Origin of the sequence: Lysinibacillus sp. FJAT-14222 (genome assembly GCF_001278875.1) — a bacterium.
Taxonomy (GTDB): Bacteria; Bacillota; Bacilli; order Bacillales_A; family Planococcaceae; genus Lysinibacillus; species Lysinibacillus agricola.
This window is the reverse complement of sequence record NZ_LIYL01000046.1, coordinates 92,445-148,870: the sequence shown is the minus strand read 5'-3', so window position 1 is coordinate 148,870 and position 56,426 is coordinate 92,445. Positions and strand designations below refer to the sequence as shown.

The 56,426-nt window shown below is 37.0% G+C and carries 55 protein-coding genes, 1 tRNA gene and 2 pseudogenes (1 of these 58 only partly in view); 22 read left to right on the top strand and 36 right to left on the bottom strand.

Annotated features, from left to right (window positions below):
* Positions 1–247: 247 nt before the first annotated feature.
* A complete protein-coding gene (locus tag AN161_RS19540) occupies positions 248–457 on the bottom strand; it encodes a hypothetical protein (RefSeq protein ID WP_053596022.1) in 210 nt (69 codons plus the stop codon).
* Positions 458–775: 318 nt separating this feature from the next.
* Here AN161_RS19540 and AN161_RS19535 point away from each other — a divergent pair, with 318 nt between their 5' ends.
* Positions 776–2,086, top strand: a complete 1,311-nt coding sequence (locus AN161_RS19535; protein ID WP_053596021.1) for a globin-coupled sensor protein — start codon at positions 776–778, stop codon at positions 2,084–2,086.
* Between the two features lie 48 nt (positions 2,087–2,134).
* Here the strand turns inward: AN161_RS19535 and AN161_RS19530 are convergent, their stop codons facing one another.
* The 3 genes from AN161_RS19530 to AN161_RS19520 all read right to left on the bottom strand — a co-directional run bounded on the left by AN161_RS19530 (position 2,135) and on the right by AN161_RS19520 (position 5,122).
* On the bottom strand, positions 2,135–2,614 hold the full coding sequence (locus AN161_RS19530) for an acyl-CoA thioesterase (protein ID WP_053596020.1): 480 nt from the start codon (positions 2,612–2,614) through the stop codon (positions 2,135–2,137).
* A 67-nt stretch (positions 2,615–2,681) separates the two neighbouring features.
* A complete protein-coding gene (locus AN161_RS19525) occupies positions 2,682–4,109 on the bottom strand; it encodes an aldehyde dehydrogenase family protein (RefSeq protein WP_053596019.1) in 1,428 nt (475 codons plus the stop codon).
* Between the two features lie 44 nt (positions 4,110–4,153).
* Positions 4,154–5,122, bottom strand: a complete 969-nt coding sequence (locus tag AN161_RS19520; RefSeq protein ID WP_053596018.1) for a DUF4003 family protein — start codon at positions 5,120–5,122, stop codon at positions 4,154–4,156.
* Between the two features lie 111 nt (positions 5,123–5,233).
* On the opposite strand from AN161_RS19520, the gene AN161_RS29005 reads away from it, so the two are divergent.
* Complete coding sequence (locus AN161_RS29005; protein WP_143114934.1) at positions 5,234–5,473, top strand: hypothetical protein; 240 nt, start codon at positions 5,234–5,236, stop codon at positions 5,471–5,473.
* Between the two features lie 308 nt (positions 5,474–5,781).
* On the opposite strand, the gene AN161_RS19510 is transcribed toward AN161_RS29005, so the two are convergent.
* Complete coding sequence (locus AN161_RS19510) at positions 5,782–6,141, bottom strand: DUF779 domain-containing protein (RefSeq protein ID WP_053596016.1); 360 nt, start codon at positions 6,139–6,141, stop codon at positions 5,782–5,784.
* Between the two features lie 21 nt (positions 6,142–6,162).
* Entirely contained in the window at positions 6,163–7,683 is a 1,521-nt protein-coding gene (adh, locus tag AN161_RS19505; protein WP_053596015.1) for an aldehyde dehydrogenase, read from the bottom strand.
* 243 nt (positions 7,684–7,926) lie between these two features.
* On the opposite strand from adh, the gene rluF reads away from it, so the two are divergent.
* Together rluF and AN161_RS19495 are read left to right on the top strand one after the other, a co-directional pair.
* Positions 7,927–8,628 (top strand): 23S rRNA pseudouridine(2604) synthase RluF, encoded by a 702-nt coding sequence (gene rluF / locus AN161_RS19500; protein ID WP_053596014.1) that lies wholly within the window; start codon positions 7,927–7,929, stop codon positions 8,626–8,628.
* A 22-nt stretch (positions 8,629–8,650) separates the two neighbouring features.
* Positions 8,651–9,370 (top strand): hypothetical protein, encoded by a 720-nt coding sequence (locus AN161_RS19495; RefSeq protein WP_053596013.1) that lies wholly within the window; start codon positions 8,651–8,653, stop codon positions 9,368–9,370.
* 45 nt (positions 9,371–9,415) lie between these two features.
* Here AN161_RS19495 and AN161_RS19490 read toward each other — a convergent pair whose 3' ends face one another.
* The 14 genes from AN161_RS19490 to AN161_RS19430 all read right to left on the bottom strand — a co-directional run bounded on the left by AN161_RS19490 (position 9,416) and on the right by AN161_RS19430 (position 23,213).
* Positions 9,416–9,916, bottom strand: coding sequence for a cupin domain-containing protein (locus AN161_RS19490; RefSeq protein ID WP_053596012.1), 501 nt, complete (start codon positions 9,914–9,916; stop codon positions 9,416–9,418).
* 679 nt (positions 9,917–10,595) lie between these two features.
* Positions 10,596–11,303, bottom strand: a complete 708-nt coding sequence (locus AN161_RS19485; protein WP_053596011.1) for an ABC transporter ATP-binding protein — start codon at positions 11,301–11,303, stop codon at positions 10,596–10,598.
* Positions 11,303–12,082, bottom strand: coding sequence for an ABC transporter ATP-binding protein (locus AN161_RS19480; RefSeq protein WP_053596010.1), 780 nt, complete (start codon positions 12,080–12,082; stop codon positions 11,303–11,305). The genes AN161_RS19485 and AN161_RS19480 overlap by 1 nt, the downstream gene beginning before the upstream one ends.
* Positions 12,082–13,017: a branched-chain amino acid ABC transporter permease gene (locus AN161_RS19475; protein ID WP_053596009.1), complete on the bottom strand. Its 936-nt coding sequence runs from the start codon at positions 13,015–13,017 to the stop codon at positions 12,082–12,084. The genes AN161_RS19480 and AN161_RS19475 overlap by 1 nt, the downstream gene beginning before the upstream one ends.
* Before the next feature lie 13 nt (positions 13,018–13,030).
* Positions 13,031–13,906: a branched-chain amino acid ABC transporter permease gene (locus AN161_RS19470; RefSeq protein ID WP_053596008.1), complete on the bottom strand. Its 876-nt coding sequence runs from the start codon at positions 13,904–13,906 to the stop codon at positions 13,031–13,033.
* Between the two features lie 309 nt (positions 13,907–14,215).
* Positions 14,216–15,436 (bottom strand): ABC transporter substrate-binding protein, encoded by a 1,221-nt coding sequence (locus AN161_RS19465; protein ID WP_053596007.1) that lies wholly within the window; start codon positions 15,434–15,436, stop codon positions 14,216–14,218.
* Between the two features lie 297 nt (positions 15,437–15,733).
* On the bottom strand, positions 15,734–15,895 hold the full coding sequence (locus AN161_RS29875) for a hypothetical protein (RefSeq protein WP_158003071.1): 162 nt from the start codon (positions 15,893–15,895) through the stop codon (positions 15,734–15,736).
* A 278-nt stretch (positions 15,896–16,173) separates the two neighbouring features.
* A complete protein-coding gene (locus AN161_RS19460) occupies positions 16,174–16,776 on the bottom strand; it encodes an SAM-dependent methyltransferase (protein ID WP_053596006.1) in 603 nt (200 codons plus the stop codon).
* A gap of 88 nt (positions 16,777–16,864) precedes the next feature.
* Positions 16,865–18,658, bottom strand: a complete 1,794-nt coding sequence (locus AN161_RS19455) for a CotH kinase family protein (protein ID WP_053596005.1) — start codon at positions 18,656–18,658, stop codon at positions 16,865–16,867.
* Between the two features lie 48 nt (positions 18,659–18,706).
* Positions 18,707–19,390 (bottom strand): DUF4956 domain-containing protein, encoded by a 684-nt coding sequence (locus AN161_RS19450; protein ID WP_053596004.1) that lies wholly within the window; start codon positions 19,388–19,390, stop codon positions 18,707–18,709.
* Between the two features lie 21 nt (positions 19,391–19,411).
* Complete coding sequence (locus tag AN161_RS19445; protein ID WP_053596003.1) at positions 19,412–20,113, bottom strand: polyphosphate polymerase domain-containing protein; 702 nt, start codon at positions 20,111–20,113, stop codon at positions 19,412–19,414.
* Positions 20,114–20,125: 12 nt separating this feature from the next.
* Positions 20,126–20,989: a peptidylprolyl isomerase gene (locus tag AN161_RS19440; RefSeq protein ID WP_075807298.1), complete on the bottom strand. Its 864-nt coding sequence runs from the start codon at positions 20,987–20,989 to the stop codon at positions 20,126–20,128.
* 126 nt (positions 20,990–21,115) lie between these two features.
* Positions 21,116–22,543 carry a HAMP domain-containing sensor histidine kinase gene (locus tag AN161_RS19435; RefSeq protein ID WP_053596001.1) on the bottom strand — a complete coding sequence of 476 codons (1,428 nt, stop codon included), beginning with the start codon at positions 22,541–22,543 and terminating at the stop codon, positions 21,116–21,118.
* Entirely contained in the window at positions 22,527–23,213 is a 687-nt protein-coding gene (locus AN161_RS19430) for a response regulator transcription factor (RefSeq protein ID WP_053596000.1), read from the bottom strand. The genes AN161_RS19435 and AN161_RS19430 overlap by 17 nt, the downstream gene beginning before the upstream one ends.
* A 266-nt stretch (positions 23,214–23,479) precedes the next feature.
* Between AN161_RS19430 and AN161_RS19425 the strand changes: the two genes are divergently transcribed.
* Positions 23,480–23,815, top strand: a complete 336-nt coding sequence (locus AN161_RS19425) for a heme oxygenase (RefSeq protein WP_053595999.1) — start codon at positions 23,480–23,482, stop codon at positions 23,813–23,815.
* Positions 23,816–24,036: 221 nt separating this feature from the next.
* Here the strand turns inward: AN161_RS19425 and AN161_RS19420 are convergent, their stop codons facing one another.
* Positions 24,037–25,053: a YeiH family protein gene (locus AN161_RS19420; RefSeq protein ID WP_053595998.1), complete on the bottom strand. Its 1,017-nt coding sequence runs from the start codon at positions 25,051–25,053 to the stop codon at positions 24,037–24,039.
* A gap of 113 nt (positions 25,054–25,166) precedes the next feature.
* Here AN161_RS19420 and AN161_RS19415 point away from each other — a divergent pair, with 113 nt between their 5' ends.
* Positions 25,167–26,048, top strand: coding sequence for a LysR family transcriptional regulator (locus AN161_RS19415; protein ID WP_053595997.1), 882 nt, complete (start codon positions 25,167–25,169; stop codon positions 26,046–26,048).
* An 84-nt stretch (positions 26,049–26,132) separates the two neighbouring features.
* Complete coding sequence (locus AN161_RS19410; protein WP_053595996.1) at positions 26,133–26,453, top strand: hypothetical protein; 321 nt, start codon at positions 26,133–26,135, stop codon at positions 26,451–26,453.
* A 20-nt stretch (positions 26,454–26,473) separates the two neighbouring features.
* On the opposite strand, the gene AN161_RS19405 is transcribed toward AN161_RS19410, so the two are convergent.
* Positions 26,474–27,394, bottom strand: coding sequence for a LysR family transcriptional regulator (locus AN161_RS19405; RefSeq protein ID WP_053595995.1), 921 nt, complete (start codon positions 27,392–27,394; stop codon positions 26,474–26,476).
* 225 nt (positions 27,395–27,619) lie between these two features.
* On the opposite strand from AN161_RS19405, the gene AN161_RS19400 reads away from it, so the two are divergent.
* Positions 27,620–28,810 (top strand): coenzyme F420-0:L-glutamate ligase, encoded by a 1,191-nt coding sequence (locus AN161_RS19400; RefSeq protein ID WP_053595994.1) that lies wholly within the window; start codon positions 27,620–27,622, stop codon positions 28,808–28,810.
* A gap of 153 nt (positions 28,811–28,963) precedes the next feature.
* On the opposite strand, the gene AN161_RS29870 is transcribed toward AN161_RS19400, so the two are convergent.
* The 3 genes from AN161_RS29870 to AN161_RS19390 all read right to left on the bottom strand — a co-directional run bounded on the left by AN161_RS29870 (position 28,964) and on the right by AN161_RS19390 (position 30,738).
* Positions 28,964–29,035: transfer RNA gene (locus tag AN161_RS29870), tRNA-Pro, on the bottom strand.
* A gap of 87 nt (positions 29,036–29,122) precedes the next feature.
* Complete coding sequence (locus AN161_RS19395) at positions 29,123–29,758, bottom strand: RNA ligase family protein (protein WP_053595993.1); 636 nt, start codon at positions 29,756–29,758, stop codon at positions 29,123–29,125.
* 23 nt (positions 29,759–29,781) lie between these two features.
* Positions 29,782–30,738 carry an AAA family ATPase gene (locus AN161_RS19390; protein ID WP_053595992.1) on the bottom strand — a complete coding sequence of 319 codons (957 nt, stop codon included), beginning with the start codon at positions 30,736–30,738 and terminating at the stop codon, positions 29,782–29,784.
* A gap of 282 nt (positions 30,739–31,020) precedes the next feature.
* Between AN161_RS19390 and AN161_RS19380 the strand changes: the two genes are divergently transcribed.
* Complete coding sequence (locus tag AN161_RS19380; protein WP_143114931.1) at positions 31,021–31,326, top strand: hypothetical protein; 306 nt, start codon at positions 31,021–31,023, stop codon at positions 31,324–31,326.
* Positions 31,327–31,545: 219 nt separating this feature from the next.
* Positions 31,546–33,852, top strand: a complete 2,307-nt coding sequence (helD, locus tag AN161_RS19375) for an RNA polymerase recycling motor HelD (RefSeq protein WP_053595989.1) — start codon at positions 31,546–31,548, stop codon at positions 33,850–33,852.
* 175 nt (positions 33,853–34,027) lie between these two features.
* Here the strand turns inward: helD and AN161_RS19370 are convergent, their stop codons facing one another.
* The 5 genes from AN161_RS19370 to AN161_RS19350 form a co-directional block, all read right to left on the bottom strand.
* Complete coding sequence (locus AN161_RS19370; RefSeq protein ID WP_053595988.1) at positions 34,028–34,783, bottom strand: amino acid ABC transporter ATP-binding protein; 756 nt, start codon at positions 34,781–34,783, stop codon at positions 34,028–34,030.
* 13 nt (positions 34,784–34,796) lie between these two features.
* Positions 34,797–35,498, bottom strand: a complete 702-nt coding sequence (locus AN161_RS19365) for an amino acid ABC transporter permease (RefSeq protein ID WP_053595987.1) — start codon at positions 35,496–35,498, stop codon at positions 34,797–34,799.
* A gap of 12 nt (positions 35,499–35,510) precedes the next feature.
* Complete coding sequence (locus AN161_RS19360; protein ID WP_053595986.1) at positions 35,511–36,218, bottom strand: amino acid ABC transporter permease; 708 nt, start codon at positions 36,216–36,218, stop codon at positions 35,511–35,513.
* Between the two features lie 238 nt (positions 36,219–36,456).
* Positions 36,457–37,326: a transporter substrate-binding domain-containing protein gene (locus AN161_RS19355; protein ID WP_053595985.1), complete on the bottom strand. Its 870-nt coding sequence runs from the start codon at positions 37,324–37,326 to the stop codon at positions 36,457–36,459.
* A 13-nt stretch (positions 37,327–37,339) separates the two neighbouring features.
* Complete coding sequence (locus AN161_RS19350) at positions 37,340–38,503, bottom strand: acyl-CoA dehydrogenase family protein (protein WP_053595984.1); 1,164 nt, start codon at positions 38,501–38,503, stop codon at positions 37,340–37,342.
* Between the two features lie 273 nt (positions 38,504–38,776).
* Between AN161_RS19350 and AN161_RS19345 the strand changes: the two genes are divergently transcribed.
* A complete protein-coding gene (locus AN161_RS19345) occupies positions 38,777–39,523 on the top strand; it encodes a hypothetical protein (protein ID WP_053595983.1) in 747 nt (248 codons plus the stop codon).
* 130 nt (positions 39,524–39,653) lie between these two features.
* Here AN161_RS19345 and AN161_RS19340 read toward each other — a convergent pair whose 3' ends face one another.
* The gene (locus AN161_RS19340) at positions 39,654–40,028 is read right to left on the bottom strand and encodes a VOC family protein (protein ID WP_053595982.1); all 375 of its coding nucleotides are present in this window, start codon (positions 40,026–40,028) and stop codon (positions 39,654–39,656) included.
* A 208-nt stretch (positions 40,029–40,236) separates the two neighbouring features.
* Here AN161_RS19340 and AN161_RS19335 point away from each other — a divergent pair, with 208 nt between their 5' ends.
* Positions 40,237–42,186, top strand: a complete 1,950-nt coding sequence (locus tag AN161_RS19335; RefSeq protein ID WP_053595981.1) for a methyl-accepting chemotaxis protein — start codon at positions 40,237–40,239, stop codon at positions 42,184–42,186.
* 58 nt (positions 42,187–42,244) lie between these two features.
* Here AN161_RS19335 and AN161_RS19330 read toward each other — a convergent pair whose 3' ends face one another.
* Positions 42,245–42,664 carry a VOC family protein gene (locus tag AN161_RS19330; RefSeq protein ID WP_053595980.1) on the bottom strand — a complete coding sequence of 140 codons (420 nt, stop codon included), beginning with the start codon at positions 42,662–42,664 and terminating at the stop codon, positions 42,245–42,247.
* A gap of 413 nt (positions 42,665–43,077) precedes the next feature.
* On the opposite strand from AN161_RS19330, the gene guaC reads away from it, so the two are divergent.
* Positions 43,078–44,061, top strand: a complete 984-nt coding sequence (guaC, locus tag AN161_RS19325) for a GMP reductase (RefSeq protein WP_053595979.1) — start codon at positions 43,078–43,080, stop codon at positions 44,059–44,061.
* A gap of 377 nt (positions 44,062–44,438) precedes the next feature.
* Here guaC and AN161_RS19320 read toward each other — a convergent pair whose 3' ends face one another.
* Positions 44,439–44,663 (bottom strand): hypothetical protein, encoded by a 225-nt coding sequence (locus AN161_RS19320; protein WP_053595978.1) that lies wholly within the window; start codon positions 44,661–44,663, stop codon positions 44,439–44,441.
* A 251-nt stretch (positions 44,664–44,914) separates the two neighbouring features.
* Here AN161_RS19320 and psiE point away from each other — a divergent pair, with 251 nt between their 5' ends.
* Positions 44,915–45,370, top strand: coding sequence for a phosphate-starvation-inducible protein PsiE (gene psiE, locus AN161_RS19315; RefSeq protein WP_053595977.1), 456 nt, complete (start codon positions 44,915–44,917; stop codon positions 45,368–45,370).
* 35 nt (positions 45,371–45,405) lie between these two features.
* On the opposite strand, the gene AN161_RS19310 is transcribed toward psiE, so the two are convergent.
* Complete coding sequence (locus AN161_RS19310; RefSeq protein ID WP_053595976.1) at positions 45,406–46,662, bottom strand: GNAT family N-acetyltransferase; 1,257 nt, start codon at positions 46,660–46,662, stop codon at positions 45,406–45,408.
* Between the two features lie 149 nt (positions 46,663–46,811).
* Here AN161_RS19310 and AN161_RS19305 point away from each other — a divergent pair, with 149 nt between their 5' ends.
* The 3 genes from AN161_RS19305 (at position 46,812) to AN161_RS19295 (ending at position 49,470) form a co-directional block, all read left to right on the top strand.
* Positions 46,812–47,159 (top strand): helix-turn-helix transcriptional regulator, encoded by a 348-nt coding sequence (locus AN161_RS19305; protein ID WP_053595975.1) that lies wholly within the window; start codon positions 46,812–46,814, stop codon positions 47,157–47,159.
* Positions 47,146–48,153, top strand: coding sequence for a hypothetical protein (locus AN161_RS19300; protein WP_053595974.1), 1,008 nt, complete (start codon positions 47,146–47,148; stop codon positions 48,151–48,153). The genes AN161_RS19305 and AN161_RS19300 overlap by 14 nt, the downstream gene beginning before the upstream one ends.
* Before the next feature lie 180 nt (positions 48,154–48,333).
* Positions 48,334–49,470, top strand: coding sequence for a fused response regulator/phosphatase (locus AN161_RS19295; RefSeq protein ID WP_053595973.1), 1,137 nt, complete (start codon positions 48,334–48,336; stop codon positions 49,468–49,470).
* A 70-nt stretch (positions 49,471–49,540) separates the two neighbouring features.
* On the opposite strand, the gene AN161_RS19290 is transcribed toward AN161_RS19295, so the two are convergent.
* Positions 49,541–50,380, bottom strand: a complete 840-nt coding sequence (locus tag AN161_RS19290) for a protein-glutamate O-methyltransferase CheR (protein WP_053595972.1) — start codon at positions 50,378–50,380, stop codon at positions 49,541–49,543.
* Between the two features lie 4 nt (positions 50,381–50,384).
* Positions 50,385–53,120, bottom strand: coding sequence for an ATP-binding protein (locus AN161_RS19285; protein ID WP_053595971.1), 2,736 nt, complete (start codon positions 53,118–53,120; stop codon positions 50,385–50,387).
* A 310-nt stretch (positions 53,121–53,430) separates the two neighbouring features.
* On the opposite strand from AN161_RS19285, the gene AN161_RS30355 reads away from it, so the two are divergent.
* From AN161_RS30355 to AN161_RS19265, 5 genes and pseudogenes are all read left to right on the top strand, one after another.
* Positions 53,431–53,592, top strand: a complete 162-nt coding sequence (locus tag AN161_RS30355) for a hypothetical protein (protein ID WP_201406589.1) — start codon at positions 53,431–53,433, stop codon at positions 53,590–53,592.
* A 101-nt stretch (positions 53,593–53,693) separates the two neighbouring features.
* Positions 53,694–54,638: pseudogene (locus AN161_RS19280) on the top strand (M14 family metallopeptidase); the annotation flags it as partial.
* A gap of 701 nt (positions 54,639–55,339) precedes the next feature.
* Positions 55,340–55,585, top strand: a pseudogene (locus AN161_RS19275) (peptidase M14); the annotation flags it as partial.
* 239 nt (positions 55,586–55,824) lie between these two features.
* Entirely contained in the window at positions 55,825–56,154 is a 330-nt protein-coding gene (locus tag AN161_RS19270; protein ID WP_053482886.1) for a PadR family transcriptional regulator, read from the top strand.
* Positions 56,151–56,426 carry the 5' portion of a permease prefix domain 1-containing protein gene (locus tag AN161_RS19265; protein WP_053595969.1) on the top strand. 132 nt of this gene lie beyond the right edge of the window, so 276 of the gene's 408 nt are visible here — the first part of the coding sequence; the start codon lies at positions 56,151–56,153; its stop codon lies off the right edge, out of view. Before AN161_RS19270 ends, AN161_RS19265 begins: the two co-directional genes overlap by 4 nt.

The following is a 56,426-nucleotide window of genomic DNA, read 5'->3' as shown; positions in this document are numbered from 1 at the left end:
TGTTTTATCTGTGCGAAAGCGAAGCGACAGCAACAATGTTTTATCTGTGCGAAAGCGAAGCGACAGCAACAATGTTTTATCTGTGCGAAAGCGAAGCGACAGCAACAACAAAATGCCCAGTCGGAACGGAAATCAACTCCTCGTTTTGCCGAGGAGACTTATTTTGACACTTAATTTCATAGACAAAATAGGTTTTCAACAACATGTAATGGCACCTTAGAGATTTTTCTGAGGTGCCATTTCGCTGTTAGTAAGGACCACGATCATCAATTTTATTTTCGCCTTGCTGTGGGAATAAAAAGTATGCGAGTACCCCAGATACTATTGTTGCACAAATAGTAATTAACAATTTATTTAAATCTGGTACTTCAGCATAGTAATTTCTTAACATATAAACTGAGCCAATTGCTACAATTACCATGACTGGAATAACAAATTTAAAACGTTTTTTCTCCATGTAATTCCCCTCCTTATACCTATTTTTTCACGTACAATTTTTATAAAGCTAAACAGTTCGTATTTTACAGGTTTCCTATTTGGAATTCAATTTGCTCATTCTCTATAAAAAAGTCCATTTCATGACGTTTAATCGACAATAGTCTATTATCACTATAAAAAATTTAGAAATAAACTAAAATTTTAACCAAATATCCTACAAAAAATAGTAGAATAGATTAAATACTATATATTTCGTAAATTAGCAAACCTCACGATATACAAAGAGTCTTTATTTGATATATTTATTATGCATTTATAAAGAATGGAGCAAACAACTATGAGTTGGTTTACAAAAAAGAACGATTCTAGCTACTCAATTACATTAGCACCTGAAAATTATAAGAACAATGTACAATTGGATGTTTCAAACCATCCAAAGCTTCAAAAACAGTTGCAGCTTTTGGATTTAACAATTGAGGATTTAGCCATCATTAAACAATTGCAACCTTTAACTAAGGATTTAATCCCTAAAATGGTGGATCAATTTTATTCAGCTATTAGTTTGAGCCAAGATTTATTAGATATTATAAACAGAACATCACAAATCGATCGTTTAAAAGTTACTTTACATAAGCATTTGAGTGATATTTTCGAAAGTCATATAAATGACTCTTATATCAACGAACGAAAAGCAATTGCCGAGACCCATGTTCGAATTGGTCTACAATCGAAGTGGTATATCGCCTCATTCCAGTCATTAACTACGACATTTACAAAATTTGCAAATGAGTTAGATCTATCGAAGCATGATGCAATTCGTTCTATCAATGCCTTCTGTAAAATCATTAACTTTGAACAACAGCTTGTAATCGAGGCCTATGAAAAAGAAGAGGCTCGCATTCGTGCAGCAGCAGATGAAACAAAACATTCACTTGTTACTACCATTCAAAGTACTGCTGAGGAATTAAATTCTATTAGTGAAGAAACAGCAGCTTCTTTATTAGTCATTTCCTCTCAAACAGATGATATCGCAGTAGCTACTAAGCAAGGTCTAAACTTCGTTGCTGATACACAGGAAAAATCTAGACGTGGTCAGCAGCAGATACAAAATCAAAATGATTTAATACAGGTTATTTTTCAAAGTGTAAACAGTCTCGAAGTTACGATGAACCAGTTACGCACATCTTCTCAAAAAATATCAGAAATTGTAGGACTGGTCACAGGGATTGCCGATCAAACTAATTTATTAGCACTGAATGCTTCCATCGAGGCCGCTCGTGCAGGTGAGCATGGTAAAGGCTTTGCTGTTGTTGCAGAGGAAGTTCGTAAGCTTGCAGAAGAAACAAAAAATGCTGTACAAAATGTTTCCCTTCTTATTAAAGAAACGGAAAGTAATATTACAACAATGTCGAATTCGGTTATTAATGTTGACCAAAAGATTCAGCATAGTGTAGACACACAAAACAGTTTATCTAAATCCTTTAATGATATCGCCGATGCTGTTTCTGGCATTCAACAGCAGTATATAAATACATCAAGAGATATTTCAGCAATCTCTAATCTGATTACTGAGCTGTCACAAGGGGCTACACTTGTTTCTTCTTCATCCGACTCACTTATTAATGTTGTAAATGAGTTAAATATGTAAAAACATGAAAAGGGAAATTGACTATAGTACGTCAATTTCCCTTTTCATTTAATGTGGTAATGCACGTTTTTGTTTACGATGCTCTCGTCTTGCTGGTCCTGTTTCAAACAGACGTTTTTCTGCATCTGTTTCAGGATAAATTGCAGGAACTGGCTTAGGTTTCCCGTCATCATCTACTGAAACCATCGTTACAAAGGATTCCGTCGTTAATTTTTCCTCACCAGTTTCAATGTTCCGTGAAATAACTCGAACATAAACTTCCATTGAAGAACGTCCAGTTGACGAAACAATACTTTCAATTTCTAGAATATCCCCTACATGTGCTGCCGATAAAAAATCAACTGAATCAATAGAGGCTGTGACTACATGCCCTTTTGCATGCTTCATTGCCGTGATGGCAGCAATTTCATCAATATAAGCTAACACTCTTCCACCGAAAATGGAGTTGTGATTATTTGTATCTGGCGGTAATACGAGACGCGTTTGAACAGTACGCGACTGGCTCATTGGTATTGCGTTGTTTGTCATAATTCTTGCGACTTCCCTTCATGAATGTTCTTTCGTCATCGTATCGTAGAAAAAGGGTTGTTGCAAATTAGAATGATTTTTTCATCGTAATAAATTTCATATCTGTCATTTCCTCGATTGCCCACTTGATGCCTTCGTGTCCGTAACCACTCATTTTCACACCACCATATGGCATATTATCAATCCTGAATGTCGGAATATCATTAATAATAACAGCACCTGCCTGTAATTCATCCGCTGCACGTAATGCATCTGGTAACACATTCGTATAAATTCCAGCATTTAATCCAAGTTCCGACTCATTCACTAGTCGAATAGCGTCGTCTAATGTTTCATATGAAACAATTGAGACGATTGGCGCGAATGTTTCCTGACAAACAATTTTCATATTCGCTGTCACATTCGTCATAACAGTTGGTGTTAAAGTGCGTTCCGTGAATGTTCCTCCTGTTGCAACTACAGCACCTTGCGCCTTAGCTTCCTCAATCCATTGACGAATACGTTCTACTTCATTTGGATTGATCATTGCACTAACATCAGTATTTGTATCTAGTGGATCACCTACCACTAACTTTTCTGTTTCAGCAACAAACGCTTTTGTAAATTCATCAATAATAGATGCATGTACATAAATACGTTGTAATGAGATACAGACTTGTCCAGCGAAATTAAAGGCCCCACCGACACAACGAGTAATAATTTTATCAACTGGTGTCGATGGTTCGATAATTACAGCTGCATTGGAACCAAGCTCTAAAGTAACTTTACGCAATCCTACTTTTTCCTTAATGCCCAATCCAACCTTACCACTGCCTGTGAACGTCACCTTTTTCACGTATGGATGTGTTACGAGCATATCGCTAAGCTCACCACCGCTACCTGTAACAATCTGTAGCGCACCATCAGGTAGACCCGCTTCCTTAAATATTTCAGCCAATACTATAGCACTTAATGGTGTTTGATTTGCTGGTTTTAACACGACCGTATTACCAACTGCAAAGGCAGGCCCTAATTTATGTGCGACCAAATTAAATGGAAAATTGAATGGCGTAATAGCTGAAATCACACCTAAAGGTTCTCGTTTTGTCCAACCAATACGGTCCCCTGCCCCAGGTGCGGCATCCATTGGCACAGTCTCGCCTGTTGCTTGCTTAGCACCTTCTGCAGCAAATTGATAAGTTGCTATTGTGCGTTCTATTTCGGTTAAACCTGCTGATATTGGCTTACTTGCCTCTAAGGCTAAAATCTCAGCCAATTCCTCTTTACGCTGTCGCATAATGTCGACCACTCTATATAATATTTCAGCACGTTCGTAGGCTGTTGTCTTTTTAAACGTTTGGAATGCTTCCTGCGCACCTTCTATCGCTTGCTCAACATCAGAAATGGACGCCTTAGCTACCTTTGCAATAACCTCACCACTATAGGGTGATCTCAGCTCATAGGTTTCCTTTGCGTCCTGCCACTGGCCATTCATCCAAAGCTTTGTTTCCTTCATCCTTCAAATGCACCTCCGAAAAATTCAAGTTCTCCTTTATTTTATCACGAAGAACTTGAACTAGATGCTACAGCAGCTGCACTAACTGCCACAAACATCGCTGCTTGCTGTGCTTGAATCAATAATTCAATAGAAGACATGATCGTCATTGATAAGGATTGTTGCACCTGCGCCATATCATAAATAGCAATTTGTATGGCCATAAATAACACAAATTCACGATGCCATTTCAGTAGTTTCATATCCTTTAACTCATGATATAAATCAACAATTTGTTGAAGCTGTGCATTATTTACCTCAAGAATTGCTAAAAAGCCCAGTAATGGATAATGCATCGCTTTGATCTTTACATCCTGTTTTTTTAATGTGTCACAGATTGTCGTAACACTTGGCACTAGCTTATTATCATATTGAGGTGATAAGAAAGTCAGTACCTGTGATAACCATTGAAGTTCATTACCTGCATTAAAATTATACGTACGTAATTCTTTATAATAACGATTCATTGTTTCTGCACGGAGCTCAACGTCATCAGATGGACTACTTAACAATACTGCATATGGAATATCATCATATGACGTTAAAAATCGATGATGCTTGCGGATTGCATCAAATAAAGCACGTGCTGCTTGTGCATGTCCACGTTTCTCAGTTTCCTTTTCAGTTAAAAACTGTGCACCAATAAAACTAAAATTCCCACTTCTAAATTTTGCTTCCTTCATTACGCTTACGTTTGTCAGTAAATTTTTTACTGCTTGTTCTGTATCCTCTTGCTCCATCAAATTTGCAGCAATACTATAACCTACCGTTGTTCTTAACGGAGATGTCCATGAAGTTTGCTTTTTCATTTCTTGTAATACTTCTTTATATTTAACGGAGTCAAAGGTTTTTCCTGACGCCACATATTTACTAGCAATTGCTAACACAATTTTACGATCAACCGTCCATCCAACAGCCTTTGAGACATCCTCCACCGTATTTGTAAACTGATTTTCAATCATAACAAAGTCCATCTTTAGCACGCTCCTTTTCCATATTTACGTAACAAAACGAAAAAAGGATTCATCCATTTTGGCTCCTCATCATAACAAGGGGTTGATTTCCGTTCCGTCTGGGAGCGTCCGATGAGCCGCTTCACTACGCTCCAGCGTCTCGGGCCAACAGATGTTTTTTGCGCGAAAGCGAAGCGGCAGCAGAGGGTTTTGTTTGTGCGAAAGCGCAGCGACAGCAACAGCACCGATGTTGATCACGAAGGCGTTATCACAGGACGTGATGCTTTTAGCCTTCGTTCCTCTATTGCTGATCCCCAAGGAATCGCCCACCTTCACTCCAATCAACTTTTGTACATGGTATTACGTTTTTAAAAATGTCATACCCATCTTTTTGTGGTGAATCTCATTTTTGGAATAATTAACCTATAAAGCAACATTAATATAACACGTTGCTCAATATGAGTGGTTTAATGGAAATAATTAAAGATGAATGGAGGAGCTGACACTGATTGAAATGACCAATAGAAAGCCATATTCAAAGAAACAAACCTAACAAGATTGTTTTCGATTATTTTTAATATTACGCAACTCTCCAAGACATATAGCCTTACATACATTCTCCCAGAAAAATTAACATAGAAAAACAGCGACAATACTTATTGTCGCTGTCACTAAAATCTTTAAATTAAACCCAATTCCTTTAATTCCTCTGTTGAAAAGGCCCTTGATCTTGTTAAGAACCGTTTACCTTCAACGCCTTCAAGTGAGAACATGCCACCTCTACCATCGACAACGTCCAAAATTATTTGTGTATGCTTCCAATAATCATATTGATTTTTATGCATATAGAAGGGAGCACCACCAATCTCTCCAAGGCAAACATCCTGATCACCTAATAGTAAGTCGCCCTCTGGATAACACATTGGCGAGGAGCCGTCACAGCATCCACCTGATTGATGAAATATAACGGGTCCATGCTTTTCTTTCAATAATTCGATTAGTGCTAGCGCTTCTACTGTTGCTAAAACACGCTCGACCACGCTCATGCACCTCCCTACTAATTAGAAGAAACCAAGTTTGTCTTCGCTGTAGCTAACTAATAAGTTTTTCGTTTGCTGATAATGCGATAACATCATCTTATGGTTTTCACGACCAACACCCGACATTTTATAGCCACCGAACGCTGCATGTGCAGGATAAGCATGGTAGCAGTTTGTCCAAACACGACCTGCTTGAATACCTCGACCGAAGCGGTATGCTGTATTCATATCACGTGTCCATACACCTGCACCTAAACCATATAATGTGTCATTTGCAATTTCTAATGCTTCCTCTTTTGTTTTAAATGTTGTTACGGCAACAACTGGCCCGAAGATTTCTTCTTGGAAAATACGCATTTTATTGTGTCCTTTGAAGACTGTTGGCTTAATATAGTAACCATTTTCAAAGCCTGACCCTACATTATTTTTCTCTCCTCCAATTAGACATTCTGCACCTTCTTGCTTGCCAATATCTAAGTAAGAAAGAATTTTTTCCATTTGTTCACTTGAAGCCTGTGCACCCATCATTGTATTTGGATCAAGTGGATTCCCAACTTTAATCGCCTCAACACGCTGTAGGACACGCTCCATAAATTTATCGTAAATAGATTCTTGAATTAGTGCACGAGAAGGACATGTACATACTTCACCTTGATTTAGAGCGAATAATACAAGGCCCTCAACTGCTTTATCTAAAAAGGCATCATCTTCATCCATAATATCTTCAAAGAAAATATTTGGTGATTTACCGCCCAATTCTAATGTAACTGGAATAAGATTTTGTGAAGCATATTGCATAATTAAGCGACCTGTCGTTGTTTCACCAGTAAAGGCAATTTTGCCGATGCGTGGATTTGATGCTAGCGGCTTCCCTGCCTCTAAACCAAAGCCATTGACAACATTCAGTACACCTGGTGGCAATAAATCTTCTATTAATTCAACGAGCACCATAATTGAAGTTGGTGTTTGCTCTGCAGGTTTTAACACTACACAGTTTCCAGCTGCAAGTGCAGGTGCTAGTTTCCAAACAGCCATTAATAACGGGAAGTTCCAAGGGATAATTTGACCTACTACCCCAATTGGCTCATGGAAATGATAAGCAACTGTATCATTATCGATTTGGCTTACCGCACCTTCTTGTGCACGTAAAGCCCCCGCAAAATAACGGAAATGATCAATTGCAAGAGGGATATCTGCATTTAATGTCTCACGTACCGCTTTTCCGTTATCCCATGTTTCCGCAACGGCTAGTTTTTCTAAATTTTGTTCAATGCGGTCCGCAATTTTAAGTAAAATGTTTGCACGCTCTGTTGCGGATGTTTTTCCCCATGCATCTTTTGCGGCATGTGCTGCATCAAGTGCAAGTTCAATATCCTCAGAAGTGGAACGAGCTGCTTGTGTAAAAATTTGTCCAGTAACAGGAGTAACATTATCGAAGTATTGACCTTTGACCGGAGGCGTCCATTCTCCACCAATGTAATTCTCATACTTTTCTTTGAATTGAACTACCGATCCTTCAGTGTTTGGAAATGCATAAACCATTTTACTTCTCCCCTTTACACAAAATAATGAGAAAATATCTACAAAAATCATTATTATATATCGAAATAACAATATTTTCATAGAAACCCTCTTACCCACTATATTGTCAGAAACGAAAAATAATATCAACTTTTTTAAAAATTTTTCCTAACAATTTATTTTTACTAGAAAAGCTTCTAGGATTCACGGTGCGACCTACGATAATGTATACTTAAAAATAATATAAATGTATAGGAGAACAGTATGCGAATTAATAAATATTTAAGTGAAACAGGTATCGTATCTCGTCGTGGCGCAGATAAATGGATAGCAGAAGGTAAAGTAACGATAAATGGTGAACTTGCCACGGTCGGCAGTCAAGTTGAGGCTGGTGATATGGTTTGTGTTGATGGAAAAGAGGTAAAAAAAGAAGAACAGCTCGTATATATTGCCTTAAACAAACCAGTAGGAATTACAAGCACCACGGAACGTCATATAAAAGGAAATGTTGTTGATTTTGTCAATCACCCCCTACGTATTTTTCATATTGGACGACTCGATAAAGAATCAGAAGGGCTATTATTACTAACAAATGATGGTGACATCGTTAATAAAATTTTACGTGCGGAAAACCATCACGAAAAAGAATATATCGTGCAGGTTGATAAACCTATTACGGAGCAATTTATTAAAAAAATAGGGGCTGGTGTAGATATTTTAGATACTACAACCTTACCTTGTTATGTTGAAAAAATATCTGATAAAGTCTTTAAAATCATTTTAGAGCAAGGCTTAAATCGTCAAATACGTCGTATGTGTTCAGCACTTGGCTACTCAGTTAAGCGTCTACAACGTATTCGTATTATGAATATTAAACTTGGTAATTTAAAGGTTGGACAGTGGCGCGATTTAACAGATAAAGAGCAAACAGAACTATTCAAACTACTCAAATACACACCAAAATAAAGCCATTTAAGGGGATAGAGCTATGCTGTCAATTCAAAGTACTGAGCAGTTAACGGGGGCACGGATTAGCGGTGATTTTTGGGATTTAGATGAGCTCATCAATGCTATTTACAAAATAACTGGTGATGAAAACAAATATTATGATTATCAAGGAGCGCGCCGTCGCATCCTTAGTGTTTGCTACAATTTACGTAAAGCTGCCAAGGGGGAGCAACAGCTTGAGTTTGTCAGTAATGGGCTCAATAAAAGTATTCTGACACAGCATGAACTAATTTTCCCCAATAAAAATGTTTATTTCGCAGCAGAGGTTCTTTGGCCGGAGCTAATCTTTACTGCTATCGCATTAAATGATTTCATTCGCCTACACAAAGAGCTAATTGATTCCTCTGACTGGAATATTGACGTTGCTGCAATTCGCAAATTCCAAGCAGCAGTTGCTGATTGTTTAGAGCAGGAACTGAAAGAGGAAGAATACTTAGTATTTTTAAGAATGCTGCACACTAAAAGCCCATTAACATTCCGTTATGCAACACAGTATGTAGATGTATTGAACCTAGAGTATATTCAACTAAGTTTGGAGGAACGTAAAGCTCATTTAGCGGCTTTTGCGCTCCGACTAATGTTAGAAGACGACGAGTATGTGGTGCTAAAATCACAGCTTATGGAGGCTGCGATTACTACAAAAAAGGCGTTGCATGAAATTGAAATTAAAGCTAATTATCCTGAAACAATTTTGTGGTAAATAGAAAGCGCCGTCTCAACTAATTTTGAGACGGCTACTTTTCTTCTATTCTTGAATTGTCTTATAAGCCATTTTTCGAATAACTTCCTTGTGCTGTGGATAATCAGCTAAAAGCTCCTCTTGTGTAAACAATTCAAAGTCTTCAAAATCAAAGCCTGGTGCAACCATACAGCCTACTAAACTAAATGTATCTGCATCCTCCACGGATGAGCCAAATATAGTGTTTTTCGGTACTGCTATTTGTGGTACTTCTCCTGCCTCAACATTTAATCCAAGCTTCTTCGCCTCGTATGTACCATCTGGGAAAATCATATGGACTGTTAACGGACTTCCAGCATGATAATACCAAAGCTCGTCCGATTTCAAACGGTGTAAATGCGAGATATCCTGTGAACGTAGTAAGAAATAAATGCTCGTATAAATTGGTCTTTGCACATCCCTTACAGCTATATCCTCAGATGCTCGAAATGAGGAAATATAATAACCTCCTTCAGGATGCTCTGCTAAATTTAATTTTTCAATAAAATATTGTGCTGAATACTTCATAAAACATCACTCCTTTCGTTCACATTACCAAATAAGAAAGGACGAATGCTACTACTATTTCATCACTTTGATCATTCTATCCGTCGATTTGGCCTTTCTTTCCGTCACGTTGACTGCTCTTTCCGTCGCTCTAGCCTTTCTTTCCGTCGATTTGATCATTCTACCTCGCTTTGGCCCTTCTTTCCGTCACTTTGATAACTCTATCCGTCGCTCTAGCCTTTCTTTCCCTCGCTTTGACTGCTCTATCCGTCGCTCCAGCCTTTCTTTCCGTCACTTTGATCATTCTACCTCGCTTTGGCCCTTCTTTCCGTCACTTTGATAACTCTATCCGTCGCTCTAGCCTTTCTTTCCGTCGCTTTGACTGCTCTATCCGTCACTCCAGCCTTTCTTTCCGTCACTTTGATCATTCTACCTCGCTCTAGCCTTTCTTTCCGTCGCTTTGACTGCTCTATCCGTCGCTCCAGCCTTTCTTTCCGTCGCTTTGATCATTCTACCTCGCTCTGTCCTTTCTTCCCGTCGCTTTGATCATTCTACGTCGCTCTGCCCTTTCTTTCCGTCACCTTGACGTCTCTATTCGTCGCTCTAGCCCTTCTATCCTTCACTTTATCAGTTCTATCCGTCTGCTCACTCCCTTCGATCATACGAAAAAGACGCCTCAAAATTGAGACGCCTTCTCCCTCTATAAACCACCTAAATAAGCTGCCTTTACTTGCTCACTCTCTTGAAGCTCTTTTGCAGTACCTGATAATACAATACGTCCCGTTTCAAGTACGTACGCACGATTTGCTACGGATAAGGCCATATTCGCGTTTTGCTCTACAAGCAATACGGTTGTACCCTCTTTATTGACTTGTTCAATAATATTAAAAATATTTTTTACCATGAGTGGCGCAAGCCCCATTGAAGGTTCATCCATTAATAATAACTTCGGTTTTGCCATTAATGCTCGGCCCATCGCCAGCATCTGTTGCTCACCACCAGATAATGTACCTGATTGCTGTTTACGACGCTCCAAAAGTCGTGGGAATAGTTCAAACACATGATCCATATCTTTTTTGATGCCAGCTTTATCGTTGCGGAGATATGCCCCTAGCTCTAAGTTTTCTTCAACTGACATATTGGCAAAAACACGACGCCCCTCTGGAACATGTGAAATACCTGATTTTACAATTGTCTGTGCAGCCTTCCCTGCGATAGAGAAGCCTTCATATTCAATGATGCCGCCCTTTGGTTTTATTAAGCCAGATAATGTTTTTAATAATGTGCTTTTACCAGCACCATTTGCACCGATTAACGTTACGATTTCACCCTCGTTTACTTCTAAAGAGAGGCCTTTTAATGCTTGAATATTACCGTAAAATACATCTATATTTTGTACTTTTAGCATTAGCTGATAACCTCCTCACCAAGGTAAGCTTCAATTACCTTTGGATTGTTGCGTATTTCTTCTGGTGTTCCATCAGCGATTAATTGACCGTGATCGAGTACATAAATACGTTCACAAATTCCCATAACTAAGCTCATATCGTGCTCTATTAGAAGAATTGTTAAGCCAAATTCTTTACGTATAAATGCTATTAGCTCCATTAGATCATGCGTTTCCTGCGGGTTCATCCCAGCTGCTGGCTCATCTAATAATAGCAATTTAGGTTTCGCCGCTAGAGCACGAGCAATTTCTAGGCGACGCTGCATCCCATATGGTAAATTTTTCGCTAGCTCATCCCTATAAACGTCTAAGCCAAAGATTTTTAAGAACTCAATGGATTGATGCTCCATTTCTACCTCACCTTTAAAATGGTTCGGCAAACGGAAAATGGAAGACCACATAGAGTGTTTCGCAAGTGAATGGTTCGCTACCTTTACATTATCTAAAACAGATAGCTCTTTAAATAAACGAATATTTTGGAATGTACGGCTAATACCTTTTTGCGTTACTTGATATGGTGCAAGCCCATTTAACTTTATACCATCAAATGTAATAGTACCCTCTGTAGGCATATAAACCCCCGTAAGCATATTAAAGCTCGTTGTTTTTCCAGCACCATTAGGTCCAATAAGACCGACTAATTCTCCACGATTTAGGTACATATTAACGCCCTGTACCGCCTTTAAACCACCGAATTGAATCCCCATATTTTCAACATTGATAAGAAGGTTTCCAGTCATTATTTTGTACCTCCTTTTCTACCAAACTTAAATAAATCCGTAACTTCTTTTGTTCCCATCAAACCTGTTGGACGGTACAACATTACGACTATTAATACTAAGCTGTAAATAATCATACGTGTTTCTGGGAAGTTTGCTAGGTAAGCTGAGATTACAGTTAAGAAAATCGCAGCAATAACGGATCCTGAAAGACTTCCTAAACCACCCAGAACTACATAGATTAAAATATCAAATGATTTTAAGAAACCAAAAGTTGTCGGTTGAATAATGTAAAAATTATGTGCAAAGATGGCCCCTGCAAGACCAGCAAAGAAAGAACCAATTGCGAACGCCACCACTTTATAGTAGGTTGTGTTAATACCCATTGCATCTGCCGCAATTTCGTCCTCACGAATCGAAATACACGCGCGTCCATGACGAGAATTCGTAAAGTTCGAGATTACTAAAATTGTTAGAACAACACCTATGAATGCATAAGTCCAATTAGATAAATATTCAACCTGCATCCCTGCTGCGCCACCAACATAATCCGTATTTAAAAAGATAATCCGTATAATTTCCGCAAAACCAAGCGTTGCAATTGCTAAATAGTCACCCTTTAAACGTAACGTCGGAATACCTACAATTAAACCGGCTACTGCTGCTGCCAGTGCCCCTAAGAAAATAGCTAATGGGAACGGAAGCATTAGCTTAGTAGTAATAATTGCAGAAATATATGCCCCAACTGCTAGGAAACCGGCATGCCCAATCGAGAACTGACCAGTAATCCCAATGACGATGTGTAAGCTGACCGCAAGCATGATGTTAATACATATTGTGATCAACATATTTTGATAGTAAATATCGAGAATGTTCGTTGAAATAAGCACCTGAACAACTGCATAGATGACTAGCGCTAATACGGCATAACCCCAGAAAACTTTAGACTTTTTCATCATTACCGCTCACCTACACTTTCTCACGGGCGTTTTTACCAAAGATACCCGATGGTCTGAAGATTAAAATTAAAATTAAAATAACGAATGCCGCTGCATCGCGCCATAAAGAGAAACCAAGTGCACTTACTAATGATTCCACTACACCTAATAACATGCCGCCAACCACGGCACCAGGAATAATACCTATACCACCAAGAACTGCCGCGATGAACGCTTTAACCCCTGGAATAACCCCCATTAATGGATCGATTTTCGTATAGTAAACACCAAAGATAACACCTGCTGCACCCGCTAAAGCAGAACCAATTGCGAATGTTGCTGAAATGGTATTATCTACATTAATACCCATTAAACGAGCTGCATCAGCATCATGGGAAACCGCGCGCATCGCCTTTCCGATTTTTGTTTTATGTACGATGAATTGTAAAAGAATCATCAGTACAATTGCGACAGATAAAATTAATATTGATGTACTACTGATTTGAACACCGAAAACATCAAATGACTTACTTTTAATGACTTCCGGATATGCTGCTGGTTGTGCACCTCTGAAGAAGATAGTCGTATATTCGATTAATAGCGATACACCAATTGCAGTAATTAAAGCAGCAATACGTGTCGCATTTCGTAAACGCTTATAAGCAATACGTTCAATTAAAACACCAAAGATTGCACAGACCGTCATCGCCAATAATAGTGCTGGAAAGAAGCCAAGCTCCCATTTAGCAATTGCGTAAAAGCCAATAAATGACCCAATCATGAAGACATCGCCGTGGGCAAAGTTAATCAGCTTAATAATCCCGTATACCATCGTATACCCTAGCGCTATTAATGCGTAGATACTACCTAGTGAAATACCATTCACAAGCTGCTGTATCCATTCCATGAGCGTTCACTCCTTTTTATTTTTTGAAAAATGCAAAAATAGGACTTACTTCTACATGTTATTATTGAAAATAGAGTAAATTGTGTCCTCTTAAAAAATTTTTTACATGGTCTATCAATTTCGCCTTGGCGTAATTGTTGCTTTCGCACAGATAAACAATGCGTTCGGAGGCTTTATCTTCATTTAGAGGTGTTTAGACACTAAGGAACCATATTCGCATTCATCTTTCAATGGTGGGAGTCTTCTCTGAATGAAGATAAAATATAAAAAGGAAGGCGTGTTTACCCGCCTCCCCTTGCCTACAAAACATTAAGGATTAACTTTAGAGTTGAACACTTGTTTACCGTCTTTAAATTCAAGAACTGTTGCTGTTTTAATTGGGTTATGATTTTCGTCAACTGAGAAAGTACCTGTTACTAAAGAAAGATCTTTTGTGTCAGCTAATGCGTTTTTAATTGCTTCCCCATCCGTAGAGCCTGCACGTTTAATAGCATCCGCAATGTAGTAAATAGTGTCATAGCCAAGTGCATTAAATGCATCTGGTGCTTTATCGCTGTTCGCTGCTTTAAACGCCTTTACGAAGTCTTGAATTTTTGCATCTTTGTCTTCTGAAGAGTAATGGTTTGTGATGAACGTATTGTTAAGTGCATCCGCACCAGCTAGCTCTACTAATGTTGGTGAATCCCAACCATCAGCTCCCATCAGTGGCACTGTAATACCCATTTCACGCGCTTGTTTAACAATTAAACCAACCTCTTCATAATATCCTGGGATAAAGATGAAGTCTGGGTTCTCTGCTTTAATACTTGTTAATTGTGTACGGAAGTCAGCATCCTTCGCTACATACGCTTCTTCCTTTACAACTTTCCCGCCATTTTTTGTAATTGTTTCTTTAAATGATTTCGCTAAACCTTTTGCATAGTCAGACGCGTTGTCCGCAAAAATAGCTACATTTTTAGCCTTTAAGTTATCAGCAGCAAAGTTTGCTGCCACAATCCCTTGGAATGGGTCAATGAAACAAGTACGGAATGCATACTCATTAATGCTACCGTTATCATTTACTGTAATGTTTGGAGCAGTACCAGAACCAGTAACAATTGGGATTTTATTTTTATTCGCAATTTGAACAGTAGCAACTGTATTACCAGAAGTTGCTGGCGCTAGCATTGCTACTACTTTATCTTGCGTTGCTAGTTTAATAGCTGCTGCAGTAGCCTCTGAGTTTTCTGATTTGTTATCTACTTTAATAAGGTCAATTTTTTTACCGTCGATCCCGCCATTATCATTAATCTCTTTAACAGCAAGATCTGCCCCCAGAGCAATTGAAGAACCATAGGAAGCTACGTTACCTGAAAGCTCTAAGTTTGCACCGATTTTAATAGTATCACCGTTAGATGAGCCACCACCTGATGATGATCCTCCTCCTGAACTTGAACTATCTCCATTACCACAGCCAGCAAGAACTCCAGCAAGTAGTGAAGATGCAATTAGAAGTGAGCCGAACTTTTTAAGCTTTTTGTTCTCTTTCATAATTATATTCCCCCTTATTTTTTCAAATGTTAGATATTTCTGATAATTATAAACAATTATATTCATTTCCTCAATAACAAAAATAACCAAAATAATTATTTATAACTACTAAAACTGAACTACAATATTATTCATTTATGCCTTTTACATTGTAAAACATTCTTTATATTTAGTCTAGAGTGATTTTTCAGTATAATTTGTTATTTAAGAATTATCTGTTAATTTTATATATATATGAGTATAGAACTATATTTTTTTACAATAAAACTTCTTAAAGGAGGCCCATTTTTTGGATCATCACCATAACGTGTGGTTGATTTCCGTTCCGACTGGGCGCTTTGCCGCTGACGCTTCGCTTTCGCACAGATAAAACATTGTTCGCTTTCGCGCAGAGCAAAGCTTCCTGGGGGCGTCCGATGAGCCACTGATCCCGAAGGAGTCGCCCAGTTTCCACTCCAATCAACTAATATACATGGTATACGTTTTAACAAATGTCACCCACAACTTTTGGTGGTAAACCCATTTTTTAAAAAATTGAAAGATATTTATCTTTTTAGGAAATACCAACAACCCTCTTTTAATAGAATTACTAACTACTATATGTACTTTTATTTATAGGAAAACAAAGGGTGTATTAGATAAATTATCCATGGAATGGAGTGAGGAAAGGAATAGGGGTTCTAATATTTTGTGAAACAGAAGCAATTATTAATAAAAAGAGCCTAGAGTACTGAACTCTAAGCTTCTTTCAAAACAAACACACAGAGGCGTTCGTTAATATTTGTTTCATTTTCAAGATGAACCTCATGGATTAACTCAAAAGGTGTCCCATGATGTAAAAACTGCAAATAATCATATGGTGGATAGTATAAAATAATATGAATTTCACGCATATGCTGCTCATAAGACTTCCAAATATTATGAATGACTGTACGGAAAATATGGATTGAAAACGGATTAAAAAAAAAGAAAACCGTGTCGCATGGTTGAATAGCATAGTCTTCCGCTATTGAATGAATAAGTGTAATTGGAGCTTGAGCACTCTTTTTCTGAAGGTAGCTCCTTTTATTATTCTCAGCCTCTGCATAAAAACCTGCATCCATTTCTATCCCAATCGTTGGAATATGCAATTTATGATGTACGTAAATCGGGACCCTCCCTTTTCCACACCCCATATCAATAAATACTGGATTATCAGGCATTTCATACTCTGAAAATAATTGTTCTAATCCAACATACGGTGTTGGTTCATAGCGATGGTAATGAGCTAGTTTAGGGAAACCGTATTGTTCACCGACTGTGTTAATATGCAAATTTTTATCAAATTGATGTTCATTCATAATAGTAGACTCCTAAAAAAAGAATGCTTTATTTTAGCACGACCAAAAGAAAAAACCATACCCAAATGTTTTGGATATGGTTATTTTTTTAACGACCTCTTCGGTTAAATTTAAAAACAAAGAGAAGCCCTATTATTAACAAGGCCAAGCAAACAATTGCTGTAAGCATTGTATTTTTATCGATAACAGTTTCTTGCTTTAATTGTTCATCGCTTTGGTTAGGCATCCCCATAGGGCCACCATTTTGGTCAGGACGCTGCATTGGACCATCACCATTTGGTCCTTCCCCCTGATTATCGCCATTTTGATTAAATGGAGGGGCTTGTGAAGGATCAAAGTCATCTGGTCTTTGCATCGGATTATTCATTTCATCATTTTCGTTTGGATTAGGCATTTCCATATTCCCTTGTGACGTTGTAGTTGCTTCTACAACAAGCTCTCCGGACAGCTGCTTTAAAATAGATTCAGAACGTTGTTTAGCAAATTCAGGGAGACTATTTTCTCCTTCTACCGCTTCTAAGAACTGTTCTGTTGTAGAGAATTTCGTAGGATCTGCTTCGACATAAGTCGTTAATAACAATGCTAAATTTTTGGTAATGTTTTGTACGTAATCTTCTGTTAAGTAATTAGTTGCCAGCTCTTCTAAATAGCCTTCGTATTTAGCACGATACTCTTCATTGGAAAGTAAGGTGTTTAATAGCGGTCGCTCCTCTAATGTTGTACCAGATACAGGTGTAGTCACACTAAAGTTGATAGCACTATCTGCCATCAGATTGCTAGACATTCCAATCCCCATATTTAATCCACCCTGATTACGATCACCATTAGGCTGTCGCCCTTGCTGTTGCTGCTCACCATTATTTGATCTATCCGATTTATCATTTATCTGTGCCTCCTCAGGGGCCTTCATATCGGCATTAGCTTGGATTTGATTATTGCCAACCATTCTACCGCCTTCACCCCCAACACCGAAGCCACCAAAGGACATATTAAAATCCCAAGGTATAATAGAAAACACACCATCATCCTCATACAAATAGTAGTTGTGTTTCATATTTCCCTGATAACTATCAAGATTTACGAGTGCAGTGTTCACAGCAAAATAACGCAGCATTTCATCGACAGCAATATATTTTTCAATACTACCGCCATTATTGATGGCATCAAGCATCTCAATGAACTTTGATTGATCAATATTGTCCTCGTTCGTTTTTAAGCCGATTCCCGTATAATCAGCAATATCCTCACTAATATATTTTAAATCACTGCCCATCCCATCTGGCTTAAACAAAAATCCATCATTAGAGCCGTAGTTATTTGCTAAGAATGTTTCATCCACCGCTTCTACCCCTAAGAATAGTCCGTGTTCTTCACCATTTACAGTTACATACATATATGAATGTGCTGGTGTTGGTAATCCCATCTGTTCCATTAGCTCATAAGAAATATATTCTCGCATTAAGGTTGTATCACTGAAATTATTGTTTAAATTTAATTTTTTCAAGCCGTATAAGCTTTGTGTATCATCATAATAATCGAAGTCGATTTTTAAGCTATATCGATCCGAGTCGCTACTTACAACCGAGCGCAGTGATGAACTTCCCTTTGTACGAATTGCTACATTCTCAATTCTCTTGCCATTTACAGTGATATCCGCTTGCTTTAACTCCTTAGCTGCCGCATTTTCTAGCATATCCGCCCAGTCTTCTTCGGCTATTTCAATATCTACTGTTGTCACCTTATTCTTATTAAACACAATTGTCTCATAGGAGAACTCGGTATTTTTCGTCTCAATGCCTACGTTTGGAAACACAGCAAACACAACAACAAAGAGGAGTAGTAAAATTGCCATACAAAGATAGACAAATCGCGTTTTAATCATTATCTAACACCTCTCTTCATAGTTAAAATACTCCTCTAGAGTGGGCTACTAAGCAGTGAAATTACCATCGTAACTTAGCATTACTGCTGATTTTACTCCAGGTACTTTTGTAAGATTGTCCATCAGTTTTGCATCATTTTGTTTAACACGAATTTCATAGGTTGTTTCGATCTCGACATCCGACATAATAGATTTAGATTTTAAAGCGAATTTTTTAGATTGTGCAGCAATAATACGCTCTACTTCCTCACAAGCAAAATCTTCTTCAAATTTCACAATTAAAAGGTATGGATTTTCCACAGTAATTTTGTTCACTAATACAAGTAACACAAGACCAATTAAGACTGCACCAATAATAACGAGTGGAATAAATCCTGCACCACAAAGTATCCCAGAAACTATTGCCCAGAAAATATATACTAAATCCATCGGGTCTTTAATAGGTGTACGGAAACGCACGATTGATAGCGCACCAACCATACCTAGTGATAACAGGACATTCGAACTTATTCCCATAATCACTAGAGCCGTTGCCATTGTCATAATGAGCAGCGAAATATTGAAGGAATGAGAGTAAATCACTCCGTTAAAGGTTTTCTTGTAGACAGCGTAAATAAAAAGCCCGACAAAGAAAGCTACAACTAACCCTATCATTGAATCTATTAATGAAAATGATGTTGTTTTCTCTAAAAAGTTGGATTTAAAGATATCGTTAAATTTTATAGTATCCATTGTTCATTTCTCCTTTATAAATTAGCCGTACATGCGACTAAGCTGATATTTTGAAAAAGCCTCAGCACGTGTATCCACTGATTGTAGTAAGTACTTAATAATATCCGGCAAGTACTCATCATATTTCACTTCTAAAATAACTAGGTTTGGCTCAAGTACATCGACCATCGGCAGTCTCGGATTAAACATATTTGTATTACGGAGGCTTGACTGTACTTTACTATCGAAAGTGACACGCACATTTCCAAAGGGATAGATGTAGGCCTCACGCTCGTAATCGACAACCGTTATTGGCTTCAATTGGTTATACTTCATTTCCTTGTGTAAATCTTGAATTAACGCTCGTTTGTCTTCCTCCATCCAAGCGATATCTCCACTATGCATTTTTTCATATTCCTTTTGAGTTATGGCACACTTCGTTTTAAAGGTTAAATTATTACGTTTGCTTTTCCGCTCTAAATTAATAATTTCAGTGGATTTTCCATAAATTCGTACTCGGTATTTATCTCGATTGATAAAACCCTCTTTTTTCTCATTAAGAACCTTGTTCGCCAAATTATCGAAGTATGTGCTGCGAATTAAATACTTGCCATTCGTTCCAGCATGCTTGTCTAGCTGCATCACATGCTGAATCTTAGTTTTTAGTAAGGCATAGTCCGGATAGGAGATAGCCTGTTTAATCTCCTTTCGACCGTTAGGATTAAACGAAGTAAGAGTAGGCATATAGTTCACTCCTTACATTTTTTCAATTTTGTATTGCTCTTGTTTTTCAGCTAACCAAGACGCGTATTCTTCATTTATACGCTCTTCAAGCATAGTCGCATAAACTTCATCCTTTACATCCTCGAATACTGCCTCTTCTGCTGGTACTTTATCGGTTACTTTAATGATGTGATAGCCTTCTGATGTTTGAACGATGTCACTGATGCTACCTTTTTCAAGACCAAATGCGACTTCCTCAAACTGCTCATCCATTTGTCCACGGCTAATATAGCCTATTTCCCCGCCATCCTCATTCGTTGTTGAATCGATTGAATATGTTTTTGCTAGCTCCGAAAAATCCTCACCAGCATTTATTTTTGCTAGCACATCTTTTGCCGTTGCCTCATCCTCCAATAAAATATGACTGGCTACGACTTCTTCCTTTTGTCCATAGCTATCCTTATTGTCCTCAAAATATTGGGCTACCTCCTCATCTGAAATGTCAATGCTTGCAGCAATAACATTTTTTGTAAGCTGATACATGCGAATATTATCCTTCACACTCTGCTCTGTCAGTCCATTTGCCTCTAGTGCAGCTTGTAACGATTCCTCCCCACCATACGAATCCGCTAACTCATCATACTCTGCTTGAATAGCGTCCTCGGATACAGAAACTTCCTCTTTTTTCGCCTCTAGCTCAACTATTTTATTGGTAATTAGTGTATCTAATACCTCTGTACCGTATTGTTCACGCAATGCGTCATCTAGCTCTGTTTGTAAAATCTTTTCACCGTCAACCTTCGCCACATAATCGCTGCTCTCACCACATCCGGCTAGCAGCATTAATAATGCAGCGGGTAAGGTCATCATTCGGAAAAACCTTTTGTTTGCGGTCATCCTTGATCCCGTCCTTTCTTTTGGTTTCTCGTTTACAATGCTTACTATAAAGGTCTAATGTGTCAGTCAGATGTCAGCTTTACATTTCCTTCAAAAATTTTTTACAAAGAAAAAACTACTACGCCTTTATAGCGTAGTAGCCTTTTTCAGTGTTATTTCAAAGCATGTCCCTGATGAATTACTGTCAATTAATCGTAAATCACCACCTATTGACTGTGCCATCATTTTACTAAGTGATAATCCTAAGCCTAAGCCACGGACCGCATATTTTTTATTTTCTCCTCTATAAAAACGTTCAAAGATAAATGCCTGTTCTTCTTGAGCAATGCCACGTCCTGTGTCGCTTACATTAATTAAGACAGCATCCTCTTTTTCCATCAGCGTTATGGTAACGATCCCCCCCTGCATGGCCTGCTTTGCATTCGTCAATAGATTCGTCACTATTTGCTGCGTCCTTACTACATCAGCCTGTACATCAACCGATTTTACGAGAAAGTCCATTTGTATTTTTACAGTTTCGTCATCCTGCATTACTTCCCATTGTGCGACGGCATCACGTATTAGCTGGTTAACATTTATATTTTCAACCTTTACCGGAATTGCATCTACCGCAAACTGATTAAAAGCTAGCAAGTCGCCAACCATTGTTTTCATTTTCGTCGTTTCTACTAGTGCCATTTGAATAAATTCACTAGCGTCCTGGCCCCTAACAACACCATCTTTCACTGCCTGCAATAATCCACTAATAGATGTGACTGGTGTTTTTAGTTCGTGGGTGACGCCTGCTAATAATTCTGTTCGAGTCTTTTCTAATTGTTCTAGCTTATTCGCCATTTCCTTAAAGGATGTAACGAGCTCATAAATTTCTTCTTCCTTATTATTTTGAGGCAAATCAAATGTATAGTTCCCCTCCTGCACTTGCTTTGCCGCTTCGGCAACTTGTTTTATTGGATGTGCTAAACGTTTTGATAAAGAATAAATAGCACACCAGCCTAATACAGCAAGTGCTCCGATTAGTAATGCCAACTGCCCATATGCTTGATTAACCCTCGTTAAATTCTCCTTTTTCTCTAAGACAAGCACCCAGCCAACTACTTTATTGTTATTTTCGAGTTTCTTTTTTACGACATATTGAACTGACTCTTGTCCCTCATTCGTTACAGTTATTTTCTTTGTCCCTTCTTCACCATCCAGCAAGTTTGCAACGTTTTTTGCACTACCTGGCGGCGCCGGTCGATTGCTACTTACTATATTGCCTTCCGTATCTACAACATATAAAATGGGATCAATTTCTCTCATAGTAAACCGATCACGATTTCCGATAAAACCTGGAATACTACCCATAGGTCCAATATTTTGACCTGAAGTATCTGTTAGGCGATATACAGTCTCATCTGCTAAAAACTCCATCATCTCCAGTCGATTTTGAAACGTCGTATGACGAATCCATGCCGCAGAAATAAAAGAGATAATAGCTAGGCCTACAAAGAGCGTTAATAAATAGCGGCTTGTCCAGTAGTTCAGTAAAGATATTCGCTTATTTTTTTTGAACACTTAGCTGATACCCCAATCCACGTAGTGTCTTTATTTCTCCCTCTTCCTCATCCCATTCCTTAAGTGCCTTTCGTAGTCGCTTCATTGCTAAATCTACCGCTCTATCACTACCTTCATACTCCCAGCCCCAAACTTGATCTATAAGTTGCTCACGTGTAAATGTTTGGTTTGGATGTTCGGCCAAAAATAAAAGCACTGATAAATCTCTAGGAGTTAAGACTATTTCCTCTCCCTTAAGTAGCACTCGATGGGCTTTCATATCAATCTCTAGCCCACCAAAGCGTTTTATTTCTGAAGATTCACGATTTCCTTCAGCGCGCCTTAAAACTGCCTTTACTCTTGCCACTACCTCGTCAGCTATAAATGGTTTTGCAATATAATCGTCTGCTCCTTGGTCGAAGCCCTCTAAACGATAATTCACATCACCTAACGCCGTTAGCATAATAACTGGACAAGAACTAATTTCTCTAATTTCCTTTAAAATTAACCAACCGTTTTTCTCTGGTAACATGATATCAAGTAATACTAAATCAGGCTGCACCTCTTGAAATATATCCAATGCCTGCCCGCCATTAAAACATTGCATAACATCATAGCCTATTTTTTTCAAATATGCCTTCAAAACTTGGCTAATTGCATATTCGTCTTCTACTACTAATATTTTTGCCATGCACTTTCACCTCGTCACCAGCTCGTTCGTGTTTTCATTATATCATCGGATTATGTCAGTTTAATGTCAGGACCTAATGTGGCGCTTATTTCTTTGATTCGATGATGGTTCACACACTACAAATGTCGAGTTATTTGTAATTTACATTGCTCTTCTATTGACAATGTCTTCCTACGCCACTTATCATTGATTGCGAATGATAATCACTGATAACTCATTCACATAGTAGATTTTTTCTAACTAGAAAATGATTAGGGGGGAAAAGCATGATTATTGTTACAAATCGTATTCAAGTCAAACCCGGCTTTGCTACAAAAATGGCACCGAACTTTACAAAGCCAGGACCTCTACAGCAGTTCGAAGGCTTCCATAAAGTAGAGGTGTTAGTTTCAACTGATGATCCGACTTATGACGAAATGAGCGTCAATATGTACTGGGAGTCCATGGAACATTTCCAAGCTTGGCGTAATAGCGATGCATTCGCTGCGGCACATCACCGACCAGAACCAGGCTCTGAGGGAGCAAAACCTGAAAATAGTCCAATGATAGGTAGCAAAATAGTTATAGCTGAATTGGCTTCTTCAATTGAAGCATCACGCTAATTTTCCGAAGCATAATTTATGTTGTATACCATATCCCCACTTTTTATGAGACAGTGGGATAAAACTAAAAAAATCTAAAATATCTTCTGATTCTATCTAAAAAAAACCCTGCATATTCGAAATATGCAGGGTTTTTTTGAATACTTTATCTTCATTCAGCGGAAGACACCTACTGAATGAAGATAAAGCCTCCGGACGCAATTACGCCAAGGCGAAATTGATCACATGAAAATAACTAAAACATATCCAAGTATTGATAAGCAAACCGAACCGATAAGTCCGGCAATAAACGCTTTTACGCCTAATTGTTTAAATGTTTTTATCTCTACATTTAAACCTAGTCCAGCCATCGCCATCCCAATTAAAATATAAGCGATATTTACAAATGTTTGCGCTACATTAGCTGGTACAATCCCTAACGAATTAATAGCACTCATCGCTAAAAACCCAAGAATAAACCAAGGAATTATTGACAGTGAAAATCCTTCTTTATCCTGCCCCTTATCCGTTTTTCGATATAAAATACCGATGACAATGGCTACCGGTACAAGCAATGCAACACGTGTTAGTTTTACAATAACCGCTATGTCAATAGCTTCATTTCCACCCGCTGAGGCTGCTGCAATAACATGAGCAATTTCATGTAGCGTGCCCCCGGCGAAAATACCATATTCAGTAGGAGTTAAGTTAAATACTGAGTATAACACCGTGTAGACTAATGTGAATACAGTCCCTAGTAATGCGACTATCGCTGCGCCCACTGCCGTTTCTTTTTCGTTTGCTTTAATTTGAGGAGCAATAGCGACAACAGCAGCCGCTCCACAAATGGCTGTGCCACAAGCTGTTAATATGCCTAGCTTCTTATCAACATGAAACACCTTCGTTAAGCCATATACAACCACTAAAGCAAATACCAGATTAATAAATGCAATAAGAAAGACACTCGCTCCAGCATTATAAATATCCGCTAAATTTAAGCGCATACCCAGTAAAATAATGCCGAGGCGTAATAATTTTTTACTTGAAAATGTTATGCCTGTTTGCCATGAATCCTGTACCTTAAAGGTTGCTCTCCAAGCCATACCTAATATAATGGCAATGACAAGCTGCCCCAATATTGAGAAGAACGGAAATGTCGAAATATACTTTGCCATTAAGGCAATAATAAGTGTCAACAATATCCCCTTCATAAACGCTGGGGTCAGGAAACTTTTTAACCTATGCTGTCCATTATCCATGTTGTTCACTTCTTTCATCCTTGATGATTATTACTTTATTAAAAAGTTAATCATTAGTAAAATACATATATATAATCGCAATTATTAATATTTCTAATAATAGGAGTGATGACATGCAATATGATGCTTTAAAAACATTCATCACACTGGTGGAGGTCAATAATTTTACGAAAGCCTCGGAAATACTTCATATTTCACAGCCAAGTGTCAGTTTACACATAAAAAACTTGGAGCAAGAATTCCAAACGACCTTATTTATCCGTTCACCAAAATCTGTACAAATTACACCAACTGGGGAAATTTTGTATAAACGAGCTAAGCAAATGATGGCAATTGCAGAGTCGGCAAAGGAAGATATTTTAGCCTACCATCATGAAATTCAAGGTACACTCGTTATTGGCGCTAGTTTTACAATTGGCGAATATATTTTGCCACCTATAATAGCGAGTCTTCAACAACAATTCCCTCAGCTTGAGCTCCAAGTTATTATTGGCAATACGAAAGAAATCATTCAATATACAAAATTGTTACAGGTCGATATTGGCCTTATTGAAGGACAAGCACACGACAATGAACTTATTATTAAACCGTTTATGCAGGATGAGCTATTTATTGTCAGTGCGAGCAATCATCCACTTGTAAGGAAGTCGGCTATTACCGTTACGGATTTGCAGCAGCAAAATTGGGTTGCACGTGAAGAAGGCTCTGGCACTCGATATTATTTAGATCATTTATTTAGAGCAAATGGGCTCCAAGTGCATTCACTTCTTACCATTAGTAGCAATCAAGGTGTGAAAGAGAGCGTTATTCAAGGGCTTGGACTTTCATTACTGTCTGCCAGTGTCATTGAGCGTGAATTAAAAAATGACGATATAAAAATTTTGCCTCTCGAGGAACAGCATTTTATACGAACATTTTCTTATCTGTACTCACCTACAATGAAAAATAAACGCAATGTTGATACCCTTATAGAAGCACTATTAAAAAAAGCTTAGCGGATTACTAGTGGCTAAGCTTCATGTTGTTGAAAACTATTATGTCGATGAAATTAAAGTGTCACATTAATTAAAGTGTGCTCTTTGGCAAAGAGAGGGGTTGATTTAGCATGTATCTTCTGGCATGTTACTCTAATTTATAATGATAAAATGAAGCGGCAACAATGTAAGCGAAGGAAACGGCTCGACACTCGCCCACAGGAAGCTCTGCTCTGCGCGAAAGCGAAGCGAACAATGTTTTATCTGTGCGAAAGCGAAGCGACAGCAACAATGTTTTATCTGTGCGAAAGCGAAGCGACAGCAACAAAGCAAGTAGCCCGGAACGAAACCCCCCCTCATTTAAGGCGCCACAACATTCACAAAGATTTCCCTGGCCATTTTGTTTTTCAACACTATGAAGCTTAGCGGATTACCAGTTGCTATGCTCACTTTATAATTCTTGGATTTAGACGTTTACGCTCCTGCTTATGCTCAATGATTTCTACAAATTTCAACGCTGCTCGAGATAAAGGTACACTTTTCAAATAACACATGCCAATGCTTCGTGTCGGTATACATTCTGTTAATGTTAGCTCATAAAGAAGTCCTCGCTGTAAATAATCCATAGAAAATTCTTTCGTTACACAAGCAATTCCTAAATTACTGCGTGCAAACTCCAGTACTAGATCATGTGAGCCAAGCTCAAACTCAGGTTCAATGTGGATTCCTCTTGTAAATAAATAATCTTCTACATACTTTCTTGAATTTGATTTTTTTTCTAAAAAAACAAGTGGAAACTTTAACAGATCCTCGAAGCTTAAACTTTTTGATGCCAACGTTTTGTACTTCTCACCACATACAAAAATATCTTGAACCTCTGTGCAAGCTGTTAACTGTAATGTCTGATCTTCTATTGGAAAATTACAAAGTCCTATATCGACCTCACCAGATTTAATAAAGTTACAAATCTCCGAAGTCGTTCCATTTAACATTTGTAATTTTATATTGGGATACATTGTATGAAACGCCTCTAGATAAGGCATTAAAAAAAAACGAGAAATAGTGTCCCCTACCCCTAGCTTCAACTGACCTGTTGTTAGATTTTTAAATTCTAGCAACTTCTCTTCACCAGCATCTAAAAGACCTAATGCTGAATTCGTATACTCATATAGAAGGCTACCCTCCGTTGTTAACGTTACCCCTTTAGGTGTGCGATTAAAGAGACGTGTACCGAGCTCCTTTTCTAATTGCATCATGGCTTGACTAACAGCTGGTTGAGTCATATATAAATCTTTAGCAGCCCTTGAAAAGCTATTATTTTTAGCAACAACACAAAAAACACGATATAAATCTAATTTCCCTATCATATAAGCACCCCTTATAGCTATTATACGAACTATTAATTTTACTTATATCACTAAAGCGGCGTATAGTAAAATCATATTGGTTTTATTTTACTTTATATAAATTCTTTCAGCGGGTGTCACTGAATCGGTAAGGAGTTCTTTGTGCAAGCACAAAGCCGATTCCGGACACAATTATGCCGAGGCATAATTGATCATACATTTACCTATTAATGAGGAGAGATTATTTTGGAACGTGTAGTTGGTACAGTAGTAAGAGGTCTTCGTGGTCCAATTATTAATGAAGGCGATAATATTGAGCAAATCGTTGTTGATACGGCATTAAATGCAGCAAAGACTGAAGGCTATTCAATTGAGGATCGTGACATTGTCACAGTAACAGAATCCGTCGTAGCGCGTGCACAAGGTAACTATGCATCCATCGATGATATCGCAGCGGACGTAGCTGCTAAATTTGGTGACGATACTGTTGGTGTTATTTTCCCAATTCTAAGCCGTAATCGTTTCGCTAACTGCTTACGTGGTATTGCTAAAGGCGTGAAGAAAGTTGTTCTTATGCTAAGCTATCCATCTGATGAGGTTGGGAATCACCTAGTTGATATCGATGAGCTAGATGTAAAAGGTATTAATCCTTGGACAGATACTCTAACTGAGGTTGAATTCCGTGAGCATTTTGGCTACCAAAAACACACATTTACAGGTGTAGATTATATTGAATATTATAAAGAACTAATCGAAGCTGAAGGCGCTACTTGTGAAGTTATCTTTTCAAATAACCCAAAAACAATTTTAGACTATACGAAGAGTGTTTTAACTTGTGATATTCATACACGCTTACGTACAAAACGTATTTTAACGGCAAATGGTGCTGAAAAAGTATACAGTCTTGATAATATTTTAGCTGTATCTAATAACGGTTCTGGCTTTAATGCGGAATATGGTCTACTTGGTTCAAATAAAGCAACTGAAGATAGCGTAAAATTATTCCCACACACTTGCCAACCGATTGTTGATGGCATCCAAGCAAAAATCAAAGAAGCTACTGGTAAAACAGTTGAAGTAATGATTTACGGTGATGGTGCATTTAAAGATCCTGTAGGTAAAATTTGGGAGTTGGCTGACCCTGTTGTTTCTCCAGCTTACACTACTGGATTAGATGGCACGCCAAACGAAGTAAAACTAAAATACTTAGCAGATAATGATTTTGCGGAGCTTCGAGGCGAAGAATTAAAAGCAGCAATTTCTGAGTACATCCAAAACAAAGATGAAGATTTAACTGGTCAAATGGCTGCTCAAGGTACAACACCTCGTCGCTTAACAGACCTAATTGGTTCTCTTTCAGACTTAACTTCAGGTTCAGGTGACAAAGGAACACCAATGATTTATATTCAAGGTTATTTCGATAACTATACGAAATAAAAAGATAAAAAAATGAACTCCCATTTTCGTTTGGGAGTTCATTTTTTTAATAGTGGATCTGCTTAAATATCGACGCTATATCAAAAAAAGCTCCCTATCATTAAGGAACAAGCCCTTGTCACTACTGCCTTTTACGTTATAACCATTTATTTAGTGAGGATGACAGGAATCGAACCTGTAAATCCCTATCCTATAAGGGACATGCTGCCACTGCATTTTTCCTCATATACATTATGTATTATTAACCCCATTAAGAATTACATTTTTCTCAGTCCTTTTCTTTATAGTAGATTAAATCTTTTCAAATAAAACTTATTTCAGTTGATTAGGAATCAATTCTTCATTTAACCAATGTTCGCTTGTTCGAACATGATTCTGTCTAACAAATTTCCCTAGGTTATATTGAAAATCATCATAATGGAAGGCAGCCGCATTTCTAATAACATAACCTTCCTGCTCGCCCCCAAGGAGTGAATTTCCTGTAAAAGTCTTCTTTATTTTTTCTTCATCGAAAATGCCTCTATATAATACAGGTGCCGTTTCAACCCCTAGTTTAGCTGCATAGTCGACTGTTTCATCCCAGCTTAAACAAATATTTTTCTCATTCCAAATACTGAATAAATAAAAATAACTAGTTAACTCATTGTAGTAAATGGAATGTTTGGCATAAACATTTTCACCACATAATCTCCACTCTTCTGGAATTTGAAATGCAAATGTAGCATGAAACGTTTTTACCCAGTGCCTAGATGGATGATCTCCTGAACTTAAGCTTCTAGCATGCATATAGTTTCGATAAAGTGTTGTTCCTTCACCATCTAATTTTTCGGTTACAACAACCTCTTTTCCAATAAAATGATCAACATTTTTAGCAACCTTATCATCATGTGTATACCCTCTACTCCACGGCAAATGAAAGCTTCTTGGATATTTCATCAAATTGGTCATTAACTCACTTCCTTTGTTTACACTTATTTGGCAAATTGATCTGCTTCACGAAAGAAATAAAGCTTTGTTAATAAGTCACCATCTAATAAATGATAAATCTCACTTGATCCCTTATCGCCCCCGTATTGAATTAACATATGAAATTGTACTAACTTAACAACCTTTAAAACAAAGTCTTCTTCAAAGCCTAGCTCTAATAAAAAATGACAGACCATTTGAGCAGATACATTTTCATGTCCATAATATCCATATCTTTGTTGTAATTCTTTATATTTTTTACAAAATGGTTTGCCTACATCATGGAATAAAGCAGCTATTTGTAATGCTAGCTTGTCACTTTCCATATAGTATTCGTTCATATATTCATAAACAAAATACGTATGCTGGCAAAGTAAAAATTGATGGTATGGATTTTCTTGATTAAATTGATAAATCTCTTTAAATAGTTGGACTGATCTTAGCTTTTGAAAAAGCTCCTCATATGTGGGTTGACTTTGGATAAGGGAAATAAATTGATCTTTCGAGATTTCATACGGATTCGCTTCATGTACAATATGAACCTCTTCAAATCCTTCTCCCATTATCGGAAACTCTAAATTCTTTCTCATTTTTTCCATTATCACTAATGGAACTTTCCTCTTTCTTTGTTGATTTCTTGTTACACACAATGTGTAAGGTGTATCAAAATAATAGCATATGGCTTTCACATTACTAGGCAATTTACCTAGTGCAAATACTCTACGTTCCCGTTCAATATTTGTCGCATCGACAATAACGGATTGACCATTGGCCACACGTTCATTCAAACGTTCATACAAAACACGGAATACTATTCGTGATTGCTGCCTTGTAGCGTCACCAAATAACTCTTGACGTATGGCATCACTTGAAAGAATTAGCGCATTTTCGCGTTTTGCTAGCTCCTTAACAAACGTGCTCTTGCCACTTCCAGGTAGTCCAACTGTAAATATCACCTTCATTTTTTTCACCCCCTTTCAAGTGTCTATATCGTTTATAGATCCCTATTCTTTAGTAATCGATTAGCTTCTAATTTTCCTTATTGCATTATCAAAAATTAATCCTCGGCTTTACTTTAAAGTATGGAGATTAGTTTTTGAGGGTTAACATGATATAAGTTGGGTATGACATTTGTTACGTATACCATGTATATTAGTTGATTTCCGTTCCGACTGGGCGACTCCTTGGGGATCAGCGATAGAGGAACGAAGGCTAAGAGCATCACGTCCTGTGATAACGCCTTCGTGACCAACGTCGGTGCCGCTGCCGCTTCGCTTTCGCGCAAAAAACATCTGTTGGCCCAAGCGGCTCATCGGACGCCCCCAGGAAGCTTTGCTCTGCGCGAAAGCGGAGCGACAGCAACAATGGTTTATCTGTGCGAAAGCGAAGCGACAGCAACAATGGTTTATCTGTGCGAAAGCGAAGCGACAGCAACAATGGTTTATCTGTGCGAAAGCGGAGCGACAGCAACAATGGTTTATCTGTGCGAAAGCGGAGCGACAGCACCAAAGCGCCCAGTCGGAACGGAAATCAACCACACGTTATGGTGAAAAAGTCACATGCTTCAGAAGGGAAAATCAGGCTATAAAAAAAGACTGCTCCAACTTTGTGGAACAGCCTTTTGATCTCAAAACCGATTTTCCTTATAATTTTATTATAGCATAAATTTACAGAAATTACTAGACTATACTTCTTTCGCAACTAGCTGTATGATAAATGTCTCGATTCACAAGCCATACAAATTATTATGGAGAGGAATGTGAGTAACGTTGGAAAAGCAATATGAATGGACAGAAGAAAAACAGTATCTTGTTCTTTGTTTAAACACAGTTGGTCACAAAAAAGAGGCGTTGATACGAAAGGAAAAGGATTTTAGGGACAATGTTTTAACGTTAAAAAAAACCTTTTGGGACGACGTCAGAGTAAATTTAGATACGCCAGAGGATATAGACGAGACCTATTTTGCTATCAAACAACAAGCAGAGCTCTTATACGATTCCCAGCATGCTCAGCAACGTGTCATCAAGGATGTAAAAATTTATGACCGTTTACAGCAATCACCCTATTTTGCTCGTATTGATTTTTTACAGGATGGTCATAACGAACTTTTAAAGATTTATATCGGTGTCGCAACCTTAATGGATGAAGAGGATGAAAACATATTAATTTATGATTGGCGAGCCCCTATATCAAGTATGTATTATGATTACACGCCTGGTCCAGCTACTTATGAAACGTCAACTGAAGAAATTCAAGGTGAGATTCTTTTAAAACGGCAATTTATCATCAAGAACGGTCAATTACAATCCATGTTTAATACAGGTTTAACAATTGGTGATGATTTATTACTCGATATTCTCGCTCAAAATGCAAACGAACATATCCGTAGCATTGTAGCAACTATTCAAGCTGAGCAAAATAAAATCATTCGACATGTCAACACTCCTCATCTAATCGTAGAAGGTGTCGCGGGTAGTGGAAAAACGGCTGTTGCTCTCCAACGTGTTGCTTATTTGTTATATCATTATCGAGACCAAATTACCGCAGATCAAATTTTATTGATTACACCTAATCAGCTTTTTAACCAATATGTTCATACCGTTTTACCGGATTTAGGTGAAGATAATATGCAGCAATTAACCTTCTCCGAATATGCAACAAAACGTTTAGGTCGACAGTTCCAATTGGAATATCCTTATGAGCAATTGGAGTCACTTTTAACAGAGAAAGATGACTCACTCTATCAAACGAAGCTTACTATTATTTCTTTTAAAGCTAGCCTCCAATATCGAGAATTAATGGACAAATATATTAAGTACCTTGCAAATGAAGGTTTGCTGTTTAAAAATATTGTTTTTCGCGGAGAAAGAATTATTACAGCTCAAGAAATTGCTGAATACTTTTATTCATTCAATTCCACGATTCCCATCCCAAATCGACTGCAATTAGTGAAAGAATGGTTATTACAACAATTATCGAAAATTGAAAAAGCAGAACGGGCGAAAGAATGGGTAGAAGAAGCAAGTGAGCTTTTAGATATTGAAGAGTATACAAAAACCTATAGTGAACTTTTACATGAAGGGCGGTTTTCAGAAAACTCTTTTGATGATTTTGAGCAAGAGCGCAAGAAATTAGCTATCCAAATTGTCAAAAAACAGTTCAAGCCACTTCGTCAATCTGTAAAACAATTAAAGTTCGTTCATATGTTAGGCATTTATCGTCAAATGTTTGCAATGAACAATACTATTCATCAGCACTTACAGAACTTTTTACCCGAACATTGGGAAGAAATATGCCAACATACACACTCTCATTTAACAAAGCGTATTATTTCGTATGAAGATACTGCACCATTTTTATACTTACAGGACAAAATAGAAGGTCAACGAACAAATACGACGATTCGTCATGTTTTAATTGATGAAGCACAAGACTATTCTCCATTTCAGCTATTTGTATTACAACAATTATTCCCACGTGCACGTATGACTATATTGGGCGATGGACATCAAACCATCCATCCTCATACATTTAAAAACCCCTCACTGCTGACACCACAATTGTATGGTGAAAAAGCAGAAAAAATGATATTAACGAAAAGTTATCGCTCAACAAAACAAATTATTCATCTTACTTCGAAGATTTTACATGGGGATGCGAAAGTAGAAGCATTTAATCGAACTGGTCCCGAACCGACTATCACGATCGTTCCAAATGAAATAGATTTAATTGAACAGCTTGTCGAAAAAATTAATAGCTTGTCCCTAAATTTCGAAACAATTGCAGTCATCTGTAAAACAGAGCAAGAGTGTACGATGGTTTTTGATAAAATGAAGGACCAAGTAGATATTCAACTCATTACCCATAATACAAAACAATTTAAAAAAGGTATTTTACTGTTACCTACTTATATGGCAAAAGGAATTGAATTCGATGCTGTCTTGCTATACAATGCCTCCGCAGCTAATTATTCTAGGGAAACAGAACGTAATTATTTCTACACAGCTTGTACACGAGCTATGCACGAATTGCATATCTATTCCATTAACGAATTAACGCATTTTTTAAAGCTTTAACTTCTTTCAGGTATCCAAACACCCGCTGAAATAGAGGAACTCAGTCTAAGAACGCCACGTCCTGTGGCAACGACTGAGTGACCAACATCTTGTTGGCCTAAAGCCTCCGGCGGATGTCAAAAAAGAGAATCTGCATGCTTCAATTGAAAGCTTGCAAATTCTCTTCTTTTTATCTTTAAATGTAGTAAGTATAATCCTCAGGAATAACACGTTTTAAGAATTTCTTCGTGCGCTCCTCTTTCGGATTAACAAATATATCATGAGGGTTTCCTTCTTCTACAACGACACCGCCGTCCATAAAAATCACACGGTTTGCTACGTCCTTTGCAAAGCCCATTTCATGTGTGACAACAAGCATCGTTGTTCCCTCAGCTGCAATGTTTTTCATAACCTGAAGAACTTCTCCTACTAGCTCTGGATCAAGTGCAGAAGTTGGTTCATCAAATAAAATAATATCAGGATTTAATGCCACTGCTCGGGCAATACCAACTCGCTGTTGTTGACCTCCAGATAATTGACTTGGGTAGGAATCATACTTTTCTGATAAACCTACTTTATCAAGTGCCTTTTTACCAATTTCAATCGCTTCTGCCTTCGGAACTTTACGTCCTATAATAAGCCCCTCTGTCACATTTTCTAGCGCTGTTTTATTTGTGAAAAGATTATAGTTTTGGAATACAAATGCTACACGTTGACGAATGGAATGCACGTCCTTCTTCTTTACATCTTGAAAATCTACTTGAATATCTCCAAATGTCGCATGTCCTTGGTCGGCTTTTTCTAAAAAGTTAATGCAACGTAATAATGTTGTTTTTCCTGAGCCACTTGGACCTAAAATAACAACAACATCACCTTTATCAATGGCTAAATCAACACCCTTTAAAATTTCATTGTCACCAAATGATTTATGGATATTTTTAATGTCTAACATACTCGTTCACCCCTTAAGCTTTTGCCACTTTGAATTTGCTTAAATGTTTTTCATATCGTTTAAAAATGTATTCAACTGTGCTACATAAAATTAAGTACACAATGAAAATATCAATATATGCTTCTACGTAATTGTAGCCAACATTTGCAGCTACCTTAGCCTTTAATGTAATTTCAGGTAAGGACATTGCATAGCCTAAAGACGTCGCTTTAATGAGATTGACTGTAGCCGTACAAATATTTGGCATAGCTACTACTAAAGCTTGTGGAATAATAATACGGCGATAGGCTTGAATTGTTGATAAGCCTACTGCATGAGCAGCCTCTAGCTGACCTTTTTCAATCGTACTTAAAGCAGAACGAAATACCTCTATTAAAATGGCCGTTGTACTAAATGCGAAGACGATAAATGCATACCAAATCGGATTGATTTTATAAATATCATAGGCAATATTATATTTTTCAAAAATCATTTTAAGTAGTAATGGGATACTACTATAAATAATAAAGATTTGAATGATGATCGGTGTACCTCGGACAAAGGAGACATAAATTTTTGCTATATGGTGGATCACTGGGATTTTATTGACCCGTGTTAGTGCTAGTAGAAAGCCAAGTGGTAGAGCAACAAGCATAGCAACAATTGTCACAAGGAGTGCGATAGGTACACCTGATAATGCAACAAAAAATGTTTCAACTAAAAATTGATAATTCATGGTTACGCCTCCTTACGTTGTTTCTAATGTCTTTTTCCCCTTACCAAAGAACTTTTCTAGCATAGCGAAGAATTTTTCAATAATAATCGACAGCACCCAATAAACAATCGCTAAAGCAATATATATTTCTAATGCATGTGCATTAATATTACTTGCAATAATTAAATTTGCCTTTCCGACAATATCAATTAAGCCGATTGTATAAGCGAGCGCTCCTTCTTGTAATAACGCAATCATCCCATTCCCAAAGTTTGGTAATGCGATAACGAGTGCCTGTGGGAAAATAATACGTCGATAGGCCTGAAATGGCGTTAATCCCACACTAACAGCCGCTTCAAATTGCCCTCTATTAATGGCTAAATAGGCCGAACGAATAACCTCTGACATAATCGCTGCAAATTGTAAAGTGAACGTCACGACTACGAAAATGGCTGTATCGATTGAATGGAGATTTATGCCGAAGTTTTCCGCTAACGCTGGAACACCATAGTATACGAGAAATAATAAGACGATAGATGGTGTACAGCGCATAATCGTAGTATATAAATTCGCTAATGTTTGCAGTAATTTTATTGAACTTAGCTTGGCAGCCGCTAATAGTAAGCCAAATATTGTGCCTAGTACAATGGAAGATCCTGCAACTAAGAAGGTAACTTTTAAAAACGGCAATAATACAGGAATTGAGTTCCAAATGTATGATGCATCAAAATACTTCTCCATTTCCTCACCAACTTTTATATAAATATACAATAACAGGTGTGTTGATTAGCTATTTTTATTCACTAAAATTAATTCGAAGACGCTGATTTCCGTTACGGGCTACTTGCTTTGTTGCTGTCGCTTCTAATCAACACACTTGATACAATAGTTCTCTTTGTATGAATAAAGACTGCTGAGTATACTGACTCAACAGCCTTTTATCTGGTAACAGCCGCTAACGCTTGCTCTTTAAAAGAGATTAGCGATTCACAGTTTCTAACACTTCAAATAAATCTCGACCGTAAAACTTAGTGCTTAATTCATTTGTTTTCTTTTGTTCTTTTATTTGTGCTACAGCTTTATCGTAAGCATCTGCAAACTCTTGTTCCTTTTTATTGAACAACGGCCATGTTTTAATAACGTCAAATTCGTTGTAAATTACGTCATCCTTTAAATTATGATAGGGGCCATCTTCTGCTAAAACTTGTTGTTTAAATGGACCTTCAATCATGACACCGCCATCGACACGTTTTTCATTCACCCATTGCACGACATCAACAGTAAATGCATCTCCAGCCTGTAATTTCACTTTATTGTCTGGGTTGGCTTTATTATATTCATCAATAATTGTGTATTGCGCATTATTCGCAGCGATTGGTGCTAATGAATAACCTTTTTTCGCAAAGTCAGCTAATGTTTTTATATCTTCATCTTCTTTACGTAATACTAAACCAGCACTACTTAAGCCTAAAAATTCTTTAGGGAAAATAAACTTTTCTGTACGTTCTTGCGTAAAGAAGGCATTTTTTATTCCTACTTGATATTTCCCTTGCTCAACACCAATTAGTAAATCATCACTAGTTGTCCCTACAAATTCAAACTTATAGTCAGGTAACATCTCATCCACTAGCTTCATAACTTCCACATCGTAGCCTGTTGGATTACCATTATCATCTAGATAACTAATTGGCTTAGACGCCTGGTCAAATGCAACCTTCACTGTACGTACTTTCGCGCCATCCTCTGAATCTTTATCTGAAGCTTCACCTGAATTACAGCCCGCTAAAATAGCAAGTGAAGCCAACCCGATTGCTGCCAATTGAAAAATCTTTTTCTTTTGTTTAAACATATATCATTTCCCCTTATTCATTCGATTTTTGCAGTTCAATTGCGGTATTTGCCAATTTAATAATTGTCATATCATCCATCGGTGGATTATGAAGTCCTGCACGAACATTTCGATAATAGCGCTGCAATGGATTTGTTAATTGTAAGCTTTTTGCGCCTACTACACGCATTGCCTTATCGACGATTTCAATCGCCAAATTTGTGACCGTATGCTTCGCAACTGCCATTTCATTTGTTAAAAGCTCACGTCTAGCCGGGTCATCATAAGCCTCGGCAACTCCATACAGTACAAAGCGTGCTTGATATAGCTTCAATTCAATATCGCCTAGAAGTTGCTGTACATTTGGTAATGTACTAATTGGAGCATTCAAGCTATTAGGTTGATAATGATTGGCAAAATGCAGTGCATAATCACGAGCTGCCTGCGCAATACCTAAGTACGTTGCTGGGATATGTAGAATCCAACCATCTATCTTGCCACCACTTGGATGACTTGGTAATTCTACTAAATAATTTTTAGGGACAATTACATCCTTTAAAACTAGATCATGGCTACTTGTACCTCGCATTGCTGACATTTCCCAGTTTTCTTCAATTGAAAGCCCTTGGACATCTTTATGAATAAGGAAGAAGCCAATTTGATTTTTTTCCTCAATCCATGCTGATGTTAAAAAGTAATCTAGCACAGGAGAGGCTGTCGTAAAGATTTTACGCCCGTTTAAGAGCCAACCTTCTTCTATTGAAACAGCGTTTGTTCCTGGTCGCCCTCCACGTGTGGGGCTCCCAGTTGCTGCTTCACTCACGGCCCTATTTATAATTGCGCCATTTTTTATTTCTTGCGCAAATGTACTTAGTAAATCATCTACCCATAGCTTTTTCTCATATAGTTCACCTACAACACCTAATGTCCACCCTAGTGAGAGTGAAGCATTCTCGTCATAGCTTGCTAACGTTTCTTGAACGAGTACCATATCATAGACTGATAAACCTTCACCGCCATATTCTTTCGGTAAAGTTAGTTTTGGATAACCAATTTGCAAAAGTAATTTATGTGCTTCGAATGGAAAACGAGATTGTTCATCTACCTCTTTAGCCTCAGCCTTGATTGACTCAGAAATAGATGCTAGCTGCTCTAGCCAATACTGTTGTCGCTTTGTTTTAATAAATAAATCCTTCAAGTAAATCTCCTTCTTCCCAAATTATATAAAACATATATATTTACTAAGAATTAATATTGTAAAAAAATCTCTAACTACGTTTTAGTAGCGAGATTATAGTTGGTACTGAATTTTCTGATTCGTTGACATTTATGATACTTTTCACATTTGAAAATGTCAATGGGTTAATTATAAGTTTTTTTATAAGTTTTATCATCATTACTGATTCCTCTAATTTTTATTCACCAAGCAATATTTACAACATATGCTAAAACTAAAGAAAGAGGTGTATGTATGACCAATAATATGAATCCATCTTTAAATAATAATGCTATTTCACCTATGACCCCTCAGGTTATTCAGACGAAATTTGGAGATATTAATGGAGATGGTTTTCTTGAAACGGTTCTGTTGATGGGAACTAAAACTCCAGATAGCCCTTTGTGGAAAAACCTAACACTGGCTATTTTTTATGGACAAACACACCAATTTGAAAAAATAATGCTAAAACAAAGCGTCGGCTATAATCCAACTATATTTTTAGGTGACTTTACAGGTAATCATCTAGAAGATATTTTAGCTATTTCTGATACAGGAGGTAGTGGAGGTATTATCAACGGTGAAATATTCTCCTCAATAAACGGGAAAATGCGCTCAATTTTTGATGCAGAATCTTTTAATAATAAGCTAAAGTACACAGTTAATTATCAAAATCAATACAAAGTAGCTGTCCGTAGCATGAATCCTAAAAAGCAATATATTATCGATTTACAATACAAGGGACCTGATTATTTAGCGGAAATTTATCAGCAAGATGGTACACTGAAGCAGCCTATTGAAGGATGGGTTGACCCAATAAGTGGATTGTATCCAGTGGACTTTGAGCGTGACGGCATATATGAGATTTTAGCTTATCAAGCTATCGCAGGCAGATATCATGCAGATGGATTAGGTGATGTCGAAAATATTTTGAAATGGAATGGCAATGAATTTATAGTTGACCGTCAAACTGTGGGGATTTTCGGAGAGGATTTAAAATAAATAGCTATTTATATAGGATAAAAACAAGAATCTGCTCGATTTCCGCGTAAAACGATTGAAATCGAGCAGATTCCCATTTTAAATCCAGCTTACTTTTTCTGCTTATAGGACAACCATATAACTATATGGTTTATTTTTCTACTAATGCAAAATAATTATTTTCATGATCAGCAAAATTAAAAACTCTACCCATTGGCATCATTACTAAATCCCCTACTTTAACGCCCTTTGCTTGAAAATCTTGATATAGATTTTCTATATGATCGGCATAAAACATAATAGAAGGTGTCCCTAAATTTAATTCAGGCTGCATTTTTGCAATTATTTCTTTATTGTGTAGAACAAAAGTAGTTTGAGCTTCTTTAGTTGGAGCAATTTCAATCCAACGCATTCCTGCCTCTTCCTGGTCAGCAACTACAACAAATCCAACTTTTTCTGTCCAAAACTTTACGGCAGTCTCCTGATCATTTACATATAACATTACTTGTCCAATTTGTCGAATCATAAAAAATCCCTCCTTAACAACATTAGTATACATCTTATAGCACCTTTATATGTCATCTAACAAATATAGTTTTAAAAAATTTATTTAAATATTTATTATGAAAAAATAACCATGCTTAATACTATTTTTGATAAAATGGGCTAGACATCTATTATTTACCTTCAACGGAAAAGTATAGAACAATAATATAAGAGTGGGGATAACACAAGTGAAACAACTAAGTTTACGAAAAAAGCTCATCTATTCATTTTTAGCTATGCTTCTCATCCCAACATTGTTAATCGGCATCGTGTCCTATCAAAGTGCAGGGAAGCAAATTATAATCGAACAGCAAGCAAGCACGACTGAAAGTGTGCGCATGCTAAATACAAATATTACAAACACGATTAAGCCTAAAGTTGAGGACGTTCAATATTTTACTAAAAAGCTTAATCAATCCTATTTACAAGAAGATAAAGTTTCTGACCTTAAGTCGCTCTTACGCGAATATGCCAACATGCACCCAGAAGTCGAATTGATTTATATTGGAACAGCTGATGGAAAAATACTGGACGAGCCTGCTCAAGAATACCCCAGTGGGTTTGATCCAAGAACACGATCATGGTATACGCAAGGTTTAAATAACAAAGGTCAAGTAGCCATTACAGCACCTTATATTACACAAACTTCAGGTGACATTGTTATTACTATTACTCAAGCTTTACAAGACGGTTCCGGGGTTATCGGATTGGACCTCAATATTTCTAAACTGAGTGACATTACGAATGATATACATATTGGAGAAACAGGCTTTGCGTCACTTATAGATAGCAACAAAATATATATTGCCCAACCTGATAAGGAAAGTGGTACTGAGGCAACCGAAAGCTATATTGCAAAAATTTATGAAAAAGATAGTGGTACGATAATAGAAAAGGATCGTCAACTTCAATTTGTCACGAATAAGCTAACAGGTTGGAAGGTTGTTGGTACAATGTTTACGGCCGAGGCTACACAAGCTGCTGCTTCAACCTTTAATATCAACTTAATCATCATTGTTGTTTCCATTACTGTCGGCATTATTTTTATGCTTTTCATGATTAAATCTATCGTCAATCCTATTAATCGACTGAAGGAGAACGCTCTAAAAATTAGTGAAGGTGATCTGACAGCGTTTATCGATATTCATTCAAAAGATGAAATTGGACAGCTTAGTGAAGCATTTGTATCAATGAAAGTTAGCTTAAAAAATCTTATTCGTAACGTCGATCAAGGCTCTAAACACGTACAAACCTCGGCGCAAGGATTATCTGCAAATGCAGAGCAAAATATTGCCGCTTCAGAACAGGTTACTCAAGCAATGCAACAAGTGGCTATCAGTGCTGAAAAACAAACAACCGGAATTGACCAAAATACTATTTCTATTGAGGAAATTGCCAAAGGTATCGTTGAAGTTGCTGATAGTTCAATGCAAGTTTCAGACCTTTCTAGTCAAGCAATTCAACTAGCAGAAGAAGGTGGTAAATCTGTAGATAGAACAGTTAAACAAATGATTTCCATCAACGAATCTGTTACACAATCAGACATTATGATTAAATCTCTCTATGACCGAACAAAAGAGATTGGATCAATTTTAGAAATGATTAGTGCTATTTCCGACCAAACAAACCTACTTGCACTCAATGCCGCTATTGAGGCAGCACGAGCTGGAGAACACGGGAAAGGTTTTGCAGTAGTTGCCGATGAGGTACGAACATTAGCTGAACAATCACATCAATCAGCAGAGCAAATTACTGCACTCATTACTGGAATTCAGCAAGATACTGCTAAATCCGTTCAAACAATGATAAAAGCTTCATCGGACGTCCAAGAAGGTTTACAACTGTCAGAGGATGCAAGCGAAAAATTCGAGAGTATTGTAGAAAGTTTACGTAATATTGCTCCGAAAATGGAAGATATCTCAGCGTCTGCTCAGGAGATGTCAGCGGTAGTCGAAGAAGTTTCTGCAACTGCTATCGAGCTAACAGATCATGCTAAATTAAATGCAGCAGCGTCAGAGGAAGTTGCCGCTTCAACTGAGCAAACATTGTCCTCTATGCAGGAAATGGCTATAGCTGCAAAATCACTACTTGATCTATCTGATGAATTACAAACCTATGTAGATCGTTTTAAATACTAAAAAGAAAGCACGATGTTCAGGGTCTTCTCCCCTTTCATCGTGCTTTTCAATATGAACTTTATTTATTTTCCTCATAACTAAATTGCCACTCAATACCAAACTTATCAGTAAGTGAGCCGTAACATTTACTCCAAAATGTTTCTTGCAGCTCCATACTAACCTTGCCACCATCCTTAAGGCCATCAAAAGCTTTTCGCATCTGATCCTCATCGTCTGAGACAACGGCTAATGTTACATTGTTTCCGATCGTGAATGGGTTGCCCGGAAATGTATCTGAGAACATTACGGTGCTACCAAAAATCGAAAGTCGCGTATGCATTATAAGATCTTTTGCTTCCTCTGGTAATTGATAACTTGGATCCTGTGGTGAATCGCCAAATGTCATAATTTCAGGCTTGTTCGTATTAAAAACTTTCTCATAAAAAGATACAGCCTCTCGACAATTTCCATTAAAAATTAAGTACACCTCTACTGCCATTTCCAACACTCCTTTGTCATTTTTCGAAACAATTCTATTGTACATGGATAACAAATAATTATACAAATTTTAGATGAGCCGACTTAAAGTTACTTTCAAAAATCATTATTCTACAAAAATTGCGAGATTTTTTAGTACAATCGTTTTTTAACAATACGTTTTAATCTTATCGTTTATCCATTTATCCTTATGGCTCGTGTAATTTCCGTTTTCTCCTGCGAATTTCCCCCCTCATTAACTGCCCGTGAAAGCCAGCTTGGTGAAGACTAATAATCAGTGATGATGAAAAAACCCCCACTGATTAAAATTTCACTTTATTTATTTGACATTTACTCAAAAATCATGTAAATTACCAAATGACGAACAATTTAAAATAAATCTTAAAAAATATTCGTATTTTAGGAGTGGATATAATGGATAACGTATTTGACTATGAAGATATTCAACTAATTCCCGCAAAATGTATTGTAGAAAGTCGTTCTGAATGTGATACTTCTGTTACTTTAGGTGGTCATACATTCAAACTTCCTGTTGTTCCGGCAAACATGCAAACAATTATCGACGAAAGTCTTGCTGTGAAGCTTGCTGAAAACGGTTACTTTTATATCATGCACCGTTTTAATCCCGAGACACGTATCGATTTCATCAAAGATATGCAAGGTCGTGGCTTAATCGCATCAATTAGTGTTGGTGTGAAAAATGAGGAATATTCTTTTATAGAAGAATTAGCAGCTGCTAATTTAGTGCCTGATTTTATGACAATCGATATTGCACATGGTCATTCAAATGCTGTCATTCGTATGATTCAACATATTAAAAAACATCTACCAACTAGCTTTGTGATTGCTGGTAATGTGGGCACACCTGAAGCAGTACGTGAACTTGAAAATGCTGGTGCAGATGCAACAAAAGTTGGTATTGGACCAGGTAAAGTATGTATTACTAAAATCAAAACTGGTTTTGGTACAGGTGGTTGGCAGCTAGCTGCACTACGCTGGTGTGCAAAAGCTGCAACGAAGCCAATTATTGCTGATGGCGGTATTCGTACACATGGTGATATTGCAAAATCTGTTCGCTTTGGTGCTTCAATGGTGATGATTGGATCATTATTTGCAGGTCACGAAGAGTCACCTGGCGAAACAATCGAAATCGACGGTAAAACTGTGAAGGAATACTTCGGATCTGCTTCTGAATTCCAAAAAGGCGAACGTAAAAATGTTGAAGGTAAAAAGATGTATGTTGAACATAAGGGCAGCGTCAAAGATACTTTAATTGAAATGCAGCAAGATCTTCAATCATCTATTTCCTATGCAGGTGGCAATAAACTAGATGCCATTCGAAATGTAGATTATGTAATTGTGAAAAACTCTATTTTTAATGGCGATAAAGTATATTAAAAACTAAGAAAACCCAAACAAGAATGGATGGCAGATTCTTGTTTGGGTTTTATTTAATGGATTCCGTTTTTCTACTGGCAATTTGGGTTGCTCTATAGGGGTAAGTACCGAGTGTGAATCTTGGCTGGGCAGGCTTCGGACTACCCGAGCAGTTTTGGCTACACCCATCACTTCTTCATGCTACCTGATCAGTTTTGCCGCTTACCCAATCACTTCTTCACGCTACCTGATCAGTTTTGGCGCTCACCCGATCACTTCTTCGGGCTACCTGATCAGTTTTAGCGCTCACACCCATCACTTCTTCAGGCTACCCGAGCATGCCCCTTTTTCAGCAAAAGAAAAAATGCTACCGATTACGTGTAGCATTTTCCTTAAGATTATAGTTTGTTAATAACAGCGTGGATCGTTTCTTTTAATTCTGCATCATGATCAGAAAGGTCTACAAGGTTTGCTACACGCTCACGTAATACTGGACGTTCAATTACAAGCTTTTCATCAAGTACTTGTACCAGTAACTCGATAACAAGACGATCACGTACGTTTAATGCTTCTTCTAAACGCTCTGGTGTAATTTTTGCATCTGTTTTTGCTGCTTTAGCCATTTTAAAAACCCCTTTTAAATTTTATATTCATGCACATCTATTTTAGCATACAGCTAATTTATTTTGAAAACTTTCTTTCATGAATATATACCAAAACTTTACAAAATAGTACTTAGACATTTACGATAAAATGTTATATTCAAATCATAAAACGATGACGCTCAACCATATGATTATTTTACAACTGCATGTTCGCTTTCTATTTAGTTTTTCTTGTTCACTCAGGACAGTTGCAAGATTGGAGGAATTCGATGAACCAAAAGAACTCAGCTTATTTACATTTAATAAAGGCCGTACCGAAATCTTTACAGTTGTTTCTAAATGTTTGCCTTGTTCTTCTAGCGCTCATTTTATCCTTCTTGCTTCTCAAAGAACTCATCCAATTCCTTAAAATTTTAATATTCAACAATGATGGCGGTGACTATAAGCTTTTCCTTGCTAATATTCTTATTTTCTTCTTGTACTTTGAATTTATCACTATGATTATTAAATATTTTAAAGAGGATTATCATTTTCCACTAAGGTACTTTATATATATAGGGATTACGGCCATGATTCGATTAATTATCGTAGAGCATGACCATCCCATCAACACCTTAATTTATTCACTTATTATTTTAATATTAATTATAAGCTATTTTATTATTAATATTACGCCACTGGAACGACCTGTTAGCTCATCACTCTTTAAGAAAAAAGAACAATAGCTTCATACTGTAGGAATGCCTAATTCTTGGCTTCCCTAAAATGCTGTAATGCACGTTGGTTTATCAAGGACGAAGAAGAGCTGATGCAGCACCTGTACATATTGTTCATCACTAATCTTCACCATGCTAAGCATAAATAACTCTTGCACTGTCACAACTCCCATGACAAGAGAAGAAAGCTCTGCGATATTTATTACCATTTCCACATCATAGTTATTACTGTCTAAAATTTTTATATTACCATCGATAGCCTCGATAACGATTTGTTGATTATTCTCTGATAGTAACGAATCGTTAACCGTAAGCTTAAATGTTAACGTTTGACCATTAAAATTACGCGTTGTTAACTCCTTAAAAAAACCTCTAACATTGATAATACGATACATTAAGCCAACACCTGAAATAGCACTTGCATGGTAGACACTTGGGATTAGATGATCTGTTCCATTTCGTACATCACCTAAAAAGAAGTGAATATTTTCTTCCTGTGTGTTCCATTCAATACGATTTACTTGATCCGCTTGACTATTTAAAAATGCACTGAACTCTAATAAAGCCTCTGGTGTCTCATAGATCCATTCTTTAATGACTAGATTATTAAGTAAAAAATTCGTTTCACTTTGCTTAATAAAGGAAAATACCATATAACCTTGTATCATATCTTCCTCTTCAACAGCAATAATATAGTTTTGCGGGTTTTTAAAAATTGATGAAAGCTCCGATTCGGTTTTCGTTAACATACCATGCTTTTTCGCCGCAACTCTTTTATAACAATCTGCTATCTTATGCTGATCCTGTGCTGTTAAATATGTAAGATGTTTTTTTGTTGGCCCTTTCGGAAAGCTTGATGGTTCCACTAAATATTGATGCATTTTCGGTCCATATCCAAAGCCCATTTTTTTATAAAAGTCAGGTCTAAACGGATATAAAGCAACAAAGTGAACATTTTTTTCTAAAAAATTTTTTAAAAAATAATCTATTAATTCTTTGGCAACCTTCTCTTTTTTATGAAGTAAATCAACTGCGACTAAGCCGACTCCACCGATTGGAATCAGTTTAGAGAAGAGGTTCATTTCAAAATCATGGAGTCGCATACCACCAACTAATTTGTTATCTTCCCATAACCCATAATAATGAATGGATGCATCCTTCTTTTGATTATGCATAAAAAGTGCCTTTAGCTGCTCTTTTGTTGGCTGTAAACCACCCATCCTTCCTGGATAAGCACCAACCACAATATCAACAAAATGTATAAAATCTTCTTCCCTCATTAATTTTTCAACAACTCTCATATCCATCCCCCATCCTTTACAGTTTATTGTAAGGCAGACTTTCATTTTATAAATTTTTTCACATTAATTTCAGTTCTTGATAATAACATATATTACCACATAACAAATAATACTGTATGATTACAGTATTAGAACCCGAGGTGATAAAGGTGAGCTCCTTATTAGATGTATTCACAAAGGAATTACGAGGTGGAGCATTAATGCTTGCTGTTTTAAGTCAACTGCGTACACCACAGAATAGCTATTCCCTTATTCATCGTCTCGAGCAGGTTGGAATTAACATTGAACTAAGTACATTATTCTCGTTACTTCGTCGACTAGAGCATCAGGAAGTGATTACAAGTAGCTGGGATACACCCAAAGGTAAAGCTCGAAAATATTATGTGTTGAGCACATATGGCTCGAATTTTTATGAACAATTCAAAACGGAATGGGCAGCTATGGACTTAGGACTGCATGAATTATTGAAGGGAGAAGGAAAGAATGAATCTGATTGATGTATATATTCATGAAGTAACTAAAAGGATAAGCAAAAATAAACGTGATGATATCGGTCTAGAACTAAAATCCACTATTGAAGATATGTTACCTGAAGATTATTCAGAATCAGATATAAAGGAAGTGCTTAAAAAGCTAGGGAATCCTGTAGAAGTTGCAGCAAGCTATCAAGACACACCACGGTTTTTAATTGGTCCACAAGTGTTTAATACTTATATTAGAACAATAAAATTAGTTGTTCCTTGGGCGATCTTTATTACAGTTGTTGTACAGATGATTGAAAGTATTGTGCTTTATAGCGGAGAAGGTGCACTTCTGTCTGTGATGATCAAAACTATTTCTATAACCATCGCTAATATTATTTCGGTGATTGTAAACGTACTGTTCTGGATTACAGTTGCTTTTATTGTAATTGATAGATCTGGCGGGAATAATATTCGAATCCCCTTTATAAAAGACCATCCAGAATGGACACCTGATGATTTAGCAAAAGTTAAAATAATCCCTAAAGAAAAAACTATTTCACTTAATGATAGTATTTTTAGCCTCTTAGGTATTGTTATTTTTTCCTTTGTCTATTTTAATGCTAATCACCTTTTAGGAATCTATACTTCTCACAATAAAGGCGGCTTGAAATTTGTTATGCCTATATTTAATCAGGATGTCTTACTCTCCTTTGCACCGATTATTTTAATTTGTATCGTTTTAAGTGTAGCTTTAACATTATGGAAATGGAAGGCTGGCCAATGGACAATGTTAATTGCCGTAGCTAATGCTCTTCTTCAATGTACAGGAGTCATTGTTTTTATCCTCATGGCTATTCACCCTGATCTCATACACAGTCCTGCTGTACCTTATATCGCTGCGATTACGGAAACGACCTCTGCTAAGATTTTATTTGCTGTAGATCGAATATTATTAGTAAGCATCGCTATTGCCATCATCGCAAATGCATTTGATATTTATGGTGGCTTTAAAAAGGCTAGAATTTGAAAAGAAATATAAGTTTTGAGAGCTGACTCTTTCTTGTTGGCTCTTTACTTATTCATATATTTATCGACCAACTAGGATACTCCTTAAAATACCGTTATTCCCTAATGTTTTGTATAATAATAAAGTTAATACATTCATATATAATCTGCACTAATTCACACAGAATAAGGGGAAATAATTATGACCATTCTTCTTGTAGATGACAATCAAGTCAATCTATTTGTAATCGATAAAATATTAAAAAATGCAGGTTATGATAACTGTGTTTCACTAACATCTGCCTATGAACTTTTTGATTATTTACAGTTAGATGCACCAAATTCAACAGGAAATTCAGTGGATTTAATTTTATTAGATATTATGATGCCTGAAATAGATGGTATTGAGGCTTGTAAGCGTATTAAACAAAATGAACGGTTTAAAGATATCCAAGTTATCTTTGTCACAGCTCTAGAAGATAAAAACACGCTCGCTAAAGCACTTGATATCGGTGGGGTAGATTATATTACGAAGCCCATTAATAAAACCGAGCTTCTTGCTAGAATTCGGGTTGCATTACGATTGAAAGCAGAATTAGATTGGCATACACAGCAAGAAAAGAAAATACAATACGAATTAGATTTAGCCACACACGTACAAAGAAGCCTTTTGAGCGCCCCTTTAAATGAGGCTACTATTCAAATAGAGGTCTCTTATCTTCCTTCTTCTAATTTAGCAGGGGATATGTATTATTGGCATAAAATAAATGATCATCGATATGCTATCATTTTGCTTGATATGATGGGACATGGTATCCCTGCAGCACTTGTTTGTATGTTTATCTCCTCTGTCCTACGAGAAGCTGTTAAACAATTAGAAGATCCTGAATTAGTTATAAAAGAGTTAAACCGTTATATGACACTTTTACGAAATGGAAAAGAGGACAATCTTTTTTATTTCACAGCTATTTATTTAGTGATAGATACAGAACAAAAAACCATTGAATATGTGAACGCTGGTCATCCTTCTGGCTATGCTCTAGTTGACGAAAAGACGCTCGTACATTTAAATCAAGGAAGCTGTGCAGTCGGCTTTTTCGATGAGATCAACGTACAAAAGCAATTCATTCAATACAATGAGGACGTACAAATTATTTTATATACGGATGGTGTGTTAGAGGCAATGGGACCATGTGAGATGGAATCCGAGAAGCATTTACAAACACTAATATCTACGAAATGGGATCATTCTCGACGTCTGATTGACCATTTACTGCCTATGGAGAAACAAGGGAATCAACCAGATGATATGTGTGTATTAATGATACAGGCACGTTAAACTACATAAAAAGTGACTGTTGCCTAAGTCTCTACTGTGGAGAAACTTGGACAACAGCCTATTTCTTATCTTACTTTATCTTCTGATATATTTTTTCATTGCCTACGATTTCTTTATATTTTGAAATAATATCTTCAAATCGTAGTATCTCTTTATCTCCTAAGCATAAAAATCCATTATTACTTAGGCTTTCGGAAAACAAATGATGAACCTGGTTTTGTAACTCAGGTGAAAAATAAATTAAAACATTTCGACACATAATGACATGAAATTCATTAAATGATTGATCTGTTACTAAATTATGCTGTGCAAATATAATGTTTTTTAACAGTGCGGGATGGAAATAAGCATATTGATCATCTGTTTTATAGTATTCAGAAAAAGCATGGCTACCGCCTGCAAGCATATAGTTTTTCGTATATGCCTGCATTTTGTTAATCGGAAATACTCCTTTTTTTGCCTTTTCCAATACTTGTTCGTTCATATCCGTAGCGTAAATAACTGCTTTATCCATTAACCCTTCTTCCTGGAGCAAAATTGCCATGGAGTATACTTCCTCACCCGTGGCACATCCTGCATGCCATATCCGAATTTCAGGGTAATCTCTTAAAGAAGGTACAACCTCTTCGCGAAAAGCCTTAAAAAAGCTAGGGTTACGGAACATTTCAGTAACATTTATAGAAAAATCATTCAATAGTTGCTCTAAAAACTCATTTTCGTGTATTACTTTTTCAAGTACACGAGAAATGGTTGGAATATTACTCATCCTCATCCTACTATAAATCCTTCTTAATATAGAAGAACGATTATATTGTCGAAAATCAAATCCTGATAAACGATAAATAGCCTCAAGTAATAAATCAATTTCTAAATCTGTATGCTTTTTTTGCTGCAAAGGAAATCGGTCCATTTTATTAACTCCCTTTAGAAACTAGCCATACTCTTAAAACGGATACTAATTGATCTAAATTTAATGGCTTACTTATATAATCTGAAGCACCAGCCTCTATTGTTTTATCTCGATCATTTTTCATGGCCTTCGCTGTTAAAGCGATAATCGGTAAATCCGTAATCTTCATTTGTTTGCGTATAATCGACATCGTTTCATAGCCATCCAAATTTGGCATCATAATATCCATCAGAATAAGGTCAATTCCATCATTAACTTGCATAATATCTAAACACTCTATCCCGTCTTTGGCAACTAAGATATTCATACCTCGTTTTTCGAGTGCATTTTTTAATGCATATATATTACGGTAATCATCGTCTACAAGTAAAATATTTTTCCCTTGAAAAACTTCTACCTCTTGTTGAGAGAAGTCCTTAGTTTCCAATAGCTGTTTTTCTATTAGCTCTTCTAATTCATTAGTAGCCCCTACTTCATGAATAGCAAGTTCAAGACGTTTTTGCTCTTCGATGCCATTTGGCAAGCTTGGGATTGTTAGTGTGAATGTACTACCTTGCCCTTCATTACTTTGTAAAGAAATCCAGCCGCCAAGTAATCCCGCAAGCTCTTTACAGATGGACAAACCAAGACCTGTTCCACCGTATTTACGTACTGTTGCCCCATCAGCCTGTTGGAATGATTCAAAAATAAGCTGATGTTTTTCCTTTGGAATCCCTATACCTGTATCTGAAACTGTGATTTCTAACCAGTAAGCACTAACATCCTGCATATTATTTGTTAACTGTTCTTGACCAAGCTGTTTAATGTCAAGATGAACTGAGCCTTGTTTTGTAAATTTAAAGGCATTTGATAATAAATTTTTCAATATTTGCTGGAATCTTTGTTCGTCAGTATAGAAAACATCGACTACATTTTCGTCTTTCGAAATATAAAATTGTAGATTTTGTTTCGTTGCTACAGGCGCAAAAGTTTGCTCGATTTGTACAGGAACCTCACTCATATTCATTTCATCAAAGCTAATATCCAACTTGCCTGCTTCAACTTTTGATAAATCTAAAATATCGTTAATTAATGCCAGTAGATCTTCACCTGAAGAATGGATAACCTTTGCAAATTCAGCTTCCTCTTCTGATAAAGTATTTTGGCTATTTTCAGCTAACATTTCAGATAAAATTAAAATGCTATTCAGTGGCGTTCGCAATTCATGTGACATATTGGCTAGAAACTCAGATTTATACTTTGAATTTAGTAACAGCTGTTCCGCACTTTCCTCTAATTCTTTTTTAGCTTGTTCTAATTCTCTCGACTTTAACTCTGCCTCTTTTGTTCGTTCTTCCAATTGGTCATTAATCATTGTCAGTTCCTCTGTTTGCATCTGCAATTCTTCTGATTGTGTCTGAAGCTCTTCAGACTGTGCCTGTAATTCCTCTGTCATAGCTCTTGACTCATTCAATAAACGGACAATTTCCATACGCCCTAGGACACTATTGATCGTTAATCCAAAGGTTTCGATAACTTGTTTCACTAGTTCCTGCTGCAGCTTATTAAAGCTAGTTATTGTAGCTAATTCAACGACAGCTATAACGTCATTTTCAAATATAATAGGGACGATAAAAATACCTTTCGGCGGTACTTTCCCTAAACCAGTACCTATTAAACGGAAATCTTCTGGAATATCGTTATAAATTAAAACCTTTTTTTCTAAAGCACATTGTCCAATTAAGCCTTGTCCCAGTTTAAAGCTTTCAATTCCAACGTTATCTCCTGCGTCCGCAAAAGCAGCTTTTTTTACAAATTGTATATGATTATCAGTAGTTTCACGAACATAAAATGCGCCCAGGGAAGACTGCGTTTTTTGCGCTATTTCTGAAAGGAAGGTTTCAGCTAATTTGGTTATGCCAGAAATACCTTGATATTTTGTGACAATTTCTGCGATATTCAACTGTAGCCATTCTCTTCTCTCAAGCGCATCCAGCAATTCATTTGTAGCAGCTGCAAGAGCATTGATTTCATCATTTGTTCTAACATGTATTCTTCCTTTTTGACTGCTCTTGGAAGCAGCGATTTCTCGGATCGTTCGTGTAACCTCAGTTAACGTTTTTACGATTGAACGAGAAACACCACTTGCAATGATAATCGCAACAACTGAAATAAATACAAGTATGCCAAGCAGTGTAAGTGTTACAATACTATTCCTTTTGTCCAACTCATTTACTTTGGCTTGCATAGTTGCAACTACCGCTGAACGGAGTGACTCAAACTGATTTCGTACTATTTCCATGTCTTTACGACCTATATCTACTTTATAAATTTCCCATAACGATTCTGTATTGTTTTCTTTTTTAAATTTAATGGAAGGTTCCGCTGATGTTGTAATCCAATGCTCTATCGTCGTCTTTATCTCATTTAACTTCTGTTGTTGTGTATTTTCTAAAAGCTGATAAAGTTCATTAAAATCAGATTCCCAATTTTCACCAGCTTCGTTGTAAGGTTCTAAGTAGCTTGATTCACCTGTAATAACAAAGCCCCTCTGGTTCGATTCCATATCTAAAATGTGTTTTTCAATGCGATTGGTTAGAGCATGTATAGTTGAATCCTTCTTGATAATATAATTTCTTTCTTTTTGTAGAGAGGAAATTTGATTATTTAAGATAATCACTGATGCAAGTAAACAAAGTATGATAACAATATAGCCTAACGTAATTTTAGTTCGTATACTTATCTTAAATTTATTTAACATTTCTTTTCCTACCTTCACCTGACATAAACTCTATTATCTAGTATTATTGTACATCAAAAAGTAACAAAGTTTCTTCCTCTTAGGTTAAGAGAGTAATCTCTTTGCGAGGAATACTTAACAAAGTTCACATTAAAAGGGTTCATCATCAAAAGTTGTGGATGACTTTTGTTAAAACGTCTACTATGTAAATAAGTTGATCTTCGTTACGACTGGGCGACTCCTTGGGGATTAGCAATAGAGGAACGAAGGCTAAAAACATCACGTCCTGTGATAACGCCTTCGTGACCCATATCCTGTTGCTGCCGCTACGTTGCACTACGCTTTCGCACAAACACATTTGTTGCCCCGACGCACCCAGGAAGCTCTGCTCTGTGCGAAAGCGAAGCGACAGCAACAAATGTTTTATCTGTGCGAAAGCGTAGCGGCAGCAACAAAGCGCCAAGTCGGAACGGTAATCAACCACACGTTTTGATGATGAGCCATTAAAAGTTAATAAGTCCTGTATTCTTTTCATATATATTTTATATTGGCCAATTTTGCCGAGACATAATTGATAGTAAGGAGAGAACAATTGTGGACATTTTCGTAAGACCAGGAGATTCCCTTTGGCATTTTAGTGAAGTGTTTAAAATACCTCTTCAGCTAATTATAGATTCCAACCGAAATATGAACCCTCAATTTTTAAGGGTTGGACAACGCATTCGAATTCCGGGCTTTGTTACGGTCAATTATCAAATAAAACAAGGAGACACCTTTTGGCAAATAGCTCATAGCAGAAATCTCCCATTAGTAGCCATCTTACTTGTCAATCCTGGCCTTAATCCAAATCAATTACAAATAGGCCAGACAATTCGCATTCCTCAACGAATTACATGGAGGCTCGTCAATGGTAAACAAAATTATACCTACACCCTCATGATGAATGATATTAAAAAACTACTTGATGCTTATCCATTTCTACAAAGCTCTACAATCGGACATTCTGTTTTACAGCATGAAATTCCAGAGCTTCTTATCGGAAACGGGACTAAGCGTGTCCATTATAACGGCTCCTTTCATGCGAATGAATGGATTACAACTCCGATTATCTTAACTTTTATAAACGACTATCTACTCTCACTCACCAATCAAAGTACAATTCGCGGTTTATCTCCACTCCCACTTTACCAGCAAACAACCCTTTCCATAGTTCCGATGGTCAATCCTGATGGTGTCGACTTAGTGATACAGGGACCACCTAATGACGAGGCATTAAAAAATCAGCTTATTACTTGGAATAGCAGTAGCACCAATTTCTCTGGTTGGAAGGCAAATATACATGGCGTCGATTTGAACGATCAGTTCCCTGCAAAATGGGAACTAGAAAGTGCACGCAACCCGAAAACACCTGGACCAAGAGATTATGGAGGACAACGACCTTTGTCCGAGCCTGAGGCCATTGCTATGGCTGATTTGACTAAGAAGCGCGATTTTGCAAGAGTTCTTGCTTTTCATACACAAGGTAGAGTGATTTATTGGGTAACTAAACTGTTACGACAAATTTAAACAAAACTATACAAATCTGTATAGAAGCATAGATTTATAACAGAATACCCTTCGTATCAAGCGATTGGTGCGAACTCCACGTTAATTGCTTTTAACTCCTAAAGCCTTGTGACCAAAGCGGAGCTGGAAACGGCAGACGTAACGGTGCGAAAGCAGAAAAAACAACAAGGATGGCATAAGCTGAAAAAAATTACTCAGTGTCCGTAAAGGGTCGTCGTGACAACGGAAAACGGTAGCGCTAAGTGCTTTGGCAATGGATGTTTAGCAGCGAAAGTCCTAAATCTCTAATGAGACAAGGAAGACGTTCAACGACTATCTCCTTGAGGGAGAGTAAAACCGCAAGCGAATGGCGGAAGAAAAATGTGGCTCTTATTAGAAAATAAGATGAAGATATAGTCTGCGCTTATGTGAAAGCATAAGAGGTCTACTCGTGAGAGAAAGACTGCATGAAGGGTTGCGCCTTAATGTGAACAAGAAAAATATATACAACTATAAAAATGTTAACAACGATACTGCGGAATTTAAGCCTTTGAGAGTCATACTAAATGGCAGTAGCTTCGGCGAAATCAGACTCGGAGAATAAGGAAGACACAAAAACGAAAGTCGGAAGATAAAAGTTGTGTCACAGTAGAGATGTTTACATTTTTTTGGAAATGTATATGTTTTTCGTATCGGGCTTTGAAAATCTCGAACCACCTGAGTCAGAAATTCTTGTTAATGAATTTAGTCGAGTTAGTGGCTATGAGCCTATCAAGTCGGCAGGTAGTTATGCAGGTTATAAAGATTGGTTTATTCAGGACTTCCGCAGACCTGGCTTTACCGTCGAGTTAGGTAGTGGTACAAATCCACTTCCACTCAGCCAATTCGACGACATCTACGAAGAGACATTAGGTATATTCCTTGCAGCATTGTATATGTAATAAAAAGAGCCGAGAATTTGTGAAAACAATTTGTGAAGTCGAAGTAACCATCACAATTCAATGCTAAATAAATATCCCCAGTCCCCTTTTACTTCTGAAGTGAAAGGGGATTTTTTAACCTCTAATAATTACACCTCACCGAAAATTTGGACGTATTCGGAAAAATTACTTTGACAGGTAGAGTAATGTTTGCTAATATTACTCTGACAGATAGAGCAATAAAAATAAGTAGGTGACTTATGGTTCGAAGTGACATCATCCGCGGACACTTGGATTCCATTATTTTAAGGTTAATTTTAGAGAAAGATCGTTATGGTTATGAAATTTCTCAGGAAATAAGTATCCGCACAAATAATCGTTTTCAAATTAAGGAAGCAACTTTGTACGCAGTTTTTCAACGCCTTGAAAAAAAGGAAATTATTGAAGCCTATTATGGTGATGTTTCACATGGAGGCAAAAGAAAGTATTACCGTATTACCCCTTTAGGTAAAGCTTATTTAAACGAGCTAGTAAAAGAGTGGTCGGAAGTAAAAGAAATAATCGACTTATTTATGGAGGGCTTAGAATGAAAAAAATAAAAAACCATATTGATGAGCTTTTTAAAGACATTCCTCATAATAAAGAAACAGAGATGGTTAAACAAGAAATCATTCAAAATCTTGAAGAAAAAGTATTTTATTTGATGGATCAAGGGAAAGAACAAGAGGATGCCATCAACAAAGCCATCGTGGAGTTTGGAGATATTGAGGATTTAAAAAAGGAATTAGGTGTCAAGGAGCCCGAAAAGAAAAACATGGCTAAATTAAATTTAGAATTTTCTATATGGGGTAGTAGCTTAATT

Coding starts and splice junctions, on each gene's coding strand:
- AN161_RS19540 (WP_053596022.1), bottom strand. CDS start 457: ATGGAGAAAAAACGTTTTAAATTTGTTATTCCAGTCATGGTAATTGTA.
- AN161_RS19535 (WP_053596021.1), top strand. CDS start 776: ATGAGTTGGTTTACAAAAAAGAACGATTCTAGCTACTCAATTACATTA.
- AN161_RS19530 (WP_053596020.1), bottom strand. CDS start 2,614: ATGACAAACAACGCAATACCAATGAGCCAGTCGCGTACTGTTCAAACG.
- AN161_RS19525 (WP_053596019.1), bottom strand. CDS start 4,109: ATGAAGGAAACAAAGCTTTGGATGAATGGCCAGTGGCAGGACGCAAAG.
- AN161_RS19520 (WP_053596018.1), bottom strand. CDS start 5,122: ATGGACTTTGTTATGATTGAAAATCAGTTTACAAATACGGTGGAGGAT.
- AN161_RS29005 (WP_143114934.1), top strand. CDS start 5,234: ATGAGCCGCTTCACTACGCTCCAGCGTCTCGGGCCAACAGATGTTTTT.
- adh (WP_053596015.1), bottom strand. CDS start 7,683: ATGGTTTATGCATTTCCAAACACTGAAGGATCGGTAGTTCAATTCAAA.
- rluF (WP_053596014.1), top strand. CDS start 7,927: ATGCGAATTAATAAATATTTAAGTGAAACAGGTATCGTATCTCGTCGT.
- AN161_RS19495 (WP_053596013.1), top strand. CDS start 8,651: ATGCTGTCAATTCAAAGTACTGAGCAGTTAACGGGGGCACGGATTAGC.
- AN161_RS19490 (WP_053596012.1), bottom strand. CDS start 9,916: ATGAAGTATTCAGCACAATATTTTATTGAAAAATTAAATTTAGCAGAG.
- AN161_RS19485 (WP_053596011.1), bottom strand. CDS start 11,303: ATGCTAAAAGTACAAAATATAGATGTATTTTACGGTAATATTCAAGCA.
- AN161_RS19480 (WP_053596010.1), bottom strand. CDS start 12,082: ATGACTGGAAACCTTCTTATCAATGTTGAAAATATGGGGATTCAATTC.
- AN161_RS19475 (WP_053596009.1), bottom strand. CDS start 13,017: ATGAAAAAGTCTAAAGTTTTCTGGGGTTATGCCGTATTAGCGCTAGTC.
- AN161_RS19470 (WP_053596008.1), bottom strand. CDS start 13,906: ATGGAATGGATACAGCAGCTTGTGAATGGTATTTCACTAGGTAGTATC.
- AN161_RS19465 (WP_053596007.1), bottom strand. CDS start 15,436: ATGAAAGAGAACAAAAAGCTTAAAAAGTTCGGCTCACTTCTAATTGCA.
- AN161_RS19460 (WP_053596006.1), bottom strand. CDS start 16,776: ATGAATGAACATCAATTTGATAAAAATTTGCATATTAACACAGTCGGT.
- AN161_RS19455 (WP_053596005.1), bottom strand. CDS start 18,658: ATGATTAAAACGCGATTTGTCTATCTTTGTATGGCAATTTTACTACTC.
- AN161_RS19450 (WP_053596004.1), bottom strand. CDS start 19,390: ATGGATACTATAAAATTTAACGATATCTTTAAATCCAACTTTTTAGAG.
- AN161_RS19445 (WP_053596003.1), bottom strand. CDS start 20,113: ATGCCTACTCTTACTTCGTTTAATCCTAACGGTCGAAAGGAGATTAAA.
- AN161_RS19440 (WP_075807298.1), bottom strand. CDS start 20,989: ATGACCGCAAACAAAAGGTTTTTCCGAATGATGACCTTACCCGCTGCA.
- AN161_RS19430 (WP_053596000.1), bottom strand. CDS start 23,213: ATGGCAAAAATATTAGTAGTAGAAGACGAATATGCAATTAGCCAAGTT.
- AN161_RS19425 (WP_053595999.1), top strand. CDS start 23,480: ATGATTATTGTTACAAATCGTATTCAAGTCAAACCCGGCTTTGCTACA.
- AN161_RS19420 (WP_053595998.1), bottom strand. CDS start 25,053: ATGGATAATGGACAGCATAGGTTAAAAAGTTTCCTGACCCCAGCGTTT.
- AN161_RS19415 (WP_053595997.1), top strand. CDS start 25,167: ATGCAATATGATGCTTTAAAAACATTCATCACACTGGTGGAGGTCAAT.
- AN161_RS19405 (WP_053595995.1), bottom strand. CDS start 27,394: ATGATAGGGAAATTAGATTTATATCGTGTTTTTTGTGTTGTTGCTAAA.
- AN161_RS19395 (WP_053595993.1), bottom strand. CDS start 29,758: ATGACCAATTTGATGAAATATCCAAGAAGCTTTCATTTGCCGTGGAGT.
- AN161_RS19390 (WP_053595992.1), bottom strand. CDS start 30,738: ATGAAGGTGATATTTACAGTTGGACTACCTGGAAGTGGCAAGAGCACG.
- AN161_RS19370 (WP_053595988.1), bottom strand. CDS start 34,783: ATGTTAGACATTAAAAATATCCATAAATCATTTGGTGACAATGAAATT.
- AN161_RS19365 (WP_053595987.1), bottom strand. CDS start 35,498: ATGAATTATCAATTTTTAGTTGAAACATTTTTTGTTGCATTATCAGGT.
- AN161_RS19360 (WP_053595986.1), bottom strand. CDS start 36,218: ATGGAGAAGTATTTTGATGCATCATACATTTGGAACTCAATTCCTGTA.
- AN161_RS19355 (WP_053595985.1), bottom strand. CDS start 37,326: ATGTTTAAACAAAAGAAAAAGATTTTTCAATTGGCAGCAATCGGGTTG.
- AN161_RS19345 (WP_053595983.1), top strand. CDS start 38,777: ATGACCAATAATATGAATCCATCTTTAAATAATAATGCTATTTCACCT.
- AN161_RS19340 (WP_053595982.1), bottom strand. CDS start 40,028: ATGATTCGACAAATTGGACAAGTAATGTTATATGTAAATGATCAGGAG.
- AN161_RS19330 (WP_053595980.1), bottom strand. CDS start 42,664: ATGGCAGTAGAGGTGTACTTAATTTTTAATGGAAATTGTCGAGAGGCT.
- guaC (WP_053595979.1), top strand. CDS start 43,078: ATGGATAACGTATTTGACTATGAAGATATTCAACTAATTCCCGCAAAA.
- AN161_RS19320 (WP_053595978.1), bottom strand. CDS start 44,663: ATGGCTAAAGCAGCAAAAACAGATGCAAAAATTACACCAGAGCGTTTA.
- psiE (WP_053595977.1), top strand. CDS start 44,915: ATGAACCAAAAGAACTCAGCTTATTTACATTTAATAAAGGCCGTACCG.
- AN161_RS19310 (WP_053595976.1), bottom strand. CDS start 46,662: ATGAGAGTTGTTGAAAAATTAATGAGGGAAGAAGATTTTATACATTTT.
- AN161_RS19300 (WP_053595974.1), top strand. CDS start 47,146: ATGAATCTGATTGATGTATATATTCATGAAGTAACTAAAAGGATAAGC.
- AN161_RS19295 (WP_053595973.1), top strand. CDS start 48,334: ATGACCATTCTTCTTGTAGATGACAATCAAGTCAATCTATTTGTAATC.
- AN161_RS19290 (WP_053595972.1), bottom strand. CDS start 50,380: ATGGACCGATTTCCTTTGCAGCAAAAAAAGCATACAGATTTAGAAATT.
- AN161_RS19285 (WP_053595971.1), bottom strand. CDS start 53,120: ATGTTAAATAAATTTAAGATAAGTATACGAACTAAAATTACGTTAGGC.
- AN161_RS19270 (WP_053482886.1), top strand. CDS start 55,825: ATGGTTCGAAGTGACATCATCCGCGGACACTTGGATTCCATTATTTTA.